The sequence below is a fragment of the Dehalococcoidia bacterium genome, assembly GCA_028711995.1.
In the GTDB taxonomy this organism is placed as follows: Bacteria; Chloroflexota; Dehalococcoidia; order SZUA-161; family SpSt-899; genus JAQTRE01.
In genome coordinates, this window is sequence record JAQTRE010000011.1 from 1 (window position 1) to 45,121 (window position 45,121).

44 protein-coding genes, 1 tRNA gene and 2 rRNA genes are annotated in these 45,121 nt (G+C 52.1%); 37 read left to right on the forward strand and 10 right to left on the reverse strand.

The window, feature by feature from the left end; genetic code table 11:
* Positions 1 to 124: 124 nt before the first annotated feature.
* The gene (locus PHV74_03200; protein MDD5093373.1) at positions 125 to 487 is read right to left on the reverse strand and encodes a hypothetical protein; all 363 of its coding nucleotides are present in this window, start codon (positions 485 to 487) and stop codon (positions 125 to 127) included.
* 462 nt (positions 488 to 949) lie between these two features.
* Between PHV74_03200 and PHV74_03205 the strand changes: the two genes are divergently transcribed.
* The 23 genes from PHV74_03205 to PHV74_03315 all read left to right on the forward strand — a co-directional run bounded on the left by PHV74_03205 (position 950) and on the right by PHV74_03315 (position 22,466).
* Positions 950 to 1,531, forward strand: coding sequence for a flagellin (locus tag PHV74_03205; protein ID MDD5093374.1), 582 nt, complete (start codon positions 950 to 952; stop codon positions 1,529 to 1,531).
* 217 nt (positions 1,532 to 1,748) lie between these two features.
* Entirely contained in the window at positions 1,749 to 2,885 is a 1,137-nt protein-coding gene (locus tag PHV74_03210; protein MDD5093375.1) for a hypothetical protein, read from the forward strand.
* A 97-nt stretch (positions 2,886 to 2,982) separates the two neighbouring features.
* Positions 2,983 to 3,615, forward strand: coding sequence for a hypothetical protein (locus tag PHV74_03215; protein MDD5093376.1), 633 nt, complete (start codon positions 2,983 to 2,985; stop codon positions 3,613 to 3,615).
* A 47-nt stretch (positions 3,616 to 3,662) separates the two neighbouring features.
* Positions 3,663 to 4,424 carry a hypothetical protein gene (locus PHV74_03220; protein ID MDD5093377.1) on the forward strand — a complete coding sequence of 254 codons (762 nt, stop codon included), beginning with the start codon at positions 3,663 to 3,665 and terminating at the stop codon, positions 4,422 to 4,424.
* A gap of 596 nt (positions 4,425 to 5,020) precedes the next feature.
* Positions 5,021 to 5,638 carry a hypothetical protein gene (locus PHV74_03225; GenBank protein ID MDD5093378.1) on the forward strand — a complete coding sequence of 206 codons (618 nt, stop codon included), beginning with the start codon at positions 5,021 to 5,023 and terminating at the stop codon, positions 5,636 to 5,638.
* Positions 5,639 to 5,679: 41 nt separating this feature from the next.
* The gene (locus PHV74_03230; GenBank protein ID MDD5093379.1) at positions 5,680 to 6,861 is read left to right on the forward strand and encodes a hypothetical protein; all 1,182 of its coding nucleotides are present in this window, start codon (positions 5,680 to 5,682) and stop codon (positions 6,859 to 6,861) included.
* 78 nt (positions 6,862 to 6,939) lie between these two features.
* A complete protein-coding gene (locus tag PHV74_03235; protein ID MDD5093380.1) occupies positions 6,940 to 8,133 on the forward strand; it encodes a hypothetical protein in 1,194 nt (397 codons plus the stop codon).
* A complete protein-coding gene (locus PHV74_03240) occupies positions 8,118 to 8,657 on the forward strand; it encodes a hypothetical protein (protein MDD5093381.1) in 540 nt (179 codons plus the stop codon). The genes PHV74_03235 and PHV74_03240 overlap by 16 nt, the downstream gene beginning before the upstream one ends.
* 56 nt (positions 8,658 to 8,713) lie before the next feature.
* On the forward strand, positions 8,714 to 9,724 hold the full coding sequence (locus PHV74_03245; GenBank protein MDD5093382.1) for a hypothetical protein: 1,011 nt from the start codon (positions 8,714 to 8,716) through the stop codon (positions 9,722 to 9,724).
* A gap of 20 nt (positions 9,725 to 9,744) precedes the next feature.
* Complete coding sequence (locus PHV74_03250) at positions 9,745 to 10,281, forward strand: hypothetical protein (GenBank protein MDD5093383.1); 537 nt, start codon at positions 9,745 to 9,747, stop codon at positions 10,279 to 10,281.
* Between the two features lie 39 nt (positions 10,282 to 10,320).
* Entirely contained in the window at positions 10,321 to 11,100 is a 780-nt protein-coding gene (locus PHV74_03255) for a transglutaminase-like domain-containing protein (protein ID MDD5093384.1), read from the forward strand.
* A gap of 8 nt (positions 11,101 to 11,108) precedes the next feature.
* Positions 11,109 to 11,528: an ATP-binding protein gene (locus tag PHV74_03260; protein MDD5093385.1), complete on the forward strand. Its 420-nt coding sequence runs from the start codon at positions 11,109 to 11,111 to the stop codon at positions 11,526 to 11,528.
* 160 nt (positions 11,529 to 11,688) lie between these two features.
* Positions 11,689 to 13,272 (forward strand): PAS domain S-box protein, encoded by a 1,584-nt coding sequence (locus tag PHV74_03265; GenBank protein ID MDD5093386.1) that lies wholly within the window; start codon positions 11,689 to 11,691, stop codon positions 13,270 to 13,272.
* Between the two features lie 13 nt (positions 13,273 to 13,285).
* On the forward strand, positions 13,286 to 13,672 hold the full coding sequence (locus PHV74_03270; GenBank protein ID MDD5093387.1) for an STAS domain-containing protein: 387 nt from the start codon (positions 13,286 to 13,288) through the stop codon (positions 13,670 to 13,672).
* Between the two features lie 106 nt (positions 13,673 to 13,778).
* On the forward strand, positions 13,779 to 14,180 hold the full coding sequence (locus PHV74_03275; GenBank protein MDD5093388.1) for an anti-sigma regulatory factor: 402 nt from the start codon (positions 13,779 to 13,781) through the stop codon (positions 14,178 to 14,180).
* A gap of 43 nt (positions 14,181 to 14,223) precedes the next feature.
* The gene (locus PHV74_03280; GenBank protein MDD5093389.1) at positions 14,224 to 15,633 is read left to right on the forward strand and encodes a PAS domain S-box protein; all 1,410 of its coding nucleotides are present in this window, start codon (positions 14,224 to 14,226) and stop codon (positions 15,631 to 15,633) included.
* A gap of 13 nt (positions 15,634 to 15,646) precedes the next feature.
* On the forward strand, positions 15,647 to 16,048 hold the full coding sequence (locus PHV74_03285) for an STAS domain-containing protein (protein ID MDD5093390.1): 402 nt from the start codon (positions 15,647 to 15,649) through the stop codon (positions 16,046 to 16,048).
* 65 nt (positions 16,049 to 16,113) lie between these two features.
* The gene (locus PHV74_03290) at positions 16,114 to 17,160 is read left to right on the forward strand and encodes a phosphatase RsbU N-terminal domain-containing protein (GenBank protein MDD5093391.1); all 1,047 of its coding nucleotides are present in this window, start codon (positions 16,114 to 16,116) and stop codon (positions 17,158 to 17,160) included.
* Positions 17,161 to 17,184: 24 nt separating this feature from the next.
* Positions 17,185 to 17,763, forward strand: coding sequence for a SpoIIE family protein phosphatase (locus PHV74_03295; GenBank protein ID MDD5093392.1), 579 nt, complete (start codon positions 17,185 to 17,187; stop codon positions 17,761 to 17,763).
* Positions 17,764 to 17,848: 85 nt separating this feature from the next.
* Complete coding sequence (locus PHV74_03300) at positions 17,849 to 18,562, forward strand: ATPase domain-containing protein (protein ID MDD5093393.1); 714 nt, start codon at positions 17,849 to 17,851, stop codon at positions 18,560 to 18,562.
* Between the two features lie 84 nt (positions 18,563 to 18,646).
* Positions 18,647 to 20,518, forward strand: a complete 1,872-nt coding sequence (locus PHV74_03305; protein MDD5093394.1) for a type II/IV secretion system ATPase subunit — start codon at positions 18,647 to 18,649, stop codon at positions 20,516 to 20,518.
* Complete coding sequence (locus PHV74_03310) at positions 20,469 to 22,046, forward strand: hypothetical protein (GenBank protein ID MDD5093395.1); 1,578 nt, start codon at positions 20,469 to 20,471, stop codon at positions 22,044 to 22,046. Before PHV74_03305 ends, PHV74_03310 begins: the two co-directional genes overlap by 50 nt.
* 51 nt (positions 22,047 to 22,097) lie before the next feature.
* Positions 22,098 to 22,466 carry a hypothetical protein gene (locus tag PHV74_03315; GenBank protein MDD5093396.1) on the forward strand — a complete coding sequence of 123 codons (369 nt, stop codon included), beginning with the start codon at positions 22,098 to 22,100 and terminating at the stop codon, positions 22,464 to 22,466.
* Between the two features lie 199 nt (positions 22,467 to 22,665).
* On the opposite strand, the gene PHV74_03320 is transcribed toward PHV74_03315, so the two are convergent.
* Entirely contained in the window at positions 22,666 to 22,809 is a 144-nt protein-coding gene (locus PHV74_03320) for a DUF5679 domain-containing protein (GenBank protein MDD5093397.1), read from the reverse strand.
* A gap of 420 nt (positions 22,810 to 23,229) precedes the next feature.
* On the opposite strand from PHV74_03320, the gene PHV74_03325 reads away from it, so the two are divergent.
* From PHV74_03325 to PHV74_03335, 3 genes are all read left to right on the forward strand, one after another.
* Positions 23,230 to 24,942: a leucine-rich repeat domain-containing protein gene (locus tag PHV74_03325; GenBank protein ID MDD5093398.1), complete on the forward strand. Its 1,713-nt coding sequence runs from the start codon at positions 23,230 to 23,232 to the stop codon at positions 24,940 to 24,942.
* 131 nt (positions 24,943 to 25,073) lie between these two features.
* Positions 25,074 to 25,940: a hypothetical protein gene (locus PHV74_03330; protein ID MDD5093399.1), complete on the forward strand. Its 867-nt coding sequence runs from the start codon at positions 25,074 to 25,076 to the stop codon at positions 25,938 to 25,940.
* Between the two features lie 70 nt (positions 25,941 to 26,010).
* Positions 26,011 to 26,184 (forward strand): hypothetical protein, encoded by a 174-nt coding sequence (locus tag PHV74_03335; GenBank protein MDD5093400.1) that lies wholly within the window; start codon positions 26,011 to 26,013, stop codon positions 26,182 to 26,184.
* Here the strand turns inward: PHV74_03335 and PHV74_03340 are convergent.
* Positions 26,181 to 26,807 carry a CPBP family intramembrane metalloprotease gene (locus tag PHV74_03340; GenBank protein MDD5093401.1) on the reverse strand — a complete coding sequence of 209 codons (627 nt, stop codon included), beginning with the start codon at positions 26,805 to 26,807 and terminating at the stop codon, positions 26,181 to 26,183. The genes PHV74_03335 and PHV74_03340 overlap by 4 nt on opposite strands.
* A 93-nt stretch (positions 26,808 to 26,900) precedes the next feature.
* Between PHV74_03340 and PHV74_03345 the strand changes: the two genes are divergently transcribed.
* Complete coding sequence (locus PHV74_03345; protein ID MDD5093402.1) at positions 26,901 to 27,668, forward strand: hypothetical protein; 768 nt, start codon at positions 26,901 to 26,903, stop codon at positions 27,666 to 27,668.
* A complete protein-coding gene (locus tag PHV74_03350; protein MDD5093403.1) occupies positions 27,661 to 28,041 on the forward strand; it encodes a RidA family protein in 381 nt (126 codons plus the stop codon). Before PHV74_03345 ends, PHV74_03350 begins: the two co-directional genes overlap by 8 nt.
* A 25-nt stretch (positions 28,042 to 28,066) precedes the next feature.
* On the opposite strand, the gene PHV74_03355 is transcribed toward PHV74_03350, so the two are convergent.
* Positions 28,067 to 28,327, reverse strand: coding sequence for a Smr/MutS family protein (locus PHV74_03355; GenBank protein ID MDD5093404.1), 261 nt, complete (start codon positions 28,325 to 28,327; stop codon positions 28,067 to 28,069).
* A 162-nt stretch (positions 28,328 to 28,489) separates the two neighbouring features.
* On the opposite strand from PHV74_03355, the gene PHV74_03360 reads away from it, so the two are divergent.
* From PHV74_03360 to PHV74_03375, 4 genes are all read left to right on the forward strand, one after another.
* The gene (locus tag PHV74_03360; protein MDD5093405.1) at positions 28,490 to 29,641 is read left to right on the forward strand and encodes a PQQ-binding-like beta-propeller repeat protein; all 1,152 of its coding nucleotides are present in this window, start codon (positions 28,490 to 28,492) and stop codon (positions 29,639 to 29,641) included.
* A gap of 200 nt (positions 29,642 to 29,841) precedes the next feature.
* The gene (locus PHV74_03365; protein MDD5093406.1) at positions 29,842 to 30,567 is read left to right on the forward strand and encodes an ABC transporter ATP-binding protein; all 726 of its coding nucleotides are present in this window, start codon (positions 29,842 to 29,844) and stop codon (positions 30,565 to 30,567) included.
* 50 nt (positions 30,568 to 30,617) lie between these two features.
* The gene (locus PHV74_03370; protein MDD5093407.1) at positions 30,618 to 32,537 is read left to right on the forward strand and encodes an ABC transporter permease; all 1,920 of its coding nucleotides are present in this window, start codon (positions 30,618 to 30,620) and stop codon (positions 32,535 to 32,537) included.
* Positions 32,452 to 33,690, forward strand: a complete 1,239-nt coding sequence (locus PHV74_03375; protein MDD5093408.1) for an FtsX-like permease family protein — start codon at positions 32,452 to 32,454, stop codon at positions 33,688 to 33,690. The genes PHV74_03370 and PHV74_03375 overlap by 86 nt, the downstream gene beginning before the upstream one ends.
* 128 nt (positions 33,691 to 33,818) lie before the next feature.
* Here the strand turns inward: PHV74_03375 and PHV74_03380 are convergent, their stop codons facing one another.
* Positions 33,819 to 34,550, reverse strand: a complete 732-nt coding sequence (locus PHV74_03380; GenBank protein MDD5093409.1) for a response regulator transcription factor — start codon at positions 34,548 to 34,550, stop codon at positions 33,819 to 33,821.
* 211 nt (positions 34,551 to 34,761) lie between these two features.
* Between PHV74_03380 and PHV74_03385 the strand changes: the two genes are divergently transcribed.
* Genes PHV74_03385 through PHV74_03395 form a run of 3 tightly spaced genes read left to right on the forward strand, consistent with a single transcriptional unit; the run spans position 34,762 to position 37,739 of the window.
* Positions 34,762 to 35,886: an acyl-CoA dehydrogenase family protein gene (locus tag PHV74_03385; protein MDD5093410.1), complete on the forward strand. Its 1,125-nt coding sequence runs from the start codon at positions 34,762 to 34,764 to the stop codon at positions 35,884 to 35,886.
* A gap of 43 nt (positions 35,887 to 35,929) precedes the next feature.
* A complete protein-coding gene (locus PHV74_03390; GenBank protein ID MDD5093411.1) occupies positions 35,930 to 36,718 on the forward strand; it encodes an electron transfer flavoprotein subunit beta/FixA family protein in 789 nt (262 codons plus the stop codon).
* Positions 36,719 to 36,731: 13 nt separating this feature from the next.
* Complete coding sequence (locus tag PHV74_03395) at positions 36,732 to 37,739, forward strand: electron transfer flavoprotein subunit alpha/FixB family protein (protein ID MDD5093412.1); 1,008 nt, start codon at positions 36,732 to 36,734, stop codon at positions 37,737 to 37,739.
* Positions 37,740 to 37,923: 184 nt separating this feature from the next.
* Here PHV74_03395 and PHV74_03400 read toward each other — a convergent pair.
* From PHV74_03400 to PHV74_03415, 4 genes are all read right to left on the reverse strand, one after another.
* Positions 37,924 to 37,998 (reverse strand) — tRNA-Met (locus tag PHV74_03400).
* Positions 37,999 to 38,023: 25 nt separating this feature from the next.
* Positions 38,024 to 40,971 (reverse strand): 23S ribosomal RNA (locus PHV74_03405).
* Positions 40,972 to 41,519: 548 nt separating this feature from the next.
* The gene (locus tag PHV74_03410; GenBank protein ID MDD5093413.1) at positions 41,520 to 42,149 is read right to left on the reverse strand and encodes a DnaJ domain-containing protein; all 630 of its coding nucleotides are present in this window, start codon (positions 42,147 to 42,149) and stop codon (positions 41,520 to 41,522) included.
* 313 nt (positions 42,150 to 42,462) lie between these two features.
* Positions 42,463 to 43,970 (reverse strand): 16S ribosomal RNA (locus tag PHV74_03415).
* The 16S and 23S rRNA genes sit together here with 1 tRNA gene alongside, the layout of an rRNA operon.
* A gap of 292 nt (positions 43,971 to 44,262) precedes the next feature.
* Between PHV74_03415 and PHV74_03420 the strand changes: the two genes are divergently transcribed.
* Positions 44,263 to 44,643, forward strand: a complete 381-nt coding sequence (locus tag PHV74_03420; protein MDD5093414.1) for a cyclophilin-like fold protein — start codon at positions 44,263 to 44,265, stop codon at positions 44,641 to 44,643.
* Positions 44,643 to 44,864 (forward strand): SelT/SelW/SelH family (seleno)protein, encoded by a 222-nt coding sequence (locus PHV74_03425; protein MDD5093415.1) that lies wholly within the window; start codon positions 44,643 to 44,645, stop codon positions 44,862 to 44,864. Before PHV74_03420 ends, PHV74_03425 begins: the two co-directional genes overlap by 1 nt.
* Before the next feature lie 46 nt (positions 44,865 to 44,910).
* Here the strand turns inward: PHV74_03425 and PHV74_03430 are convergent.
* The coding region (locus PHV74_03430) for a hypothetical protein (GenBank protein MDD5093416.1) at positions 44,911 to 45,121 on the reverse strand (211 nt) is incomplete at its 5' end.

Below are 45,121 nucleotides of genomic sequence, written 5' to 3' on the forward strand. Positions count from 1 at the left end.
TGACCACTGAGTCCAGAATGACCTGGCCCTCGGTGACGGCATGCACCACCTGGGTCAACTGACCGATCCTGTCTATGGAGTGCTTCAGCAAGAAGGCGCATCCTTTGGAGCTTTTCTTGGTGAATTACCTCAATTCCTTAATTCCTTGAATATCATAAAGCGTGGAGAGAAGGATGATTCCGATATTGGGGTACTGCTCGCGGATAACTTCCAACTGCCTGATGGTGCTCGGCTGAAGCATCTTGGTTCCCAGAAGCACCACATCCGGTTGCATTGCCGCCAGCATAGCGATGATGACTTCCAGCTTGGCGTCGCTGGATATTCCCGTCAGCTCAATGGTAGGCTCTGCCGGGAAAGCAGCTTTATAGGCCTCTTGTAATATCTCTTGCTCTTCTACGATAAGGAGTTTAATTTTCTTGACAACACTATCGTTCGTGTGATCAATCGTCTCTTTATCCGCAACCCCTGGCTTAACATTATCTATCATTGGTTCCTCCGTTTTAGCTCAAAGTGGGGTAGACATCAACATCCACCGACGTGACCCAAAATTTCTTGACGGGCATCCGGCCCACAAAATGCTCCAAACGCCTTAAGCCTATTTCCCTCTCCAAGGGATCAACAGGCTCCCATTCGGCGCAATCTATATCCTAACTAAAAGGTAGCTCTCTTGATGGGAATTGATGATTCTCATCCATCTGATCCCTGAATCGGGCTCTATTACCTACACGATACGCCGATTGGGCAAGATTTGCTAAGGGGGAGCCACCCATCTTTGTTTAGGCAGATTCATGTAAATCCTGTGGGGGATGGCACCTAGGAAAATTTGGGGATAAAACCTTGGGAAAATATGGGCTAGCCCGGTGTTTAACCGGGCCAAATGATAGTAAATTCAAGCCTGTGGAATATGATAATCCCTCGTCCAGTTGATTTTGACATGGGGAAGATTGGCATGAAGAACAGACTATACAGGAACCAGCAGGGGATTACCGGCCTGGAGACGGCCATTATATTGATTGCTTTTGTGGTAGTGGCGGCAGTGTTCGCCTACTCCGTTCTTTCGGCCGGTCTGTTCGCCTCCGAGAAGAGCAGCGAAGCGGTCTATAAAGGACTGGAGGAAGTCAAGAGCACCATCATTGTCGATGGCGCCCTCGTTGCCTACGAAGGCACCGGATGTGTGGATCGGATCACCTTCTCAGTCAGGCTGGCCCAGAAAGGAGACCCGGTTGATTTCACTCCGAACTCAGGACTGACCGCGGGCCAGAACAAGGTGGTTATTTCTTACCTGGATAAAGACCAGAAGCATGATGATTTGACCTGGACGCTGACACGGCTGGGAGCATGTGGCCCGGACTACCTGCTGGGTAATGACGAGCAATTTCAGATCACCATCAGCGGCCTTGAGGCGCTTCTGGACCCGGACCTCCAGGAGAATACAGATTTCTCCATAACTATGATGCCACCCCAGGGAGCATCGCTGACCGCAGAAAGAACTACTCCGCCGCACATCGATTCGGTGATGATCCTTCAATAAGATGGTTTGCCTGTGACTTACTCTGAAAACGGAGGTGGGGATGATATGTAAAAAGAGATCAACGCCAGGGCCCTTCAAAACCAGGCCCTGGGCTAAAATAGCACCTAAACTCGATCCAGGGAGGTGTACCGATTACGATAACGACACTTGAACGGGAAAGAGACCCGACGCCCTTACAGGGTTAGACAAGAAGATCAGAAAGAAAGGAGGACCAGATATGTTGGTAAAACTAATGCGAAGAATATACAAGAACCAGAAGGGAATAACCGGCCTGGAGACAGCCATTATATTGATCGCCTTTGTGGTTGTCGCCGCGGTATTTGCCTATACCGTCCTGTCCGCCGGCCTCTTCTCCTCACAGAAGAGCAGCGAGGCAGTTTACAGCGGATTGAAGGAAACCCGGAGCACGCTAGAGCTCAAGGGGGGCGTGGTTACCAAGGGAATGTCCATGATTGATGACTGCGAGACAGTTTGGACTGCGGACGTTGGCGCGGTCGTCCTAGAGACTGACCCTGTCATAGAACATGACAATAGCCTGCAAATAACGACGGCAACCGGCGCAAATATCCAGGCCCATCATGCAGTTCCTGCTACGGGAACCTGGGATTTGAGCGGTTGCACCAGCGTCAGCTTCTGGATCATAACCGGCAGTGATGTCAGTGCACTTGGCGGTAGCGCCATAGTACTTGACCTGTGTACAGATACCGCTGGCGCCGTTCCCGGAGAGACCCTGGCAATCGCTGCAGCCAACCTGGACGGTACTTGGCATCATGTGACTGTCAATTTGTCTGGAACGACCGCCAACTATAATGCCGTCGCATCTATAGCTGTGCGAACAACAGCCACCTGGGTATCAACTGAAACGGTCAATATTGATTGCATCGAGACCCAGGCATTCCAGGATATCGATCAGCAGCCCGTCAGCTATGCAGACTCAGTCCAATTCACCCTGGTGAACGCCCTGAACGGTGAATCCATCGACTTCACCGACACCACGGATATCTGTGACACTACTGCCGATACTGAGGGCGACGGAAACCTGAACGATCAGACCTCACAGCTTCACAAAGTGATCATTAACTACGGCGACCAGTTCCAGTACCTGGAGAACCTGGCCTGGACCGCCACTCCCATCGGACACGCCGATACCGATGAGCTACTCGACGCCGGCGAGCAGTTCCTGATCACCGTAGACCTGAGTTATGTAAACAGCACCGAGGATAGTAATGACGACACTAACAAAGTCACCGCAGGGAGAACCTTCACCATCGAAATCAAACCGCCGACCGGAGCAGTCATGGTCTTGGAAAAGACCATGCCGGATATCGTTTCCCAGGTGGATGGCTTGAACTAGGGATAGCATGAGCCGAAGGCTGTTTGTAATGGGGAAAGATAAAGAGACTCCGACCCCCGGCACTCACATTCCGGGAAGAATAGAGGGAGGAAATAAAATGATGAAATTCCTAAAAAGGATGCAAAAGAATCAAAAAGGCATCACCGGGCTGGAAACAGCCATCATCCTGATTGCCTTTGTAGTAGTGGCGGCAGTGTTTGCCTATACCGTTCTATCGGCCGGGCTTTTCGCCTCGGAGAAAAGCACTGAAGCGGTCTATTCCGGCTTGAAAGAAACAGGGAGCACCATAAAGCTTACGGGGCCGGTGATGGCCTTCCAGGATCCGGATGACACGGATCATGTGGGATGGATCAAGTTCACCTTGCAGAACGCCTTGAACGGGGAGCCGATCAACTTCACCCCGCCGACCAATGCTGCCGGACTGGCCGCGGCTGGAAGCGCCAATGTGGTGGTTCTGTCCTACTCTGACAGCAATCAGAGGATAGATGACCTCGCATGGTCGGTCATCAAGCTGGGCGATGCCGACGCGGATAACCTGCTGGACCCCGGCGAGAGATTTGAGATCGTCTGCACATCTCTAACGGGCGGCAGCATGTTCACCGACGTGCTCGCCACTGACATGAGCGCATACACCAAGTTTAATATCGAGCTGAAACCGCCGACCGGCGCCGCTCTGGTCATTCAAAGAATGCTGCCGGCTCATATCGACCCGGTGATGAACCTGAACTAGCCAAAGAATAGTCTTTCCCAGAAGTTCAATCTACTAAGGAGGAAAAGATGCTTACAAAACTGATGCGTAAGATATATAAGGACCAGAAGGGCATCACCGGCCTGGAAACGGCCATCATTCTCATCGCCTTTGTGGTCGTAGCGGCAGTATTTGCCTATACCGTTCTATCCGCGGGGCTTTTTGCCTCGGAGAAGAGCAGCGAGGCGGTTTACAGCGGATTGCAGCAAACCCAGAGCACACTGGAGATGCGGGGGGGGATAACCGCCTATGCCAGTAACACCGGCGATGCCCATGAGACGGCTGCCGAGGACGTGCATACCAGTGCTGATGGTGAGATCACTGTCGGCGCTTGTGTGACCCGATTGCAGTTCACTGTGGCCAACGTGCTGGGAGGAGAGCCAGTCGATCTGACACCCAACTACACGGCAACGACAGTGGATTCACCCTCCACCCTGGCCGCCTCCGGCTATAATGACAAGACCGTCATCAGCTTCAGGGATCAGTACAACATCTTCCCGGAATGCGCCTGGACGATAGATTGGATCGGGCAGGCCAGCCAGGATAATCTGCTACAACCCGGCGAGAAGGCCATGATCACTGTATGGCTGATAGATCATCCCGACGCAAACGAATTCCACCTGAATGCCGCCGCAAACTCAGCCTTCTTCACAGATGCCGATGCGGTTGCCAGCAGGCTGGTGGATATCAATCACCAGTTCACCCTGGAAATCAAGTCCCAACAGGGAGCCGTTCTCACCTTGGAGAGAACCACCCCCGCCTTCTTGGATGCAGTGATGGATCTGCAGTAGAAGAAAACAGGAACAACTGAACACAGCAACCTACTAGGATGTTTGGAGGGGGCAGGGCAGGAATTCTGTCCCTGCCCCCTGCTCTGTAAAAAGCAGGCGGCTTAAGTGGTGAGTTGTTCGATGAATTGAACTCCCCCGTTAATCCCCCTCTTTCGCAAAGCGGGGGAAAGCGGCAGGGGACTTTAAAAAGGGGCCATTACAACTGCTCCGAATTGAGTGTTTGTTGAAACGATCTCCGTTCGTGCTGAGCTTGTCGAAGCATGAACGGATAAGATAATGCCTCTCTTTGCAAGCAAGCGCTGGCCCACCGGAAATGCCTGACAGGACTGCCGACTTGCAAAGGCAAAACGCTCACTTAGAGGTGGGGGTGCACTCATCAATTATTCTGCATGTGTACCATCACACAACTTTCAAGTTGCCATCATTGAGGCAGATTGGGTAATACCCTACGATAGAAGGTAGCCTATAGACTTGGAGAAATTCCGGCCGAAGTGGGCGCGTACCGATGGAGTCAAGGAAAGGGTTCCTTCTGAATTCAGAGGGGTCCGGAACAACAGGAAGTCTGTATCTGAAGTACTTAGAAGCAGGAGAAAGTTATGTTGGCAGAATTCATAAAGGGAAAAAGCATCACCCGGCTGGCACTATCCTTCATGCTGGTCGCCTTGCTGGGAGAATCAGCGTTGGTCGCCTACGGCACATTCTTCTATGAAGAGGATAAAGCAATTGTCTTTGCCGGCCCAGAGCAAAACAGCACCCTGCAGCTCAGGGGAGCCGTGCTGGCTAAAGCCGATCCCGCTCAGGGCTGTGTGGATGAGATGATTTTTACGGTAGCCCTGGCCGATGGCGCAGAACCGGTGAATTTCGCTATGACCCCGGATGCCAATGCCGATGGCAAGTTGAATGATGAGACGGCCCCGATCCATACCGTGATGATCTCGTACGTTGATGCCGATCAACGAGTCGATGATCTCACATGGAGCTTTGCCGAATACGGCCCCGGCGACGAGGACACGCTTCTGGAATCCGGCGAGAACTTTCGTATTACCCTGGGGGCGGATAACAACGGACACTGCGGTCTGCTGCAAAACGCGCTCAGTCCTCAATTAGGGACATCCGCCCCATTCACCATCGAGGTGAAAACGCCCAATGGAGAAGTACTCCGTATAGAAAGGGTCACTCCTGATGTTTATAGCCCGGTAATGAATCTGAGCTAGTGTTACTTTGCCGGAGACGGCGTAACCGGAACGAGGTTGAAATGTGTAACAAACTCATCAACAGCATCCATCGTGATCAAAGGGGTATAACCGGATTGGAGACGGCGATTATTCTGATCGCATTCATAGTGGTAGCCTCTGTATTCGCCTACACTGTGCTTTCAGCGGGCCTGTTTTCGTCTCAGAAGGCAGAGGAAACCATTCATTCCGGAATTGGGACGGCCGAATCGACCATGAGCATCAAAGGGGGAAATGTCATCGGCTACACCGGTACTACCAATGGAGATGAGTGCGTAACCAAATTGTCGTTCATCGTCGCCAACGCTCTGGACTCCGCCAAGGCAATCGACCTGACGCCCCCTTATCATCTTAATTCCAGCGGAGCGCTGGTGGCTGGCCCCCCGGCGACATATGGGAGCGCCGTGATCAGCGATTGCGAGACTAACTGGACCGCAAGCGCCAATGTTACCGCTGCTCTGGACTCTGCGGATACCAAAGAGGGATCAAACAGCGTCAAGCTGACGGTGGCCGATGGATTTACCACCGGATTGGCGGCATATTACGCCTACACCGCGCCAGCACCTGAAAATGCCGTCACGGCGGCACGCGTACAACTCTGGATTAAGTCGAGCCTTTCCCAAACGGCAGGGAATATTCAGTTGCTTCTCTGCTCTGATGCAGCAGGAACAACCCCGGTGGCAACAGGAACGCTCGACATACCGGCATTGACTGCCAACGTATGGCAAGAAGTCTCTGTTGATCTGTCAGTTGCCACTGTTTTAAGCACAGACACCGTAAAATCGATCGGGATAAAGGCGGTGGCGGACCCGGGCGCCACGGTCATCAATGTGGATGACGTGAACGCAGCAATTCTGACCACTGGCGGCAACAACAACAATGTCACCATGATCGCTTATGACGATGGAGTTCAAGTGATTGATGACGTGGCATGGACAGTGGAAATCGTGGCCGGGATCGAAGAGGACGACGACTACCTGCTGGAGAACACGGAAAAGGCAACCATCACGGTCTGGCTGCAGAATTACGATGGGTCTGCCTATTCCAATGGCTCCGGGATATCCGATCCCTTTATTGACTCCAATACCAATCATCTAAAGAGCAATGATGCTTTTCACCTGCAGGTGATGCCTCCCAGAGGAGCCACACTGCTGATTGAGAAGCGAACGCCAGCCTATCTTGATCCGGTAATGCGCCTGTATTGAGGGTCGGCAGTCAATTGTTAGCCAGAACTCAAAAACGAATCGCTAGAAGCGCAATTGGGAAATCTCCGGGAGTAAATCGTGGAGACCAATAAGAAAATCGACGAGCTGGAAAGCGAATTAAAGGTATTAAAGAACGAAGTGCAGAGCGTGCTCATCGATATTCGAGAGCATGTTCTATCCTACTATAAAAATCCCTTCCAGATGGTGAACCTCTCTCCCCCAAAAGGTGAGGGGGCCGATAGCGCCACGAGCAGCACTAACACAAACGTAAGTGGGGGCAAGGAACAAGTCGTCACAGAGAAGCCCCCGGAAAGGAATGAACAGGAACAGGATAAAGGGGCCAAGATGGAAGATATCCAGGAAGGAACCAGCCAGTTGAAAGCCCTTATGGATCAGTTGGAACGAGAAAGGCAGGCATTGAAACAAGAACGCTTGAGACCAGTGGCGGCAACTCCTGCACCGCTTCCAGAAGAACCGGTGCAGCCGGAAATAGCCGCTTCACCTGGCCCGGCCGCTCAATTCTCACAGCCTTCCCAGTGGGGCGGACAATCTATGCCCGGATCACAGCCACCTGGCGCTGGAGCTGAGATTTTCGAAGGGCCTTCTGCCCGACCGGTGGCCAGTTCGCGAAAGAGAGCAACGGGGAGAAGAGAGCGCTTCGACGAATCAGAAGGAGAAGACAGGGGGAATTGGAGTGAGCCAAGAGTCAGCAGTAGCTATCGAGCTGAGGCAAGAGGCGCAAGATTGTCTGATGAAAGGCAAGATGAAAGAAGGCCTGGAGTTGACTCAAGAGGCGGCAGTAGCTATCGAGCTGAGGCAAGAGGCGCAAGATTGTCTGATGAAAGGCAAGATGAAAGAAGGCCTGGAGCTGAGTCAAAAGACGGCAGTAGCTATCAAGCTGAGGCAAGGGACACAAAAACACCTGAGGAGGGAATTCCAGCTGTTGACGGGAAGCAAATGAATCTACTGACCCTGGTGGGGTTGGTGAGATGGGTAGAGAGAAGCATCAAGAAGGTCGGCAAGGAGAAGGTGGAAGCCATTGTGGAGATATATCGGACGGCAGGATATCTCCCCGAAACTCACAAAGAAATTATTGCCCAGATCATCCGCTTGGCCGAAGGCGAAAAGCCGGAGGGGCCGGTGACAATGGGCGCCTCTATCCTGGTCCTGCTCCAACTCGATAGCCTTCTGGGGGGGAAATTCCAAACTGAATCATCCATCATCTCCACCCTCTTTAATGAAGACGGAGGCTATCCGTGGACAAAGCAATAATCACCGTCCTGCTCATCATTGCCGGGGTGGTATGCGTGACCGTCATGTTCAACGGCATTTTCCCAGCAATCACCAAGGGAAGCGATGCCGTTGTGAGCATGGCATCACAGGTGGATGATCGCATTAAGAGCCAGGTTAGCATCGTCCACGCCGTCAGCGAGTACGACCCGGATAGTCCCGGCGAATGGAATGATGTGAACGGCAATGGCTCTTTTGACGTATTCGCTTGGGTCAAGAATGTGGGCGATTCACGCATACTGGCCGTCAATGGCTGTGACGTTTTCTTTGGCGCCGAGGGAAATTTTCAAAGAATATCCCATGATGACTATGTAAGCAGTGGATTCCCCTACTGGCAAGATACGATTGAGGACACCGCCACCGAGTGGGGCAGAGGGGAAACCCTCAAGATAACGATTGTATTCGCGGATAGTTTTGCCAGCTCCGGAATGGCAGCGGGGACGACCTACCTGATGAAAGTGATCATTCCCAATGGCATTTCCGACGAAATATATTTCAGCCTGTAGGGGCGTATCGCGATACGCCTTTACTTTGAGGCCAATTCAAACAAAAAGAGCTGATTATGGAAAACGCAATCGTCGCTATATTCGCCATCGGCCTGATATTGTTTGCCATGCTGGTGCTTTCTCAGGTCTCCCTGTCTTCGACGGATACGATCGCCACAGCCTGGCAACAGCGGGCAGATACGTCAGCCGACATATCAAAAACCCGCATCTCATCCCTTGGCGTTGAAACTCAGAACGGGGGCTCGATTATCAACGTGACGTTGAAGAATGAGGGCACAACCAAGATAGCGGACTTCGACCACTGGGACGTCATTCTTCAATACGACCACTCGTCCAGTGAGATCATCGAAATCCTGGCGGATAATTTTGAGACCGGGACGCTGGACAACTGGACACAGGATGCCTACAACGACTGGGATGTCAGCACCGAGCGATTCAGCGAGGGCAGCTATGCGGCACACGTGGATGACGCAGATGCCGATTCGATTCTCACTTTAAAAGACGCCATCGATTTCAGCCAGACCAGCGGATGGGTGCCGTACACCTTGAGTTTCTCCTGGTTCATTGAAAACGGCCTGGATGCAGGGGAATATCTGGCGCTGGATATCTGGAACGGTACTGCCTGGGACCCGATAGACCAGCTCGACGGGGATGCCACCCCATCGGAGGAGAACCAGTGGTTCGATGAGGTGATTGACATTACTCCTTATACCGTCAGCGACTTCAGGATTCGTTTTCGCGGACGTATGACCGGCCAGAATGAGGATGCCTTTGTGGATTCGGTGAGCATAACCGCCACACCTGACCCTTCTACCGGTCATATCGAACGGCTGACCTATGCCGAAAGCTCTCCGGGAAACTATGAATGGACAAGTCGAGGTATCTATCTGAATGCCGGCGCCAGCGAGCCGGAAATGCTTGAACCGGGGATTTTAAATCCCGGTGAGGAGATGATCATTCAACTGCAGGTCATTCCGGCGATCGGCGCTAATACGACAAATCAGGTGATAATATCGGCCCCCAACGGGGTCTCGACTTCGGCCATTTTTGCCGGTCCGGCATCTTAAATGTGCGCTGATGACTATCGATGGAAACGATACTTATTGCTGTGGTTTGTATCGCCCTGATATTGTTCGGGGCGCTCACTCTATCTCAGGTATCGCTATCTTCGACAGACGAGATCTCCATAGCGTGGCGACAAATGGAGGATAACTCGGGAGACATCGCCAGAACTGAAATCACCTCGATGGGTGCTGAAACTCAAAATGCCGGAGCCATAGTTGAATTGACACTGGAGAATACGGGAGAAACCAAATTGCGATCCTTCGAAAAATGGGACGTGATCATCCAATACCATGACGATCCGAATAATGACATTTTTATCAAAAGGGTTCCCTATGCCGAAGCTGCTCCGGCCGACAACGAATGGACTGTTGAGGGAATTTACATGGATGCCGGCACAGGAACTCCGGAGGTTTTTGAATCGGGGATTTTCAATCCGGATGAAGAGATGGTGATTCGAATGCAGCTCTCGCCAACCATACTGGCAGGAACAACCAATACGATAACGGTAGCCACACCTAACGGTGTCTCAGCCTCCGCTATTTTCATCGGGACACCCTAAAGGCTCGCGATCGGCAATTAAGGAAGCGAAGCGAAAACAATGAGAAGAGAAATACGTGGCCTTCTAATAGTACTGGTGATATTGATGGCAACGGCATCCGTTGTAATCGGAGTTGTCGATTCCAAAAACGGGGCTCAAGGGGGAATGACGATTTCGCTTCGGGGAACTGCGCCTCCTGCAAATACCCCGCTATTCATGATCGAAAGGTCCCCCGATGCCAGGTACCTGAGGAGTGCCCTGGGAATCACCTACGATGGGAAGGAGTGGCAATTGGATAAGATCGCCGGCCAGCTTCAGAACGTCAACCGGTCCTCCGATGACGTGAAAAGGCTCCCTCTATGCACGTCTTCACTATCCCAGAGCTACCGCGATTTCAACAGAGATGTGCTGAATGAAACCGCAACCCTGGTGGATCCACGATGCCTGCAATTGCCGGACAGTATCTCGGACAGGGTGAAGGACCTCTCCCGGCGTATCACCGAAAATATGCCCACCCCGTTTGAGAAAGCCCGGGCAATAGAGGAATTCCTACGTGTTAGATATAAATATAGGCTGGACTACCAAGAAGCACCTCCCAACTGGGAGCCGAATGACTGGTTTCTGTTTGAATCCAAGGAAGGTATCTGCAGTAACTTCAATTCCGCCTTTGTCATCCTAGCCCGGGCATCCGGCATCCCTGCAAGGCTGGCCGCGGGCTACTACATCAAGCCGGATGACGGAGAGCAACAACAAGTTGTCTATGCCAATCAAGCTCATGCCTGGGCAGAGGTGGGATTTCAGGGATTGGGCTGGCTCGCCTTTGAGGCGGTCCCTCAATGAGGGCGCAAATGAATGAGGAAAAAAGCGTACTAATCAAAAATGAATCGGACATAATCAACGCCTGCTCAACAGGAAAACAGATGGCTGCCACGATCGGGCTGGGTATTGTTGAGCAAGCCCACATCGTTACGGCTATCGCGGAACTGGCTCGTAATATCATGGCTTATGCCGGAAGCGGGGTAATCAGTTTCCATTTACTGGGCAATTCTGGAGACAATGGGCTGGAGATTATGGCAGTGGATAGCGGACCTGGCATTGCCGATATTGAATTGGCGATAAGAGGCGTCTGCGCTTCTGGAGGCGGGTTGTGCGGAGGTTTGATGTGTGCCAAACGGTTGATGGATGAATTCCAGATAGAGTCGGAGGTGGGGAGAGGAACCACGGTGACCATCCGCAAATGGAAGCCTGAACGGCAGACAGGTCAATAATCGTCCCGCGGGAGGATAACAGAAAGGCCTCCGATAAAGAGAAGCCTTTCTCAAAAATAACCCGGGGATTAAACAATATTCAGTCGGGGTTTCCCCGAATCATTAAGAGGAGAGAGGGAACAAGATGCCGCAAAAAGGACCTGTAAGGAAAAGTGTCACAGTGAGCGCGAAGAAGTCGAAGGGGCAAGCCCCAAATACGCTCCGTTCGGAACCGGAGAGCCTGTATGCTGCCGTGGTGGAGCGGGCCAATGATGGCATCATCGTCACCCAGGACGGCATACTCCAGTTTGTCAACCCGAACTTCGCTCGAATGGTTGGGTATGACGATGCGGAACTTCAAGGAGAATCCTTTACCAAGGTGCTCACACCCGATTCACTGAAGATTATAGAAGAGCGCTATGAAGGCAGAATGTGGGGAAAAGAACTGCAGCCAACTTATGAGATCGATCTCCTCACCAAGGATGGTGAGATTCTGCCCGTTGACGTAAGCACGGGGGTCATTGAATACCAAGGCAAGATAGCCGATGCGCTCATTCTGAGAGACAATACCAAACGCAAGCGCGAACAAGAGACTTATAGACTCATCGCCAACTGTTCTCTGATTGGAACCTATATCGTCCAGGATGGCATATTCATTTTTGTTAACACCGAATTTCAGAGAGCCTTGGGATACAGTGAGGCCGAATTACTCAAGATGGGGCCCCATGAAGTGGTTCATCCGAAAGATAGAGAGAGGGTGAGGGCAGACGCCATCGCCTCACTCAAAGGCGAACGCAGTGACGGATACGAGTTCAGGACGATCACCAAAAACGGATCGATCCGGCATGCCTATGAAAAGGTGGCCTCTATCGAGTTCGGGGGCCGAAAAGCGACCATCGGCAGCTACATGGACATCACCGGACGCAAGAAGATCGAGGCAGCCGCCGCAGATATCGCCGCCTACTATGAGAGCATCGTATGCTGCATCCCGGAGATGTTGCTTACATTCAACAAAGGGGAGGAACTCACTTTCTTCAACTCAGCTTGCGAGCAATTTGTGGCACAGAAAGCAGATGATCTCCTCGGAAGACCCAAGTGGGAGATATTTGAGGAGCTAAATCTCCTTACCCCGGAATCGATAACCAAAGTCAAGGGAAAACTGGTAGCACATTCCAAAGACGGCAATCCTGCCTCAGGGATAGATGTAGAAGCTTTGGACAGGGACGGCAACAGAGTGCCCCTGATCTATTCTGAGGCGGCGATAAAAGATGCGTATGGGCAGAGTGTTGGAGAGATGGTGTTGCTGAGTAACGTGAGCAAGATGAAGCGATTGGAAGAAAAGCTGGTAGACACCGTGGAGAAACTCAAAGCAAGTCAGGAAGAGCTCTCCACTCCGGTGATCCAGGTCTGGGATAAGATACTCGCGCTGCCCGTCATCGGCCTAGTGGATAGCAACCGCGCCCAGACCATTATGGACGTCCTCCTCTCACGCATCGTGGAAACTCAGGCCGAAATGGTCATCCTCGATATCACCGGCGTCTCCACCGTCGATACCCAGGTCGCCAATCACCTCATCAAGACCGTGGAAGCCGCCAACATGCTGGGAACCGAATGCGTCATCACCGGCATCAGACCGGAGACAGCCCAAACCATGATCCGCCTCGGCCTGGAAATGGATTCATTCCCCACCAAGAGAACCCTCCGCGACGGATTGATGTTTGGCCTCAAGAAACTGGGCTTTGAGGTGAAAAGGGCCGCCCGATGACAGGAGGACTTACATGCTGCAAGTAGAACAAATACCCATACTCAAAATCGATGATTTCCTGATCACCTCTATCCAGGTTGCCCTCCATGACAAACTGGCTTTGTCGTTCCAGGATGGCGTCCTGCGCAAGATAGAACACACAAACGCCAAAGGGCTCATCATCGATATCACCGCCGTGGATGTGGTGGATAGCTTTATTACCAGAATTCTGGTCGAAACAGCCGCTATGGCCAGAATGATGGGCACAAAGACGGTGCTGGTGGGACTGCGCCCTGACGTCGCCATTACCCTCACCGAATTCGGCATGAAACTGAAAGGAATTCAAACTGCTCTCGATCTCGAAAGAGGATTGGCTATGTTAAGAAAAGAGATCGAGATGGACAATGAGGAGTTCTGTTGAGCAAAGCAGGATATCTCCTGCCCGGGGATATATCGGAACTTGAGCGGCTTTTCCTTCAGCAGTTCGGAGCGGCCCATCAAGCATTCAACATTCAAGGAGTGAAGGGATGGATATCGAAAAAAGCGTATTGATCAAGGATGAATACGATATCGTCACTGCCCGATCAACGGCAAAACAAATGGCTGCCGAGATCGGACTGGGGATAGTTGATCAATCCCGAATTGCTACTGCTGTTTCAGAGCTGGCCAGGAATATCGTCGTCTATGCCGGCAAGGGAGTCGTCAATTTCCAGTGGCTCAGTGAGAACGACAGGAACGGTCTGGAGATTGTTGCCGTAGATAGCGGCCCCGGCATTGCCGATATTGACTGGGCGATGACGGATGGATACACATCAGGGGGTGGTCTGGGCATCGGTTTGCCGGGAACCAAACGATTGATGGATGAATTTGAGATCGAGTCGAAGGTTGGCAGGGGAACCACCATAACCATCCGCAAATGGAAGAGATGATTGTCCGGAATGCTGCAATACTGAAGGAAAAACAGGGGGTAAAATGCGACAACAAGAAGCAACAAAAGCGAATCCAAAAGTGAAGGGTGCGTCCTTTAGAGACTATGGCTCAGATATGCCCGCAGCGAAGCTGGATAGCATCTATGCCGCAATGGTAAACCTGGCCGATGACGGATTGGTGATCATCATAGACGGGATTTTCGTGTTTGTAAACTCCACATTTGCCCGAATGACCGGATATGATACGACAGGTCTTATGGGGCAATCTTATCTAAAGGTCATCGCTCCAAGATGGCAGAAGCTTGTTAGGCGAGAGTATGAAAGCAAGATATCAGAAAGGAGAAGTGCCTCCAATTATCGCATAGAGCTTGTTGGCAGAAACAACCAGACCGTTCCTGTGGAAGTCCGATTGGGGAAAGTCAATCACAACGGAACCAGGGCAGACATGGTCATTGTCAGGAATATTACCGAGCACAAACGGATGGAGCAGGAAATACAGGAAAGAAACCGGCAACTGGACGCCCAGAACGAGGAGCTCAAAACAAGGCTCGATGAACTGGCCAAATCCAGGGCATTCAGCGAGGGATTGCTCAAGAGCATGATCGATGGATTCTGCGTCTTTGACCTTGAGGGGAGATTAATTGACATCAATGAAGCTCTCTTGAAAATGACCGGCTTCAAGAAGGAGGAGATTATAGGGCTTCAGTTTGAGCAGATAATTGCTCAACTGACTGCTCCGGCCGAGGCAGAGAAGATGTCCGCCGGGATCAAACGGTTCATGGCCGGAGAGCCGGTGGGGATCATACGGATGCTCATCACTAACAAAGGCGGCAATCAGCTCACGATATCGATTGCCAACAGTGTGGTAAAAGATAACAAAGGCATCCCGACAATGTGGTTTGCAGTCATAAGGGATGTCACGGAGCAAGAACAGGCCGAGGAAAAAATTCAGGCGCAGTATCAGGAAATTGAGGTATACTCTCACGAACTGGAGGCAGCCAATGATGAGCTGCAAGCGTCTCAAGAAAAACTACTGGCGGCCAATCGAGCGCTCACGGTAAGTCAGGAAGAGCTTTCCACTCCGGTGATCCAGGTCTGGGATAAGATACTGGCTCTGCCCGTCATCGGCCTGGTGGATAGCAACCGCGCCCAGACCATTATGGACGTCCTCCTCTCACGCATCGTCGAGACTCAAGCCGAAATGGTCATCCTCGATATCACCGGCGTCTCAACCGTCGATACCCAGGTCGCCAATCACCTCATCAAGACCGTGGAAGCCGCCAATATGCTGGGAACCGAGTGCGTCATCACCGGTATCAGACCGGAGACAGCCCAAACCATGATCCGCCTCGGCCTGGAAATGGATTCATTCCCCACCAAGAGAACCCTCCGCGACGGATTGATGTTTGGCCTCAAGAAACTGGGCTTTGAGGTGAAAAGGGCCGCCCGATGACAGGAGGACTTACATGCTGCAAGTAGAACAAATACCCATACTCAAAATCGATGATTTCCTGATCACCTCTATCCAGGTTGCCCTCCATGACAAACTGGCTTTGTCGTTCCAGGATGGCGTCCTGCGCAAGATAGAACACACAAACGCCAAAGGGCTCATCATCGATATCACCGCCGTGGATGTGGTGGATAGCTTTATTACCAGAATTCTGGTCGAAACAGCCGCTATGGCCAAGATGATGGGCACAAAGACGGTGCTGGTAGGACTTCGCCCTGACGTTGCCATTACCCTCACCGAATTCGGTATGAGACTGAAAGGGATTCAAACGGCACTCGATCTCGAAAGAGGGTTGGCTCTATTAAGAAAAGAGATCGAAAGGGATGGGGATTGGGTGGATCAGAATGAGAATCTATAGACAGGATTGAGATGACAAACCCTTCGCGTCGGCGCTCAATTTATCAAGAGATGCGGTAAGGAACAATGAACAGCGATAGGCTTCCGGAATTGCAGGCCAGATACACTGAGGCGTTGCGCAACTATGTGCAGACTCACAGTGAAAACGCCTTGTTCAGCATATCCAAACTGAGCAAGGAATTCATGAGTGAAGGCCTTGGCCCGGATGATGTCACCAGCATGCATTCTGTAGCCATGGGCAGAATCGTCAACGAACTGAGCGGCGAGTCGGCCATGAGCGCTTTTCATAGCTCTACGGAGCCACTGCTGGAAATCATGATGAACTACGCCATGTTCTACCATACGCATATGGAGAAACATAGACAGCAGATTGCCGAATTTGAGGGCGGCGACAGGGTGAAGGAGATGGAGAAACTGGCCAGCGTTGGCCTGATCTTGCTGGGTATGACCAGCGAGATGGTGATTCAAATGGAATCGGTTACCGCATACACGAATATGATGGCCCAGGGCGGGATAAGCAAAGCCAAAGAGCTCTCACAGATAGTCATGCAAGAGGCAACACAGTTACAAGAGATGCTTAAGACGGCATTCCTGTACTCCCGAAAAATGGCCAAGCGGACAGATGACAGAATGTCAGTCGTTTTGAACGACCTCCTGGTAGAATCCATCGACGTGGTGAGGAATGCGGTCAGGCTTGACTCTGTTGCCATTCAGACCAACTACAGGATTTCGGTCAAAATAAACGTCAATCCCGTCGAAATGCAGCAGGCATTGGTGAACCTGATTGCCAGCGCCATTAATATCATCCAGGGCAGCGGCAGTTTAATGATCTCTACTACCATCGATGAGAGTGGTGCACGAGAGATTGTGGCCTTAAAGATCATTTCCAGCAAGAACGGTCCGGCCAAACGTCCGGATATATTCAGTCTGCCGATGGCAAAATCAGACGTCGGATTGAACATCGCCGCCAGCATCATAAGAAGAAACGGCGGTGCGATTGATGTTGTTAGCGGTGAAAATGGCATGCATATCACGGTTCGCATGCCGGTGGCAAGTAAAGCAAATGACTTCATCGGAAGCGTTGCCATGTCGGCAAGGCAGCCTGTAGCCTAGCCATTTGACCCGCTGTGAGGAGATATGGATTTAGGAATAGCAACCAGACCGAAGGCAAACGAAACCTCAAATGGCGATGCCTATTTTGTCGGTGAGCACGAGAGCACTGTGCTCTTTGCCATGATCGATGGACTGGGACATGGGGAGCAAGCAAATGACGCTGCCAACAAAACCACAGCGTTTCTGGCCAGTCATCTGCAGCAGGACCTGGTATCGCTGATAAAGGGATGCCATCAGGAGTTGCGCGGGAGCCGAGGCGCTGTAATCGGCATCGCTTCAATTGACAGGCAGACCCAGTCGCTCAAGTATGCGGGAGTCGGAAACATCGAGAGCAGAATCGTCACAAGAGCAGTGACAGAAGGGATCAAGGTATCGCATCTGATATCCATGAATGGGATCGTCGGCTGTAACCTGGGAAGAGTGAACGCTATGGAGTATCCCTTTCACGTCGGGGATATCATCGTCATGTTCAGTGACGGTATTTCTTCCAGGCTCAACCTCTCCGAATTCCTGCCGGTCCAGAATCTGCAGGCAGCCGCCGAGAAGATTCTGATCAAACACGGCAAGGATGATGACGCCACCGTCCTGTTGGCAAGGTTGTGATAAACGGTGTGTGGTCTATTGACCGTTTGCGATTGCCCAATCCGGTTGGCAATCAGGAATTCCAACAAGATACGGGAGAACGCTCGTGACAACAAAGGCAAAAGCAGAAGAAAAACTGATCACCTCGGGCAGCGCCGAGATCGATAGAAAGATGGGAGGCGGCATTCCCAAGGGATCCCTGACGCTCATAGAAGGCCAATCGGATGCCGGTAAATCCGTTCTTACCCAGCAAATCATCTGGGGATCTCTCAATACCGATTGCAGGGTCACTCTGTTCAGTACCGAGAGCACCATCAAGAACCTGATGAAACAGCTCGATAGCCTCGGGCTGCATGTCACCGATTATCTCCTGCTGGATCGACTCAGGGTGTATCCGGTCCAACTGGCAAAGGGCGGGGTCGATATAAACTTCGCCTTGAAGATCATGTCTGAGGCCTTTCACCGTGAAGCAGATGCCGAGATGATCATCATCGACTCTCTGACCTCTTTTGTTACCAACGTGCCAGTGGAATCTACCATTGCCTTTTTTGAGGACTGCAAGAATCTTTGCAACGAGGGCCAGACCATTCTCATCGTCATCCATGCATACGCCTTCAGCGAAAGTACGCTGGTGCGTGTGCGCTCCATGTGTGACGCTCACCTGAACCTGCGAATTGAGCAGCTGGGAGACAAGCTGCTGAAAGTGCTCGAAGTAAGCAAGATAAGAGGCGCTACCCGAAACACGGGCAATATAGTGGCTTTTGAGATAGAGCCTGGATGGGGAATGCGAATCATTCCTGTGTCCAAGGCGCAAGTATAGTGCGAATCAAGGATCGGGGACCAAGGGTTAGTCTTTCGGAAGCACCGCAGACCCTTTATCCCTGCATCTTATATTGGAGTAAGAATGCCCGAACTTCTGTTGCCATTTGAAGCCAAGAAAGTCGATTTGAAAGGTGCAGACCTTCTTGACGCCGGGCTGTACCCCTTGCTGCCAAAAGGACTAAAAGAGGCATCGAGGGCTAAGCCTTTCCTGTTGGAATACCTGCACATGTTGCCCATTGAGGAAATCGGTATTCCAAAATACTATGAGACGCTTCCCAGAAGTCTTTCCGATGAGAAGAATCCCAATCTGATTTACCCGGTTGAGGGAGGGGTTTTCGTTCACATCTATCCTGAACCTACGGACGAAAGGCATACCTACGTCTCCGTTGAGCCCAGTCTCACCATCAACATCGATGCGATCATGCCCAAGATCGAAGAAGCCCTGCTGGACTATACCGATGAATTTGATTCCCTCGATACGGACGAGGAAAAGACACAAGGTTTCCTGAGAGCCCTGGACAAGATCTGCTATTCCAAGGTCAGCAAAACAGGCAAGTCGTCTAAAGAAGACGCCAAAGACAATGCCAAAGGAAACGGCAACGGGAATAATGGGGTAACCATCGGAGAAGACAAGCTCACCGGATCCAAAGGCAAGTGGTTTGGGAAAAGCGACAAATCCAAGGACAAAAAAAACGGCGCATCTTCGGGAAGAAGTAGATTGTTTACCAGAGCAGCCAAGACCAGGATCGAATTGACGCCTGACGAGATCGAGGCGGTCAAATATCTCGTCGTTCGGGAGAAAGTTGGGGTAGGTGTCCTGGAACCTCTTGTGCATGATATCTATGTCGAGGACGTCAGCTGCAGCGGGCTCGGGCGTATTTTCATCGAGCATAAGGTATTCAAAAGCGTGAAGACCGCCATATCCTTTAACAACATGCCAGAGCTGGATAACTTTGCCCTGAGACTCTCCGAACGTTCCAAAAGGCCGGTTACGCTGCACAGCCCCATTTCAGATGCCACTCTTCCGGATGGTTCCCGAATCAATATCGTATACGGCGAAGATGTCTCCAGAAGGGGAACCAACTTTACCATTCGAAAGGCTATGGGCACTCCCACCAGCATCATGGAAATATGCGGATTCGGCACGATGACCTATCAGATGGCAGCCTATATGTCTCTGGTAATCGAGCATGATTTGAATGTGTTTATCGCCGGTGAGACGGCATCCGGAAAGACAACCACAATCAATGCCCTGACCGCTTTCCTGCTACCTGAAACCAAGATCGTGAGCATCGAGGATACACCGGAATTGGTCGTCCCTCACAAAAACTGGATTCGCGAGGTATCCAGAGAGGCCAAGGATGGGAGAGGGGGCGCAGTCGGCATGTTCGATTTACTCAAGGCGGCCTTGCGGCAACGGCCCAATATGATCGTCATCGGTGAGATCAGAGGCGCAGAAGGACTGATCGCTTTCCAGGCTATGCAAACCGGCCACGGCGTGATGGCCACCTTCCATGCTGCTTCCGTGGAGAAACTCATCCAGCGTCTCACCGGGGACCCCATCAATGTCCCCAAGGCTTATATCGATTGCCTGAACGTCGTCCTCATCCAATGCGCAGTCAGACTGCCCAGCGGAAAATCGGCCAGACGCGTCATCAGCATCAGTGAGATCGTAGGGTATGATTCCGTATCAAACTCTTTCTCCTTTATCCACACCTTCATGTGGAACCAGTCAAAAGACGTATTCGAGTTTCCCGGGGATAAGAACAGTTACATCCTGGAGGAGAAGATAGCCCCAAAGAGAGGGCTTCCTCCGGAAAAGAAACGAAACATCTATAACGAACTCAACAGAAGAGCCAGAATTCTGGAGCGCTTACACAAAGAAAAAGGGGTTACTGATTTCTATGAGCTTCTTGGGGTCCTTAACACTGCGCGCAAGGAAGGGGTTTTCTAAGGAGAATACTTCCGATGAAGTAAACCTGCCGAAACTGGCCTCCGGCAAGCAGATCATCCAGAAGAAGAGGGTATCGAGTACAAGCAACCAGGAGCTATTGTACTTTGACCTTTTCTATCAGCTGTCGTACATGGCTGCCATTTCTACGGCGGGAATCAGCCGGGATCGTATTTTCGATTACTCTGCTCAGCTTTCCGGTAAGGCAGCAGTGTATTTCAAAGAAATCCAGCGCATAGCCGTTCACCTCGGCTATGACTATGCGGACGCATGCCGGCTGGAAGGGGAGTCTGTGGATGACGAAATGGTGCGCACGATGTTGCTCCGCCTGTCCGGGTCGATGAGTTCCGGCGAACGCGAATCTGAGTTCTTCGGCCGCGAGGCCGATGTTTTTGGAACCAGCTACGGCGACCAATATGAACGTAAACTGGACACCTTGAAACTGTGGACTGATGCCTTCAGCGCGCTGATTATCTCTGCTGTTCTGGTGATCATCATCGGCGTCGTCTCAACCATGATATACAAAACGGACCGGATATTCACCCTGGGACTGGTAGGGCTCACTATTGGTATCTCCATCGGGGGGACATGGCTCATATCATTGATGTCCCCCAAAGAACAGGTACCGCTCCAGCAACCGAGCTCCGCCGAGCAGAAGCAAATCCGACTCTTGATGATGGCGCTCATTCCTACTTCAATCGTTGTCGCGCTTCTGTTGCTGGCAAGCGATGCCGGTATGGGATGGGCAATGTTGATAGGCGGGTTGATCCTCTTCCCTATAGGCCATGTAGCGGTGAAGGATGACAAGCTGATCGCTAAAAGGGACGGTGAGATAGGAGCTTTCCTGCGCTCGCTGGGAGGAGTAACGACTGCCATAGGCGCCACTGTCACGGAGGGCATCTGCCGGATGGACTTGCGCGCCATGCCTGTTCTGAGAGAAGGGACTACGCACCTGAAGAAGCGGCTGGAAATAGGCATTATGCCTTCCATCTGCTGGAAACGATTTGTAGTGGAGACGGGAAGCGTAGTAGTCAACCGAAGCGTAGGCATGTTCCGTGATGCCATGGCCTTAGGCGCAGGTGCAGAAGATGCCGGCAAGCGGGCTTCTGCTTATGCCGTAAAACTGGATCTCTTGAGAGCCAGAAGAAGACTGATAACCAAGCCCTTTGGAATGCTCACTTTCGCCATGCACGGCGCAGTTGTACTGCTTCTGGTTTTTGTGACCGAGGTCATGATGCGATTTGGCTCCATGATAATGAACATTGAGATGGACATCCCCGGGTCAGCGTCGTCCTCTGCCGTAGGGGGTTATTTCTCTTTTAACTTCGCTGGACTGCAATTACTGACTTCGCTGGTAATGCCGGTGATCATCGTGCTGACTGTAGTCAATGCTATGGCGCCCAAGCTGGCTGAAGGGGGACACAAGTGCAAGTTCTTTTACAACCTGTCCATCACCATGTGCATGTCAGGGATATGCTTGATCATTGTACCCTATCTGGTAACGATGGTTTTCGGCAGCGTCGGGGGATGAAAGACTTCGACCTTGAGCACTCGCGGGAAGACCCGCCAAGAGGAGGTTGAAATGGGCCTAACAGACAAACTGAAAAAGAAGTCAAAAGATGCCGAAAAGCCTGAGGAAATCGGCGGAATCATAGCAGATACAAAGTTGACGGAACGTCCAATCAGCCCTACGAAAGGGGATGTGGCACTGCCTGATATCCCTCCGGCCCCATTACCTCAGGGCCTGCCACAAGCCCCCCCTGAAGCGCTGAAAGAGCCGCCAAAAGAGAAGAAAACCGGTGGACTTTCGGCAATGGATATCTTTGCCGCTGAAACCGCAGAGTCAGATGAAGGTAATCAACTTGCCAAACAATTACACGAGGTCGATATCAACGACCTGCTGACAGAGTGCAAGGAAATAGCCGCCAAGCTCCGTCAGCCAATCACCTGAATCTTCCGAGAGAACTGATCGACTCAATCAACCGGGAACCTGCCGGACAGGACCATACCCTAACCTTCCCCCATTGAAGAACCTCCGCAAAGATGTTCATCAACGCTTCTTATGGACAATCCCGTCTCGTGAAGGGGCAGGAATCTTTCACATCACCGACCCCCACCCCTTCATTTCATAGTTCGCACTTTCTGTGATGCTATTTTGCTTTTCCGATTCGGAACATCTTGGTCTTACAAGTCGGGCACACACCCTGTGTTGCGGGCTTTCCGTTCTTCATGGTGATGGCCTTAGGATCTTTCATTTCCTTCTTGGCACGGCATTTCACACAGTACGCTTGCATGGAACACTCCTCCTCATAAAGGTTTTGTATTACGTGCAATCATAATATATCTCTGCTAGAATGTCAACAGGCTCACGCCGCTTATCCCCACAAGTGAACGAAACATGCCAGGGGCTCCACATTATTATTGGAACCTCCTCGCCACAACGAGATTGTTCCTCACCTGCTGTTTTTCGAGTAGGCGTTATCCCTGATTTTGTCATTCTGAGCAGCCGAGGAGACACAAAGGACATCATCCGGTTCCCATGATCCGTGCCGACTCATAGCATCTCCTGAAGAGAAAAAGGATTCCCCCAAATAAGGTGTTTCAGCTTGGACTTATCTTTGTGTTATAATTGAACCTAAAATGGGTATGTTTCGAAGCGCACGGCTGCTTCTTGCCCCGATCAGACCTGAATTGAGTCGTCAAAGGAGTCTCAAATGAAACAAAGGCTGGTACTTAGCACAGGGATAGTTCTCCTAATTATTCTGAGCATTGCCTTGGCAGCATGCGGGAATGACTCCGACAAAAACAATGATGAGGCTACCATCACCACAGCCAGTGGTCTGCAATACCTTGAAATCCAGGAGGGGACCGGCGCCATGCCTCTGGTCGGCGATTCGGTGGCGGTTGATTATACCCTCACTTTGGCAGATGGCACCAAGATCGAGAGTTCACTGGATAGCGGCAACCCTTATGAGTTTCCCCTTGGATTTGGCGAGGTAATCCCCGGCTGGGATGAAGGGATTGCCCTGATGAAAGAAGGAGGCAGAGCCAGGCTGGTCATTCCGCCTGAACTGGGATACGGTGATCAAGACAGGGGAAGTATCCCCCCCAATTCCACCCTCATCTTCGCGGTCGAATTGGTTTCCGTTACTCCTGCCAAAGTAATGACCTTCCCGGACCCCAACCTTGAGGCTATCGTTAGAGGGGCCATCGGAAAGTCCGAGGGGGACATCTATTTATATAACCTCGAAAACCTCACCGGCCTGGCTGCAGACGGCAAAGGCATCAGTGATCTCACCGGCCTGGAGAATTGTCCCAACCTGACCACGCTCACCCTTTCCGGGAACAAGATTGCCAATATCGCTGCGCTCTCGGGGATGACGAAGCTAACCAGTCTCGACCTTGCGGATAACCAGTTGAGCGACATCACTCCGCTCTCCGGTCTGATCAATTTGACTGGACTCTCCTTGATCAAGAATCAAATCAGCGATATTTCTGCACTTTCCGGCCTGACTAACCTGGCCCAACTCTCCCTGGGTGAAAACCAGATCACCAATGTCTCCGGGCTTTCAAATCTCGCCGGTCTGACCCACCTCCGGATGTACAAGAACGGGATTCAAGATATCTCCCCTCTCTCCAATCTCACCAATCTGGTCCTTCTCGATCTCTGGGGCAATCAGTTGACCGATGTCTCTCCTCTAGGTAACCTGACCAAACTGAGTTCGCTCAGCCTTTTCGAGAACCGCATCAGCGATATCTCTGCCCTCTCCGGACTGACTAACCTGGCTAACCTCGAACTCTGGGACAATCAGTTGAGCGATATTGCCCCTCTCTCCAGTCTGGTGAAACTGACGGAACTCGATCTCTGGAACAACCAGATCAGCGACATCTCCGCCCTATCCAGCCTTACCGCATTGTCCCAACTCTCCCTTGGCAAAAACCAGATCAGCGATCTCTCTGCACTCTCGAGTCTCACCAGCCTGACCCACCTCTGGCTCTATCAAAACCAGATCAGCGATCTCTCTGCACTCTCCGACCTGACAAACCTCACCAATCTCTACCTCAAGGGCAACCGCTTGGCCGATATCTCCCCGCTGGACGAACTCGCAGGCCTTAAAACACTCAGCCTTTCCACCAATCAGATAACCGACATCTCCCCACTCTCTACGCTGACCGGCCTCACATGGCTTGAGATCAATGACAATCAGATAACCGACATATCTGCCCTCTCCGAGCTCTTGAGCCTCACCCGGATCGAACTTCAGAACAATCAGATAGCAGACATTTCTCCGCTGGTGGCAAACACTGGACTGACCACCGGAACTGTTGTGGATCTGACGGGCAATCCATTAAGCCCTACATCGACGAATGACTCCGTTCCGCAACTGGAAAAGAATGGCGTGACGGTTAAGGGGATTTCCCAATAATACCTGCTGTAAAACCTCCCTATTTCGGGTATAATACAACAAACCCGCAGCAAACTGGCGGCAAAACTGCCATATATATGTTTGGAGAGTCTGTCAAAAAAGACGCCATCCGCGATAGGGGAGGGTAAATTATGGCTAGCAGCTACAGATTCGACAAAGCTGCGAGATCGGAAAAATACCTCGTGAATACAATCTTCACCCATCTTCTCCTACACAATAACTTCTCAGGGATGCGCCCGCTCTTTCACAGGGTTTTCGGCCTGGCAGCATGTTCACAGCTTCCCGATGATTTTGAGATCGTTTCCGACCCCGATCCTTTGCGGGATGGATCGGCTTTCCACCCCGAGGTCAAGAAAATCTGTAGCGAGTTCAAGCAGGTTGCCGCACCTGATCTGTTTCTCCGATGGTCACACCTTTGTCTGGTCATAGAGGCAAGATTCTTCGCTGATCCTTCAACCGATGAACTCTCTGAGCAGATAAGACTCCAACGCGAAGTCATAGAGAAAGTCCAACCCTTTACCCTTTATCGAGATTGGGAAATCAAGTTTGCCGTTCTGGTGATCAACCCGGCCAGGATAAGAATGGGAAGAGATGTCGTTGTCCTTTCCTGGGATGAAATTATTAGTACGATGAGAGCCACCGAAAAAAACTCCAGCGATGTGGAATACTGCTGGAAAGTGCTTGAAGACGCTAAAGACAGGGCGCGCAAGGAAGCTACCTCCAGTCCCATCATCACCTTTGAGAAGCTGAAGTTTGCCGATATGTTGAAACAGCTGCCCCGACTGATTGAGCAAGGGAAGGTCTATGTCGGCTTTTCGGGCGGGCTCGAAGAACTGTCGACGCTCACAGAACAAAAGCTAGCCAGCCGACCGCACTATGAAGTTTCGAACATTCAGTGGTCGGAGAACTGGATCACCATCGACAGATTCCTGCACCGGGTTCTGGAAATGAAAGGATACTGCTCCCCGGACGAGCCATCGATAAGACTGGCCGTATGAGCGTTCAATATCACGCCAAAGATTTCAAGACGATCCTCAACAAGCTGAAGCTCATCGATAGCTGGTTCTGGTGCCGATACACCCTCAATCCTATAACGGCTGCGAATTTGCCTGCACCTATTGTGATTCGCGGAGCCACAAATATCATCTTCACCCCGATTTCGACCATCAGATTTTCATCAAGACGAATATCGGCCGGATGCTGGAGGCGCGAACAAAGGAACTACTCAAGACGGCGGCTTAGCACCAATTCACCAGAATGCGAAAGGTCACATTGATGAAGACGTGGATAAAGAATGCCGGCCAAACGGAATTCCCCCGGTAGGCAACGTATCCGAAATAGATGCCGGTAGGAATGGTGCTGATCACTTCCGCCTCCGGTTTACCGATGTGAAGGAGAACGAATGGGATCATCTGAATCAGGATGCTCGCTTCCTTGAATCGTTCTCTGAGCCCGAAGAGCAGAAAACCGCGGAACATAAACTCCCATCCGGCTTGATATCCTATTGTTTCCAGGAGATAAACGGGCAGGTTGAAGTCACTGATCGAATAGTACTCCTCAAAGGAGGAAAATCGGGAAGCGATGAGCAGGATCGGTAATGCGACCAGGCAAGCAACTGCCACATGGACCCGCCATACACGGAAGTCGCCCATCCTCAATCCGAAGTCGAGGGGGTTTTTCCGGAGCAGAATGATGACGGTAAGAATGGGCAAGAGTGCATAGAATACCAGAGAATCCGCCCAGTCGGAGTAGATCGAATGGTTCTCTGCCAGAATCAGAAAAAGGGCGGCAGCGGATATGATCACGGCCTCGTGATAATTCCGCGCGAGGAAAGCTTGCATCTCCTGGAGTTCTTTTCTGATCACAACTTCCAACGTCCTGAGTGGAACTTGTGATCATTATACACCGCGAAGAATATGATAGAATTCAAAAGGCAAAAGCAAAAAAGAGAGGTAACAATGCGCCGGCAAGGAAATGAGGCCCCTCTCGTCACTCCCCACCGGGTATTGACGGATAACGGCATTGATCCGGCTGAATATCCGTTCAGCACTGCGGTGCTGGTTTTCATGCCTGTAGGATTTATTGCCCGGCTTTTCGATGGAGAACCCCCTGGCAAGCGAATCTTCGGCATGGTGAACAAATGCCTGGTTCGCCCCGATCATGGAGGCACCCTTCTAATGGGGCCCGTCTACGGCAGTCCGGTTTGCGCCTCGGCCCTCGAGGAGCTGTCTGCGCTGGGCGTAAAACACGTTGTCGGATTCGGACTCTCCGGCTCGCTGGTCCCGGAAATTGTTCCCGGTGACCTGATGATCGCCTCCTCCGGCCTTGCTTCCGATGGGACGACCAAGGAATACACCGACGACGACGAAATCGGGCCGGACCCTGAACTACTGACCCTGACCCAGGACATCTTCCAGAAACATGGGCTCAAACCCAAAACGGGCAAAGTCTGGACCACGGACGCCATCTACCGGGAGTATCCATCGAAAGTCTCCTTCTGGCGAGAGAAAGGGGCTTCTTATGTAAATATGGAAACCTCCGCCTTCTACGCTGTAGCGCGGGAAGTAGGCATCCGCTCCGTATACCTTTCGTTAGTATCCGATCACGTGGGAGGGGAGGAGTGGACAGGCTGGCCAGCCGATCCGAGCGAAGGCCTCACTCAGCTCTGGAATGTGTGCCGGGATATCATCGCCGAAGTCGGCAAAAAGGGGAGAAACAATGGATAAGAGAATCATCAATCGAAAGAATGCTCCGGCCTCAGATGCGCCATACTCGCCGGCCATTGCCTGCGGATCGTTCATTTTTGTCTCCGGTCAGGTTCCGATCGACCCCGGAACCGGAGCCATCATTTCGGCAGATTTCGGGGAGCAAGCCGAACAGTGCTTTCAAAACCTGAGGGCGATCCTCGAAGAGGCAGGCTCATCGCTGGAGAAAGTCGTCAAAACCACCGCCTTCCTGACCAACCTGGATGACTTCGGCAAGTTGAATGAGGCCTACAAGCGCCACTTCCCCAAGGAAAGACCTGCCAGAAGCTGTATCGAGGCAAGCAGACTTCCCCTTGGAGCCAGAGTGGAAATTGAAGCAATTGCCGTTATTTGAACTCGGCCAATACCTGCCCTAATACCTATCTTCGGGACAGCCGTACTACCGTAACCCCGGCGCCACCCTCGCGAGGCTCCGCTGGCCGAAACGACTCGACCAGCGGATGGTGCGCCAGCTCGCGCCGCACTACCAGCCGCAACGTACCCGTGCCTTTCCCATGGATGACTCTAACAGTGTGCAATCCGGCAACAAAGGCATCGTTCAAGTACTGATCCAGATTTGCCAGCGCATCCTCAACGCTGAGGTGCCGCAGCATTACTTCCGTCTCCGGTCTATTCATCATTCATCAGTTGACCTTAGAACCATTATATTACAATCAGCTCTCAAATGCGTGTCAGCTCAGGGTGGCCGGACTTGACTATCATCGAAAATGAGATATACTAGCCATAAACGGCCTTGCTGGCTATGCGTATATCAGCGGCCATCTCAATTTGAAGGAGGGCATATGAAGAAGCTGGGGGGCATTATTGCAGCTACTGTCGCGGCCGTAGTCATATTGACGATGGGCTGCGCCATCGAGTTGCCTGAGAACATATGGTCAGATTTCCATAACAACCTGGCCAATACCGGTTATTCCATTTCGAGTGGCGTTAAAGACGGAGAGGTGAAATGGGATTTTTCGGGCGCCGGATCGATCGCCACCTCGCCCGCGGTTCGATACGATAAGGTCTACGTAGCGGCCGAAGATGGAGCTGTCTACTGCCTGAAGAAGAGCGGAACCTATGTCTGGAGATATCCCCAGCAGGGCAGCATTGGCGATGTCCTGACCTCCCCGGCAGTTGCAGGCGATAAGGTCTTTGTGGGCTCAGATGATGGAAATGTTTACGCCCTGAATGCCAAGACCGGTGAATTGAAGTGGAAACAACCGCTGGGTGCTCCGATACATTCCGCACCTACAGTAGCCAGCGGCAAGGTGTTGCTGGGTTGCGACGATGGCAATCTCTATGCCCTGGATGATGGCGATGGAAAAATCAAGTGGAAATACCCGACAGATGGTCCGATATACACTTCACCGGCAGTGAAGACCGATAAGGTCTATTTCGGTTCGGATGATACCAATGTCTATTGTCTGAAGATAAAGAAGGACAAGGGAGAGTTCATCTGGAAGTTCCCCACGGGCGATAAGGTGCGCTCCTCGGTGGCCATCGGCGGGAGTCAGATCTATTTCGGCTCCGATGACACCAACGTCTATTGCATCGATGCGGGGAAAAACATGACAACCTATTACTGGAAGGTCCCCACGGATGGACCGGTGCGCTCCTCCCCAGCTCTGGCATACAGCAATGTCTTCATCGGCTCGGACGACGGCAATATCTATTCCCTGGAGGATGGCAAGAAGGGCGGCGAGTTGAAATGGAAATATCCGACGGACGGCGAGGTTCGATCCTCTCCGGCCGTGGCCGGCAAAATCATGTACGTCGCCTCCTACGATGGCAATATCTATGCTCTGGATAAGAACAAAATGAACGATAACAAGGTCGTCGAAGCATTGAAATTCAAGCAGCCGGTAGGGGAAGGCGCGGTTGACTCTTCGCCGGCTATCGCTTCCGGCAGGCTCTACATTGGTGGCGACAAACTTGTTTGCTTTAAAGACTGATCATCCTCGCTCTGAGCCAAGGAGTTGAGGGCAGGTTCCTAACAGACGAAACGGCCCCCCGAAAAACCCAAGTTTTTCGGGGGGCCGTTTCGTCTCCGCAATCCTCTCAGTTCTGGTGCATTCTCCACGGGGATTATGCTATACTGATCGAAATCAGGTCCGGACAGTGGCACCTCGCCAAGACTATTCAGGAGGGGAACATGAAAGATTCCAACATCGTCCAGGTTAAAGGCGTGCACAAAACCTATGATACGGGCCAGGTCAAAGTACACGCTTTGCGAGGCGTTGATCTGGAGATCAGAGATGGGGAAATGATGGCCATCATGGGGCCCAGCGGATGCGGCAAAACCACCCTTCTGAATTGTCTCTCCGGCCTGGATTCAATCGACCAGGGGGAAATCTCCGTCAAGGGACATATCATCCCCAAAATGTCCGATAAGGAACGCACCAAGTTTCGCGCCGAGGAGATGGGGTTTGTCTTCCAGGCGTTCAATCTGCTGCCGGTGCTCAATGTGGTGGAGAATGTGGAGTTGCCCTTGCTGCTATCGGGAACCAAGCAGCGCGAGGCCAGGAAACGAGCTGAGGACGTGCTGGAACTGGTCCATCTCGGGGATCAGCGAAACAAAAGGCCAGCCGAACTCTCCGGTGGTCAGCAACAGCGAGTGGCCGTGGCAAGGGCCTTGGTGAACAATCCGGTAATCGTCTGGGGAGACGAACCCACGGGCAATCTGGATAGCGAAACAGCCATGGAAATAATGCACGTACTGCGAAGCCTCAACAAAGAGAAAGGGCAGACCTTCGTCCTGGTGACTCATTCGCAGGAAGTGGGCGAATTCACCGACCGCATCGTCCGCATGCGCGATGGAGTCATCGAGTGTGACAGCATCAATGGCAAGGATTCCTGCCTGGATAACCAGGTGCGATAATGCTTATCTCAGACTCCAGATAATCGAGATGATGTGAGGGAGGCAAGCTAATGGCAGACCTGAAAGTCATGCTGGTACCGCTTATAGTAATCTTCGCATTGTTCGTGGCGGGGATTTCCGTCCTCGCTTTGCGCAACAAGGTGATTTTTAAAATGGGGGCGCGCAACCTCCCACGCCGACCGGCCAATACCCTTCTGACCTGTCTGGGCCTGATGCTGGCAGCCATGATTTTCTCTGCCTCCTTTGCCACGGGAGATACTCTGACGCACTCCATCCGCAGCATTGCCGTGGATTACATCGGGCAGGTGGATGTCATGGTGATGAGTGATGGAGTGGAATTCGGAGGGCAAGGACACACAATGGATGCCAGCAGCAGAAGCGTATACTTTGATCAGGCTGAACTCCAAAACGTGGAAGTTGCCCTGAGCGATCTCTCTCAGAAAGGCGTAGTCGAAGGGGTTGCGCCTGCCATTATTGAAACAGACATACCGGTAATCGCCAGGGAAACGAGTCTGAACGAGCCTCAGGTCACCCTGCTGGGGTTTGACTATCGGTATATGAAGTCCTTTGATCCCCTCTTGGAGAAAGGCAACCGGGAGCTTTCCCTAAAAGACCTTGAGGACAAGGGGAGCGGCTATGCCTACGTCAATACCGGCCTGGCAGAAGCCATCTCTGATCAGAACCGGACGATAGGCGTCGGCGACCAGATAGAGGTCTATCTGAGTCAAGACCCCACCTTTCTGACCATCGCCGGCATTTATAAAACGGGGGGCAATCCAACCGTATTCAGCTTCGATACCTCCGCGTCTATCATCATGCCCCTTGATCATCTGCAAGCCCTGCGGGGTTCCAGCGATATCAACTTCATCCTCATCACCAATAAAGGCGGAGCCCTTACCGGGGCAAAGCATACCGATACAGTCATGGCTTCCCTCGAACCGGCGCTGAATGGAACGGGGATCAAGGCACAGCCCATCAAGCAGGATGCTCTGGACCAAGCTGACGAGGGAGGCGCTACGTTCTCTACCATGTTCATGGTCTTCGGCAGTTTCTCTATCATTGCCGGAGTCCTCCTGATCTTCCTCATCTTCGTCATGCTGGCAGCCGAAAGAAAGCAGGAACTGGGCATGACGCGAGCAATAGGCGGGCAGCGGGGACACATCATTCGACTCTTCACTTTTGAGGGGACCCTGTATGCACTGTTGGCCTCAGCCATTGGCGCCGCGCTGGGGTTAGTGGTCGCCTGGGGAATGATCCAGATGATGAACTCCGCCTTTGAAGAAATGGGCTTTGATCTGACATACTACTACACCGCCAGCGGCCTTATCATATCCTACACCCTGGGGGTTGTATTAACCGTGCTGGTGGTTTTCTTCTCGGCACGCAACGTCAGCCGACTCAATATCATATCCGCTATCAAGGATATTCCCGAATCCAAGCGGGCCGACAAGCACCCGATCCGGAGTATCGCCATCACCGTCCTGGTTCCCCTGGTGGGGCTCCTCTCCCTGATAAGCGGGCTGCAGGAAAAGATGCAGGTCTCCTACACCCTCGGGGCGTCTCTCCTCATCATCGGCATCTGTCTGGTGGCCAGGAAACTCCGCCTGCCGGACAGGCCCGCCTTCACCCTGGCGGGCCTTGGCCTTTTGACTTTCTGGCTCATTCCTTTCAGCTGGCATCCCTACCACGATGAGATGAGCGGCGGCATGGAAATGTTCATCCTTTCAGGGGTAATGCTGGTCCTGGGAGCAGTGTGGACTATCATGTATAACTCAGACCTGCTGCTGACGGCAGGTTATGTCTATCTTCGGGCGAATCCGGGCACTGGCGCCGATTTTGAAGCCAGCCGTAGCCTATCCCCTGGCCAGTCGGTTCCGCACCGGAATGGCCGTAGCCATGTTCTCTATGATCGTCTTCACACTGGTGGTCGTGTCTGTCATCAGTGCTTCTTTCAGCAAACTGCTCGATGACACCGAACGCGTCAGCGGCGGGTTCGATATCAGGGCAGAGGTGAGCTACATCAATCCCATAACCGATATCAATGCTGCCCTTGAGAAGACTGATGGTGTTGGCCCGAACGATTTTCAAGCAATCGCCGGCTTCAACACTGCCGTGGCTAACGTGCGCGATGCCAGCAGTGATAAACAGAACACGGACGGAGATAAGAAATGGGAGCTCTTACCCGTGGTAGGAACCGATGCCGGATACACTGAAAACGTGACCTACAATTTTGAATTGGTGGCCGAGAAATACTACAACGAAGGCGCTTCCGGCCGAGAGGTGTGGGAGGCACTCACCAACAACCCGAATCTGGCCGTGGTCAACCTGGCGCTGGTTCCCACCAAAGAGACCGGTGACTTCGGTGACACCGGCATTGACTTGGTCATTGGCAAAGGCAGATTCTATCTTCAAGATAAGTTCATGCCCGATGATATCTATGTTGAGATTCAGAACCCTCTGACCAAGACAACTCAAACGCTGCAGGTAATCGGCGTGGTCGATGCCATGTCCGGTCCCTATGCCTCTCTGATAACCACCTCCCAGGCAACCATCAACTCTTTCCTGGGATTCCCCCGCTCGTCCAATGCTTACCGCTTGATGGTGAAACCGGAACAAAAGGACAATATCCCCAACTTGGCCAAGAACCTGGAAAAGAACTTTTTGGCCAATGGCATGAATACCGAGGTAATGGCCGAAGAAGTCAAAGACTACGGCAAGACAATGGACATGTTCATGAATCTCTTGATGTCATTCATGGGACTGGGCCTTATTGTGGGAATTGCTGCCCTGGGGGTTATCGCTGCCAGATCAGTGGTGGAACGCCGGCATCAGATCGGCATGCTGCGGGCCATCGGTTTCCGGCAGGGGATGGTACAGGCCAGCTTTTTGCTGGAGTCATCTTTCATCGCCCTAATGGGGATCACTCTGGGTGTCGTGTTGGGAGTGGCCCTTTCCTATCAGATCATCCCTGACTCGGACGTCGAAGGAATGACCACCGCGATCCCATGGACTATGATTACGCTGATCGCCCTTGGCGCTTATCTGGCATCACTGACCACCACCTTCCTGCCCGCCTATCGAGCTGCCAAGGTTTATCCCGCTGAGGCGCTCCGATACGAATAGGTGGACCGAACGGCACTCAGACGCCAAAGGAAGAAGATGATAGCGGAGCTTCTGCGGTTACTAGTGGCTTAGTCCTCAGCATGGGCTGAGAAAAGTGAATTGGGCTGCGCTTCGCGAGGACTGCTACCCTATAATGAAGATATGCACACGTCTCGTTGCTGGATTTCACTGGAGGGATTGGCGAACTTATACCCCTCCCCTTCTGCGACAATGATCTGGGGAGCATTGGGATCATCTCCCAGCTTTGTTCTCAGGCAGCCAGCAAACACTTTCAGGAATTCCATTGAATCCACGTAGGACCCCCATCGACCCTCCTCCAAAAGGATCCGGCAGGGTATTACGCGGCCTGCATTTCTTACCAGCAGATCCAGCAAAACATATTCTGTGGGAGTAAGCCTGACTTCCTGCCCATCCAGTGTTACCTCATGGACAGCGACGTCGATCCGCAGTCCCCCAATCACAACAGCCTTTTCAGCCTCCATATCCTGACGCTTTTTGCCGTTGGACAATACTCTTTTCACCCTCTCCATGAGATCGGCCTGACTGAATGGCTTTGTAATGTAATCATCTGCACCCAGATCCATGGCACGGGCTTTGCTGAACTCAGTATCGTTCGCGGTCAGAATGACAATAGGCACTCCAGAAAACGTGCGAATTCCACGGCATACTTGTAAGCCATCGACATCGGGCAAGCCAATATCAAGGATGACCACATCAGGAGCGTGTTTTTCGACCAAATCGATGCCTTCAAGGCCTTTGCTGGCAGAAAGGAATTCCACTTTGTCCGGCCAGCGAAGTTCGAAGCACAGCGAAAGGGATTCTATTATCTCCGGGTCATCTTCAATGATGAGTAACTTCATGATTCAATCTCACTTAAGCCAGCGTCCGGACAGTGAATACATACTAACATATGTACAGTGCTTGGTAACTGAGAAATCAGTACCACCCCGGTATGCAGGACAATTAGCAACTGCCGTGCTATTGCAAGGCAGGACAGGCTCTGCTTAAATGAAGCTGACCGACACGAATCGAAAGGGGTGTCAGTCTATCCGGCAAAAGGAGGTTAGTCCGATGGATTTTCGTCTAACCATTGAAGAGAAGCTTATCCAGAAGACGGCCCGTGAGTTCGCCCAAGCTGAAATCGAGCCCATTGCGGCAAAGGTGGAGCGCGAGAAGAAAGTCCCTCGTGACATCGTCAACAAGCTGGGAAAGGCCGGTTTTCTGGGAATGCCTCTCCCCAAGGAATACGGAGGGGGAGATTCGGGTTACCTCAACTGGATACTGGCCCTGGAGCAAATGCACTATCCGGTATCTGCATGCAGCAGCTTCATGAATATGTGCGGCATGGTAGGCCTGGGTATCGTTACCTTCGGGACAGCAGAGCAAAAAGAGCAGTTTTTGAGGCCGATGTGCACCGGCGAAAAGATCGGAAGCTGGGCCTTTACGGAGCCTGCCACGGGATCGGACCCGAAATCGCTGGTCACAAGAGCCGAACTTGATGGAGACTATTGGGTGATCAACGGTATCAAGCGCTTCAACACCGAGGGCAACCACGATGGCCCGGCGGTGGTTTTCGCCAATGTCGACGGGGTAATGACAACCGCTTTCATTGTCGACAAAAACCAGGAAGGATATGTCAACTCCAAGCCCTACGAGCTGATGGGCAACCTTGGCACCGAGACGATGGATACCCGGTTTACTAACATGCGGGTACACAAGAGCCGGCTTCTGGGCGAGATAGGGAAGGGATTCAATATACTGCTTGTGGCAGCGGCAGTCGGCAGGCTGGGGCTATCGACTAAATCGGTAGCTATGGCCCAGGCTGCCCTGGATGAAGGGGTCAAGTACGCCAAGCAGAGGACCCGGAGAGGCGTGCCCATCGGTTCTATGCAGGCCATCCAATGGTTACTCGCTGAGGCTGCAGTCAGGGTGGAAGGGGCACGGTGGATGACATACAGGACCGCATCTCTCAAAGACCAAGGTTCTGATATTCTCAAGGAATCTTCCATGGTCAAGTTGTTCGCCACACGAATGGCCAAAGAAGCGGTGGATATGAGCATGCAGATTCACGGCTCATACGGATTTATCAAGGATTTTAAGATCGAACGAATTTATCGGGCTGTCAAGGAAAATGAACTGATCGAGGGCTCAAGCGAGGTTCAGCGGTCCATCATCGCCGGACATCTGATGAATTAGGCCATGAGTCGGGACCAAAAATATATTTCAAGGTAGGCTTGATGTGAAGATTATTGTCTGCATAAAGCAGGTTCCCAGCGCCGCCAATGTACCCATCGATACCCGTACAGGTGCTCTGGTGCGCGAAGGTTGCCCTTCCGATATAAACCGGGCCGATAAGCATGCATTGGAGGAAGCGCTGCTACTCAAGACCAAATACGGTGGAAGCGTGACGGCTATCACCATGGGTCCGCCTCAGGCAGAGGAGTCGCTCCGTGAATCGCTGGCCATGGGCGTGGATGAGGCGATATTGCTGAGCGATCCGGCCTTCGCCGGTGCGGATACGTCGGCCACCGCTTACGTGCTGGCAAGCGCCGTCAGAAAGTGGGGAGATTTCGACCTGATTCTCTGCGGAAAGCAAACCTCCGATGGCGATACCGCCCAGGTCGGGCCGCAACTGGCCGAAGAGCTTCAATTGCCCCAGATCACCTATGCGCGCAAGCTCCAAATCAAAGGAATGACCCTTAAGGCCGAGCGATCGCTATCGGACGGTTATGAAGTGGTTGAAGCGAAGTTGCCGGTTCTGGTGACTGTCACCAAGGAGATCAATACCCCTCGAAAACCGACCATCGGCGACATCTTGGACGCATGCAGGCAACGGGAGGTCACGATTTGGAATGCCGCTGATCTTAATTTGGACAAGAACAAAATCGGTCTTGAGGGCTCACTCACAAAAATGACCCGAGCATTCATACCCCAGCCACGTAAACGGTCGGGAAAGATATATGAAGGTTCGGGGCAAGATGCGGTTCAAAATCTTCTAAAAGACCTTGAAGTCAAGCATCTGATCTAACCAGGAGGAAAAGATGATCTGCAGTGAATATCACGGCGTATGGGTTTTTGCCGAGCAAACAGACGGTCGGTTGAGCACGGTATCCCTGGAGTTGCTGGGAAAAGGGCGCGACTTAGCCAATAGTTTGAACACACAACTCTCGGCGATCTTTCTGGGATCAAGGATCGAAACCATGGCCCATGAATTGATCCATTATGGGGCTGAGAAAGTATATGTTGCCGATGAACCCAACCTGGGTAGCTATACTACAGGTGCCTACACGTCTGTCATTGCCAAGCAGGTTCTGGAGTCCAAACCGGAGATAATGCTCTTCGGGGCCAGCGATATCGGCAGGGATCTGGCCCCCCGGGTAGCCAAACGATTGGGTACCGGTCTCACCGCAGACTGCACGGAGCTGGCTATCGAGAAGGAAAGTGGCTTACTACTGAGCACCAAGCCCGGCTACGGGTCAAGCATGATGTACACTTTTGTCTGTGCCCAATCCAGACCGCAAATGGCCACTGTCAGGCCAAGTGTGATGCAGGCGCTGGAAAAGGACACTAAACGCAAAGGGCAGATAATCCATATCCCTGTAAGGCTGGAAGCAACCGATATGCCGGTCAAGATCGTAAACAGAGTCAAGCAAGCTAGGAAAGGCGCGAAGCTGGAGGAAGCCCGGATCATCGTCGGTGCAGGGATGGGTGTGGGTTCGGCCGAGAAGTTTGCCGTGATCCATCAGCTCGCCGAAGCGTTGGGCGCTGAAGTCGGCGTCACCAAGGATCCGTTAGATGAGGGCTGGATCACCGGGGACTGCATGATCGGACAGACCGGCAAGACTGTTAAACCGGAGCTCTATATCGCCTGCGGTATTTCGGGAGCCATCCAGCACATCTCAGGCATATGGGATTCCGACACCATAGTAGCCATCAACACAGACCCCAGGGCAGATATCTTCGGCATTGCGGATTACGGAATAGTGGGCGATCTGCATGAGGTGCTTCCTATGCTGATCGAGGAGATAAATAAGCGACGGCGCGTATAACTCGAACTTATTGTAGACAACTACCGTCACGTTACACCCGGGTCCTTCTAGAAGCCACTGCCAATCGCTCCGATGTCCTGCTACATCCAATCGCGATAGAGCGTCCCTTCAAGACTTTCATTAGCAAAAACAAAAAAGGCCCCCTTAAGATTTCTCTTTAGAGAGCCTTTTTGGCCTCAAAACTTGGTAGCGGGGGTTGGATTCGAACCAACGACCTTCGGGTTATGAGCCCGACGAGCTTCCACTGCTCCACCCCGCGATGGATAAAGTTTTTGCTTATTACTGCGCAAAAGCCCTCGACCGATTAGTACGGCTTAGCTGAACGGATTACTCCGCTTACACACGCCGCCTATCAAGCAGCTAGTCTCGCTACGGTCTTACCTGGTTACCCAGTGGGAGATCTCATCTTGAGGTTGGCTTCGCACTTGAGATGCTTTCAGCGCTTATCCAAACCAGACTTAGCTACCCAGCTATGCCCCTGGCGGGACAACTGGCAAACCAGAGGTCTGTCCCTCCTGGTCCTCTCGTACTAAGGAGAGCTCCTCTCAAATCTCCTGCGCCCACGACGGATAGAGACCGACCTGTCTCACGACGGTCTGAACCCAGCTCGCGTACCACTTTAATGGGCGAACAGACCAACCCTTGGGGCCTTCTCCAGCCCCAGGATGTGACGAGCCGACATCGAGGTGCCAAACGGTGCCGTCGATGTGAACTCTTGGGCACCATCAGCCTGTTATCCCCGGGGTAGCTTTTATCCGTTAAGCCACGGCCTTTCCACGCAGCACCGTGGGATCACTTTGCCCTACTTTCGTACCTGTTCGACTTGTAGGTCTCGCAGTCAAGCTCCCTTATACCAATGCGCTCTGCAGGTGATTTCCATCCACCTTGAGGGAACCATTGGGCGCCTCCGTTACCTTTTAGGAGGCGACCGCCCCAGTCAAACTACCCACCTGGCACTGTCTCCTTGCTTGTTCAAAGGTTAGAATCGAAACTTAACAAGAGTGGTATTTCACCGTTGGCTCCGCCCCAACTGGCGCCAGGGCTTCTCAGCCTCCCACCTATCCTACACATGCTAAGACTCAATCCAATGCCAAGCTATAGTAAAGCTCCACGGGGTCTTTTTGTCCAGTCGCGGGTAGCCCGTATCTTCACGGGCCCTTCAATTTCGCCGAGTTCCTCGTTGAGACAGCGCCCAAGTCGTTACGCCATTCGTGCAGGTCAGAACTTACCTGACAAGGGACTTCGCTACCTTAGGACCGTTATAGTTACGGCCGTCGCTAACCGGGGCTTAAGTTCAGAGCTTCGGACCGAAATCCTAACCCCTCCCCTTAACCTTCCGGCGCTGGACAGGCGTCAGCCTCTATACATCAGCTTACGCTTTAGCAGAGACCTGTGTTTTTGTTAAACAGTCGCTTGGGCCTTCTCATTGTAACCCCCATGCGCTCCGTAAGTAAATTCCTTCACGCCCAGGGGCACCCCTTCTCCCGAAGTTACGGGGTTAGATTGCCGAGTTCCTTAACGAGGATTCTCTCGAACACCTTAGGGTTCTTACCCTAGCCTACCAGAGTCGGTTTGCGGTACGGGCGCTCGCCTTCAAACAACGAGGTTTTTCTAGACAGTGTAGGTTCAGCTGAATCGCCTTGGGTTGCCCCGCAACTTCCCCCTCTCCTCAGCTTAAGCAAGGGGGGATTTTCCTCCCCTCGCACCTACGATCGGAGACGCACCATGTCCAATGGGCACGCTCAACCTACCTTCCTGTACTCCCCGAGGTTTAACGAAAACGGGCGGTGCTGGAATATTAACCAGCTGTCCATCGCCTACGCCTTTCGGCCTCGGCTTAGGCCCGACTAACCCTACGCGGATCAACCTTGCGTAGGAAACCTTAGGCTTTCGGTGGGCGTGTTTCTTACACGCCTTACGCTACTCATGCCGACATTCTCACTTCCCTCCGCTCCACCCTGACTCACGTCACAGCTTCAACGCTGAAGGGAACGCTCCCCTACCGCTCGATAAATCGAGCTCATAGCTTCGGTGACAGGCTTTAGCCCCGTTGGATCTTCGGCGCGGCGCCACTCGACCAGTGAGCTATTACGCACTCTTTAAAGGGTGGCTGCTTCTAAGCCAACCTCCTGGCTGTTTGGGCAACCCCACATCCTTTCCCACTTAGCCTGTACTTAGGGACCTTAGCTGATGATCTGGGCTGTTTCCCTCTCGACGATGGAGCTTATCCCCCACCGTCTCACTCCCGAGCTAAAATGCTTCGCCATTCGCAGTTTGGTTGAGTTTGGTAAGCTTCTCGCCCCCTAGCTCATCCAGAGCTCTACCTGCGAAGCTCATACTCGAGGCTGCACCTCAATGCATTTCGGGGAGAACCAGCTAGCTCCGGGTTCGTTTGGCATTTCACCTCTAACCACAGCTCATCCCACAATTTTGCCACATTGACGGGTTCGAGCCTCCATTTCGATATTATCGAAACTTCACTCTGGCCATGGTTAGCTCACCCGGATTCGGGTCTAATCCATGCAACTAAATTCGCCCTATTCGGACTCGCTTTCGCTACGGCTCCGCAAGTCAACTTGCTTAACCTTGCTACATAGATTAACTCGCCGGCTCATTCTTCAATAGGCACGCCATCAGGCCGCCCGAAGGCAACCCTCTGACTGTTTGTAGGCACGCGGTTTCAGGTCTATTTCACTCCCCTCCCGGGGTTCTTTTCACCTTTCCCTCACGGTACTGGTTCACTATCGGTCGCCAAGAGTATTTAGCCTTGGAGAGTGGTCTCCCCAGATTCCCACAAGATTTCACGTGTCCCGTGGTACTCAGGTACCCCCCACGCCGCTGTTCGGTTTCGCATACGGGACTCTCACCCTCTACGGTCAGGCATTCCAGCCTATTCTACTACCTAATCACGGATCGATCACGGAGGCCCTACAACCCCGAACAGCCTTAGCCATCCGGTTTAGGCTCTTCCCATTTCGCTCGCCGCTACTTTGGGAATCTCTTTTGATTTCTTTTCCTCGGGGTACTAAGATGTTTCAGTTCCCCCGGTTCCCTCTACCTAGTCTATGTGTTCAACTAGGAGTATCCAGGTTTTGCCTGGATGAGTTGCCTCATTCGGGTATCCCCGGTTTAAGCTTACTTGGCAGCTAACCGAGGCTTATCGCAGCCTAGCCACGCCCTTCATCGGCTCTTGGCACCAAGGCATCCACCGCGCGCCCTTAGTAGCTTTTGCACAGTAACAAGCCAAAAACTCTATTCACTTTTTAAGGTGCGTTTAAGACAAAAAAAACGGCCCGATGTCCTCAGGGCCGCCAGATGGCCTACATCAGACTTTTTGCAATTACCAGGGTGACCTTTTTTCTCTTCTGATTTGACTATCCCCCTTCGAACCGGATAACAAATCTTCTTAAGCGGATAGATGTTATCATATCAACACTATGTTGTCAACCTCAATCTGAGGATTCTTCCAGGCTATTTGCTCTGCTATCGAGAGGGGTCCTCTCAAAGAATAAAACTTCTCCACCACAAGATGCCCCCTAGGGCTGCTCGAATTCTCGTATAGGAGCTGTCTCAAAGCACAACTCAACTGTAACTCGGAGTATACCATCGATCCTGGACAATAGACATTCATAAACAATCGAACAAACCAAGCCTTAGTAATTTCTAATTTCTCCCAAGCCTCTGCCGTTAAAATGATCGCGGATGTAGACGAAAGAGTGCTCATAAGATGGCTGCAACCAGCACTCCACAGAAGTGCTCCGTCTGTAGCCGTAAACTCGATCAGGTCTTTCCCCACGTATCCCCAGGCTCTTTGGTTGGCCTGTCTATCTCAATCCCCAGAGATTTTTTGAGGATAAACCCGCCTACCTTACAGACCGCCTTGTCGAGCCACCTTTCAATGAAGTTCGGCTTTTTGGTCAAAAGTGGGGAGGTGTAGACATAAGACGCTTCGCTGTCCGTTGACGAATCATAACGTCGCTCAGTTCCATTCGATTTGCCGAAGAATTGGAAGCGGAAATCACGGCCCCCGAAGAAAACGCGATTTCGGAAATTCGCATCGAATCTGAGCCCGGCCTGAGCGAACATCCGGTTTATCTCGTCAAAGATGTTTTCGTTAGAAAAGGCTTCCTTGAAGATGTCATCCTGAGTGTACCTGAAGTCATGGGAACCCCGTCTGGAGCCGATACCAGCGAACTGGCTGTTCCGATAGGCATCGTATTCGCTCTTTCTTGCCTCATGGCCCAAAATGCCGTATGCCTCATTAATTAGCTTGAATTTTTCCTCGGCCAAGCTTTCATTCCCGGGATTTTTATCCGGATGATATTCAAATGCCAATTTTCTGAAGGCGCTTTTGATCTCCGGCATACTTGCACTCGCCGGGACACCGAGAATATCATAATAATCTTTCATCGTGCACTTCGTTTTAAAGTAAACCTATCCATTCAATTAGGCATCAAACTGCTTTGATCATATCACAGGGGTTAAAGGCTGCCAACTGGATTGAGGCATGGTTTCAATCTAATTAAGACCAAAAAGGAGTCACGCGCCGGGGAAATATAACTGGCCGCATACGTAAATTACAGAGTTTTTCAACTTCTCTGGAGGCTCTTACAAAAAGACCTTAACCTCTGGATAGTGGAAGGAAGTTATAGTTTGAACAAACCGAAGGGTTTCCCCTTCGACCGACCTGGAAATCGAGAAGCAAGCCTCTCAAACTCCCTAGAAAGGAGGTGATCCAGCCACACCTTCCGGTACAGCTACCTTGTTACGACTTCGCCCCAGTCACTAGCCCCACCTTCGGCGACTGTCTCTCTTGCGAGTTGACGCATCGACTTCAGGTGTTGCCAGCTTCCATGGCGTGACGGGCGGTGTGTACAAGGCCCGAGAACGTATTCACCACTGTATGCTGACCAGCGGTTACTAGCAACTCCAACTTCATGGAGGCGAGTTTCAGCCTCCAATCCGAACTGAGGACGGTTTTTAGGGATCAGCTCCAGATCGCTCTTTAGCAACCCTCTGTACCGCCCATTGTAGCGTGTGTGTAGCCCAAAACGTAAGAGCCATGCTGACTTGACGTCATCCCCACCTTCCTCCCCGTTTTGCGGGGCAGTCTCCTGTGAGAGTGTAACACAGAACAAGGGTTGCGCTCGTTGCGGGACTTAACCCGACACCTCACGGCACGAGCTGACGACAGCCATGCAGCACCTGTGGCGGTTCCTGGTTTGACAGGTCGTTGCCCTTTCGGGTTTCTACTTCCGTCATGTCAAGTCTTGGTAAGGTTCTTCGTGTATCATCGAATTAAACCACACGCTCCGCTGCTTGTGCGGGCCCCCGTCAATTCCTTTGAATTTTAACCTTGCGGCCGTAATCCCCAGGCGGGATACTTAACGCGTTAGCTACGGCACGGAGAGGGTCGATACCCCCCATACCTAGTATCCATCGGTTGCGGCGTGGACTACCAGGGTATCTAATCCTGTTTGCTACCCACGCTTTCGCGCCTCAGCGTCAGAAACAGCCTAGGAGATCGCCTTCGCCACTGGTGTTCCTCCCGATATCTACGCATTTCACCGCTACACCGGGAATTCCATCTCCCTCTGCTGCCCTCAAGCCCGGCAGTTCCTCTTGACCCCTCCTAGTTAAGCCAAGAGATTTCACAAGAGGCATACCGGGCCGCCTACACGCCCTTTACGCCCAATAAATCCGGATAACGCTTGCCTCTCACGTGTCACCGCGGCTGCTGGCACGTAATTAGCCGAGGCTTATTCCTTGGGTACCGTCAGAGCTTCTTCCCCAAGAAAAGGGTTTTACGACCCGAAGGCCTTCATCACCCACGCGGCGTTGCTGCGTCAGGCTTTCGCCCATTGCGCAATACTCCCTGCTGCTGCCTCCCGTAGGAGTCTGGGCCGTATCTCAGTCCCAATGTGGCTGATCATCCTCTCAAACCAGCTACCCGTCGTAGGCTTGGTGGGCCGTTACCTCACCAACTACCTGATAGGCCGCAAGCCCCTCCTTAAGCGCCCGAAGGCTTTGGTGTTTGGGCATTACCCCTACACATTATGCGGTATTAGTCCACCTTTCGGTAGATTATTCCCCACTTGAGGGCAGGTTGCTTACGTGTTACTCACCCGTCCGCCACTAGAAATAAAACCGAAGTAATATTCCCCGTTCGACTTGCATGCATTAGGCACGCCGCCAGCGTTCATCCTGAGCCAGGATCAAGCTCGCCATACAATTTGTCTTCCTTCCACTATCCAGTTGTTAAGGTTCTTTTCCGATGCGGTATTAACGATAACACGCCAATCAAGAACTGTCAATAGAAACCATAGCCCTGTTTGCTATTCTCTTCAGGCAGGTTAGGCAGTCTGCCAATGATTTGAAAATCCCTAACAGAAGCCAATCCCATAGGCATTCTGGTGAAGTATGCCAAGACTCTCCGACATGCTACACTCTTCTCTTTGATAGACATCATGGCTATACTACTATTAAACAGCAATAGAACAGCAGCCACCATAGGAGCACAACCTTGGACAAGATCAGCATTACAATCGAAAACCTGACTGTTTTGGCAGAGTTGACTGAATCCCCCACCGCTCAGCGCATATGGGAAGCCTTACCGCTGGAAGGGAAGGCCAACGTTTGGGGAGAAGAAATCTATTTTATCATCCCTATCAAAACCGAACTGGAAAGAGAAGCCCGCGCCGAGGTGGAGGTCGGTGATCTGGGGTATTGGCCTTCAGGTCCCGCCTTTTGTATTTTCTTTGGCGCTACACCCATCAGTACAAGCCATAAGCCTCGCGCTTATAGCCCTGTGAATGTCTTCGGACGCATTCTTGGCGATCTAACCCCACTCAAGACTGTCACCGAAAACGCCAGGATAAGTGTGAAAAGAAAGGGGGAATCATGATGCAGAAAATCGATATTCACTATTGCAGGGAATGAAACTATAAACCAAACGCCGCCCGTTTGGCGGACGAACTGCGCCAAGCCCTCGGCAAGGAGGCAAATCTGATTCCGGGGGAAGGCGGAATATTCGATGTTGTTGTCGATGGGAAGTTGATCTACTCCAAGCATGAAACCGGCCGCTTTCCCAACCCAGGAGAGATCGCCAGCAAACTCAAAGGGTAAAACGACGCAGCGAGTCTTTTCTAATCCAAAAATGAGCCCGAAAGGGTCATAATAATCGTTTCTTTGTGAACAGTGTGGACAAGTGGATAACCCCATGAGCCGCAGCTTGTGACAACCCGTTGTCATGCCCGGATATTCTCTCAAAGAGATCGGACCGTGCTTTCACCATCCTTTTGGCGAATTCATTATCGCTCATTCGACCCGCAATAGCATCAAGCTTGGCGAAGGTTACTCCCGGAGCCAGATAATCTTGTGCT

Excerpts from the sequence above, each read along its gene's own strand:
- PHV74_03255 (MDD5093384.1), top strand. The coding sequence starts at position 10,321 with ATGAGAAGAGAAATACGTGGCCTTCTAATAGTACTGGTGATATTGATG.
- PHV74_03410 (MDD5093413.1), bottom strand. The coding sequence starts at position 42,149 with ATGAAAGATTATTATGATATTCTCGGTGTCCCGGCGAGTGCAAGTATG.
- PHV74_03355 (MDD5093404.1), bottom strand. The coding sequence starts at position 28,327 with ATGATGAATAGACCGGAGACGGAAGTAATGCTGCGGCACCTCAGCGTT.
- PHV74_03285 (MDD5093390.1), top strand. The coding sequence starts at position 15,647 with ATGCTGCAAGTAGAACAAATACCCATACTCAAAATCGATGATTTCCTG.
- PHV74_03215 (MDD5093376.1), top strand. The coding sequence starts at position 2,983 with ATGATGAAATTCCTAAAAAGGATGCAAAAGAATCAAAAAGGCATCACC.
- PHV74_03305 (MDD5093394.1), top strand. The coding sequence starts at position 18,647 with ATGCCCGAACTTCTGTTGCCATTTGAAGCCAAGAAAGTCGATTTGAAA.
- PHV74_03375 (MDD5093408.1), top strand. The coding sequence starts at position 32,452 with ATGGCCGTAGCCATGTTCTCTATGATCGTCTTCACACTGGTGGTCGTG.
- PHV74_03225 (MDD5093378.1), top strand. The coding sequence starts at position 5,021 with ATGTTGGCAGAATTCATAAAGGGAAAAAGCATCACCCGGCTGGCACTA.
- PHV74_03330 (MDD5093399.1), top strand. The coding sequence starts at position 25,074 with ATGGCTAGCAGCTACAGATTCGACAAAGCTGCGAGATCGGAAAAATAC.
- PHV74_03245 (MDD5093382.1), top strand. The coding sequence starts at position 8,714 with ATGGAAAACGCAATCGTCGCTATATTCGCCATCGGCCTGATATTGTTT.
- PHV74_03370 (MDD5093407.1), top strand. The coding sequence starts at position 30,618 with ATGGCAGACCTGAAAGTCATGCTGGTACCGCTTATAGTAATCTTCGCA.
- PHV74_03205 (MDD5093374.1), top strand. The coding sequence starts at position 950 with ATGAAGAACAGACTATACAGGAACCAGCAGGGGATTACCGGCCTGGAG.
- PHV74_03210 (MDD5093375.1), top strand. The coding sequence starts at position 1,749 with ATGTTGGTAAAACTAATGCGAAGAATATACAAGAACCAGAAGGGAATA.
- PHV74_03325 (MDD5093398.1), top strand. The coding sequence starts at position 23,230 with ATGAAACAAAGGCTGGTACTTAGCACAGGGATAGTTCTCCTAATTATT.
- PHV74_03310 (MDD5093395.1), top strand. The coding sequence starts at position 20,469 with ATGAGCTTCTTGGGGTCCTTAACACTGCGCGCAAGGAAGGGGTTTTCT.
- PHV74_03270 (MDD5093387.1), top strand. The coding sequence starts at position 13,286 with ATGCTGCAAGTAGAACAAATACCCATACTCAAAATCGATGATTTCCTG.
- PHV74_03315 (MDD5093396.1), top strand. The coding sequence starts at position 22,098 with ATGGGCCTAACAGACAAACTGAAAAAGAAGTCAAAAGATGCCGAAAAG.
- PHV74_03280 (MDD5093389.1), top strand. The coding sequence starts at position 14,224 with ATGCGACAACAAGAAGCAACAAAAGCGAATCCAAAAGTGAAGGGTGCG.
- PHV74_03295 (MDD5093392.1), top strand. The coding sequence starts at position 17,185 with ATGGATTTAGGAATAGCAACCAGACCGAAGGCAAACGAAACCTCAAAT.
- PHV74_03385 (MDD5093410.1), top strand. The coding sequence starts at position 34,762 with ATGGATTTTCGTCTAACCATTGAAGAGAAGCTTATCCAGAAGACGGCC.
- PHV74_03320 (MDD5093397.1), bottom strand. The coding sequence starts at position 22,809 with ATGCAAGCGTACTGTGTGAAATGCCGTGCCAAGAAGGAAATGAAAGAT.
- PHV74_03230 (MDD5093379.1), top strand. The coding sequence starts at position 5,680 with ATGTGTAACAAACTCATCAACAGCATCCATCGTGATCAAAGGGGTATA.
- PHV74_03350 (MDD5093403.1), top strand. The coding sequence starts at position 27,661 with ATGGATAAGAGAATCATCAATCGAAAGAATGCTCCGGCCTCAGATGCG.
- PHV74_03290 (MDD5093391.1), top strand. The coding sequence starts at position 16,114 with ATGAACAGCGATAGGCTTCCGGAATTGCAGGCCAGATACACTGAGGCG.
- PHV74_03200 (MDD5093373.1), bottom strand. The coding sequence starts at position 487 with ATGATAGATAATGTTAAGCCAGGGGTTGCGGATAAAGAGACGATTGAT.
- PHV74_03260 (MDD5093385.1), top strand. The coding sequence starts at position 11,109 with ATGAATGAGGAAAAAAGCGTACTAATCAAAAATGAATCGGACATAATC.
- PHV74_03360 (MDD5093405.1), top strand. The coding sequence starts at position 28,490 with ATGAAGAAGCTGGGGGGCATTATTGCAGCTACTGTCGCGGCCGTAGTC.
- PHV74_03220 (MDD5093377.1), top strand. The coding sequence starts at position 3,663 with ATGCTTACAAAACTGATGCGTAAGATATATAAGGACCAGAAGGGCATC.
- PHV74_03380 (MDD5093409.1), bottom strand. The coding sequence starts at position 34,550 with ATGAAGTTACTCATCATTGAAGATGACCCGGAGATAATAGAATCCCTT.
- PHV74_03275 (MDD5093388.1), top strand. The coding sequence starts at position 13,779 with ATGGATATCGAAAAAAGCGTATTGATCAAGGATGAATACGATATCGTC.
- PHV74_03365 (MDD5093406.1), top strand. The coding sequence starts at position 29,842 with ATGAAAGATTCCAACATCGTCCAGGTTAAAGGCGTGCACAAAACCTAT.
- PHV74_03395 (MDD5093412.1), top strand. The coding sequence starts at position 36,732 with ATGATCTGCAGTGAATATCACGGCGTATGGGTTTTTGCCGAGCAAACA.
- PHV74_03345 (MDD5093402.1), top strand. The coding sequence starts at position 26,901 with ATGCGCCGGCAAGGAAATGAGGCCCCTCTCGTCACTCCCCACCGGGTA.
- PHV74_03250 (MDD5093383.1), top strand. The coding sequence starts at position 9,745 with ATGGAAACGATACTTATTGCTGTGGTTTGTATCGCCCTGATATTGTTC.